We start from the raw sequence: 56,789 nt of genomic DNA on the forward strand, positions 1-56,789 counted from the left end.
CGCCCATCTGCAGCGCCTTCTTCAGCGCGTCGGCGGCCTGGTCGGGGCCGACCGTCAGCACGGTGACCTCGCCCTCGCCGGCCTCGACGATCTTGAGGGCTTCCTCGACGGCGTACTCGTCGAGCTCGGACAGGAGGCCGTCGACACCCACGCGGTCGGTGGTGTTGTCGGAGTCGTTGAAGGTGCGGTCGGACTGTGCGTCCGGCACGTATTTCACGCAGACGACGATGTTCATGCGCTGATCGTCCTCTTCCAGGTAGGGATTGAGATGAGGTCAGGTGCCATCCTTACAGCCCGTGCTCGGAATGGGCATGTCGGTGGCGCGTGACGCTCACCACGAGTGCCGAGACGGCTCAGGCGTCGCCGGTGGCGCGTCGTCCGGCCTTGAGCTGGCCGCGCCGCTTCTTGGCCTCCAGCCGGCGACGTCGCGAGCCGAGGGTGGGGCGGGTCGCACGGCGTGGAGGGGGTTCGGGGGCGGCGGCCGCGCGCAGGAGCGCGACGAGCCGCTTGCGCGCCGCGATGCGGTTCTGCCGTTGGGCCCGGTGCTCCGAGGCCACCACGAGGAGGCGGCCGCCGACGAGGTGCGGGGCGAGCCGCTCCAGGAGGCGGTCGCGCACCGCACCGGGCAGGCCCGCTACCGCCTGGGACGTCGCGGGGTCGAACTCGAGCTCCACCCTGCTGTCGGTCGTGTTGACGCCCTGGCCACCGGGGCCCGAGGACCGGGAGAACCGCTCGGTCAGCTCGCCGGCGTCGATGCGCAGCCCGGTGGGCAGCCCGGGTCCCGGAGCCACGACGAGTGCTGCCCCGGGCTGGGGCCGACCGGCCGTGGGCGACGTCACGACACCACTCCACCACACTGGGGTCATGGACACCTTCGCCCGCACCCGTCGCTCCCTGCACGGCGTGGCCGAGCTCCTGCTCGCCGGCCCGCAGTACGCCGCGAGCGGCTCGATCGAGCTGCGCGCCGTACAGGGTGGGTGGGCGACTGTGGCCGCGCCCGACCTGCACGTGGAGGGTCACGAGCTCGTCCACGGGACGGCCCGGTGGTCCCTCGACGGTCGCACCTGCAGCGAGCTGGCGGCCGAGCTGCACCTCACCGCAGCGGCCCCGGGCGTGTACGACGACGGGCCCGGGGTGGCCCCCGACGATCGCCTGGAGGTCGACGACGCGGCGGCAGCGGAGGTCACCGAGGCCTTCGGGTGGGGGGACACGGCCCTGCGGGCGCTGGCACCGCGGGAGCGGCCGGTGCTGTGGCCCGAGCACTTCGACATCGCGGTCACCCTCGACCGGGTCAACTACGGCGTGTCCCCCGGCGACGGCACGATCAGCAGGCCCTACGCCTACGTGGGGCCCTGGGACCGGGCCGAGGGTGAGTTCTGGAACGCCCCCTTCGGCGCGGCCCGCCCCCTCCACGAGCTGGGCAGCGCCGACGCCGTGCTGGCGTTCTTCCGGGAGGGGCTCACCCTCCTGGGCTGAGGCAGACTGGTGCCTCGTGACCTCTCCGGTGCCGGGCGCCTTCTGCCTCGTCCTGCACTCCCACCTGCCCTGGCTGCCCGGCCACGGCGTGTGGCCGCTGGGCGAGGAGTGGCTGTTCCAGGCGTGGGTCGAGGCCTACGTGCCCCTCGTCGCCGAGCTCGACGCCCTCGCCGACGAGGGCCACCACGACGTCCTGACCCTCGGTGTCACCCCGGTGCTCGCGGCCCAGCTCGACCACCCGCGGATGCGGCGTGACGTCGCGACCTGGGCCGGTATGGCGCAGCTGCGCGCCACCGAGATGGGGTTCAGCGACGACCCCCATCGCCGTGCAGCCGCAGCCCGCGAGCACGCCCTCGCCGCGAAGGCGTCGGACCTGCTCGCCGGGCGCTGGCGTGGCGGCGGTTCCCCCGTGCTGCGTTCGCTGCGTGATGCCGGCGTGGTCGAGCTCCTGGGAGGTCCCAGCGCGCACCCCTTCCTCCCGCTGCTGCTGCCCGAGGTCGCCTCGCTCGCGCTCGCCAACGGGCTGGCCGACAGCATCTGGCGCCTCGGCGAGCGCCCGCGCGGCATCTGGTCGCCGGAGTGCGGCTGGCGCCCTGAGCTGGCAGAACCGTTGCGCCGCAACGGGGTCGGCCACTTCGTCGTCGACGAGCAGCTCGTGCGCGACGCCGGCGGCCACCCTCACGCGGCATGGCGGGTGGCCGGCACCGACATCGTGGCGGTCCCCCGTGACCTCGAGGTCACCAACCTCGTGTGGTCCTCCCGCACCGGCTACCCGGCAGCGGCTGCCTACCGCGACTTCCACGCCCGTGACGAGGCCACGGGGATCCGGCTCTGGGCGGTGACCGGACCCTCGAGCGCGGAGGGCGCCAAGGCCCCCTACGACGCGGAGCTCGCCGACGCCCAGGTCGACCGCGACGTGGCCCACTTCGTCGACGCCGTCCGGCACCGCCTGGGGCACGCCCACGCCACGACCGGGGCCCCGGGCCTGGTCGTCGCGGCCTACGACACCGAGCTCTTCGGCCACTGGTGGCACGAGGGACCGGTGTTCCTGGGCCGGGCCGTGCGCGCGCTGCGCGCGGCGGGGGTCACGGTCACGACCCTCGAGAAGGCGCTCGACGCTGGGTACGTCGGCGGCGAGCTGGCGCTGGGCGCCGGTTCGTGGGGCGCCGGCAAGGACTTCTCGGTGTGGGACGGCCCTCTTGTGGCGGAGGTGGCCCACGAGAACGAGTGGCTCCAGCGCCGCTGGCTCGACGTCGTGCGTGGCGAGCGGGCGGAGGGCCGGCTGCGGGCGCGGCGTCCCGACCTCGACCAGCTGCTGCTCACCCTGTGGAACGCCCTGTCCAGCGACTGGGCGTTCCTCGTCTCCCGCGGCCAGTCGGTGGACTACGCCGCACGTCGCGCACAGGAGCACCGGCGCGACTTCCACCGCCTCGCCGCCCTCGTCGAGCAGGGCCGCGCCGACGAGGCCCGCGCGGAGGCGGCGCGCCAGGCCATGGACGACCGCAGCTTCCCCGCGCTGGACTCCCGCCTCAGGGCGCCGTGACGCCGACGTCCAGGTCGGGCAGCTCCACCGCGTCGAGGCGCACCTCGAACGTCGTGCCCCGGTCGGCGGGGACGACGGCGACCGAGCCCCCGTGCCGGTGCACCACCTCGCTGACCAGGGCGAGGCCCAGGCCGAAGCCCGGCGAGCCGGGATGGCGGGCGAAGCGGTCGAAGATCCGGTGCGCCACGGTGGGGTCCATGCCCGGGCCGTCGTCCGCGACGTCCAGCACGACGTGCGCCCCGTCGTGGCGCAGGCGGACCGTGACACGGGACCTCGCGTGCCGTAGGGCGTTGTCCACGAGTGCGTCGACGACGCGGCGCAGCGCCACCGCGGCGCCACGGACCGGCGGCACCTCGGCGACGTCCACCGAGAGGGCGATGCCCCGCTGCTCGGCGAGCTGGTGGTTGAGCTCGCCGACGGCACCGACCACCGCGGCCAGGTCGACGAGCTCCCCCGCCTCCTCCGACGCCCCCACCTGCGCGGCGTGCAGGAGGTCCTCGACGATGTCGGCCATGGTGGACGCCTCCTGCCGGAGCAGAGCCAGGTCGTGCGCCAGCGAAGCCCGCGGGGCGTCGGTCCGCACGCCGAGCGCCACGAGGTCGGCGCGCAGGGCCAGTCGGGACAAGGGGGTCCGCAGCTCGTGGCTCGCGTCCGCGATGAACTGCCGCTGCCGGGCCAGCGCGGCGTCCCACACCGCGAGCGTGCGTCGTCCGAGCCGGTCGCCCGTCCAGGCAGCGACGAGGCCGGCCCCGAGTGCCGCCAGGGCGAGGCCCACGAGCAGCCGGTGCCGCTCCGACTCGTACGGCGACAGGTCCACGCCGGCCTGCACCACGGCCCCGTCCACGACCCGGGTGAGGGTCTGGTACTCGCGGTCGCCGACGTAGCTCTCCTCGACCACGTCGCGCCCGGACGAGCGCGCGGCTGCGAGGTCGTCCGCTGTCGGCAGCGAGGGTGGGGCGCCCGGCGAGGCGGTGCGCGCGCCCGAGCCGTCGACGCGCACGACGAAGGTGCCGCTGGGGACCGCCTTGGTCGTCGGCGCCGCGGCCAGGGCCGAGAGCTGGCTGCCCACCTCGCGCTTCTGGCCCACCAGCACCACGCCCACGGTGACCAGGCCCGCGACGGCGACGCCGGCCAGCACCCCACCGAGCGCCTGCAGCGCGATGAGGCGCCGCGCGCGGCGGAAGCGGTCGCCGGAGGCGCTCACCCCAGCTCACCGGCGCGGTACCCGACTCCCCGCACCGTACGGATCGCTGCATGGCCGAGCTTGCGCCGGATGGAGTAGACGTAGGTGTCGACGAGGGACAGGCTCCGGGTGCCCGGGGCCAGGGAGTCGCGCAGCTCGTCGCGGGAGAAGACGCGTGCCGGGCGGCGGGCGAGCTGGGCGAGGAACGCGGTCTCGGCCGGTGACAGCTCGACCCGCGAGCCGTCCGGGAGGCGCACCTCGTGGGCGTCGATGTCGACCGCCCCGTCGCCGAGGGGCACGACGGTCGCCGACTCGAGGTGCCGCCGCAGGAGCGAGCGCACGCGGGCCAGCAGCTCGGAGCTGTCGAAGGGCTTGACCAGGTAGTCGTCGGCGCCACCGTCGAGGCCCTCGACCCGGTCCTCGACCGAGCCGTGGGCCGTCAGCACGAGGGCCGGCGTGACCACCCCGCTGGTCCGGACGCGCCGGATCAGGTCGACGCCGTCACCGTCGGGCAGCCTGCGGTCGACCACCATGACCGCGATCGTGCGTGACATGGCAGCGTGCAGGCCGGCCTGCAGGTCGCGGACCGCGTGCACGAGGTAGCCCTCCCCGGAGAACAGCCGCACCAGCAGCTGCGAGAGCTCGCGGTCGTCCTCCACGAGCAGGAGAGGGATCGGCTCCGGTTCGGCCATGTCCCCCAGCATGCCAGCGGCGGGTGTGGCGCGGTCCGCGGTGCGGTCCCCGGTGCCGTCCGGCACGGGTCTGCCCGCCGGCCCGCCCGGTCCTCGCTACTCCCCCGAGCCCGAGGCGCTCTGGCTCGTGCCCTTCCAGACGGCGTTGGCACCACTGTGGCCGATGCGCACGACCTGCACGAGGGTGGCGAGCGAGGCCACCAGGGCGAGCACCGCGACGGCGCGCACCAGCACCGGCGAGTCCAGGCGCCCGGGCGCGTCACTCCGCGCCCCGGCGCGGGCGGCACCGGGACCGTCCGAGACCATCACGGTGCGGCGGCGCTCGAGGACGAAGACGGCCAGCGCCAGGACCGTCAGCACGATCATGAACGGCAGCAACGTGTCACCGAGCTCCGTGTGCTCCTGCAGGGTCGGCGTCGACTGGACGTTGCGCTCGAGGTTCTCCCCGCTGCTCGTCGCGATCGGCACGAGGACCAGCCCGACCACAGCAGCCGTCGGCGTCGCGTAGAGCGCCCAGCGGCGGAACCGCGGCGACACGGCCGAAGCCGCCAGCAGCAGCGCAGCGAGCGGCACGAGGACCACGACGGCGTGGACGACGAGCGGGTGGAGCGGGAGTCCGAGGATCGTGCTGGGCATGGGGTCTCCTGGTGTGGGGTGCCGGGACGGACAGCCTCGCAGAGCTATCTCAACGGTTTCTCAAACGGTGACAGACCGGGCGCAGGCGCGCTCGTCGAGCGCCTGCGTACTCAGCGGCGTCGCCGCACGACCCGCCCGGGCACACCCGCCACCACCGAGAAGTCCTCGTAGGTGCCTCGCGCCACCGCGGCCGCGGCCACCACCGAGTGGTCACCGACCCACGTGCCCCGGGTGACCACGACCTTGGTGCCCAACCACACGTCGTCCCCGATGTGGACGGGCGACTTGACGATGCCCTGGTCCTTGACGGGGATGTCCAGCCGGTCGGTCACGTGGTCGAAGTCGCAGACGTAGACGTCGTCGCCGAAGAGGCAGGCATCGCCGATGGACACGTCCAGCCAGCAGTTGACCGTGTTGCGGATGCCGATGACCGACTTCGAGCCGATCCGCAGCGTGCCCTCGTGGGCCCGGATGCGCGCGTGCGCGCCGAAGTGGGTGTAGGCGCCGACCACGAGCCGGCCGTAGCCCTCGCGCACCTCGAAGCGCACGTCGGGGCCGATGAAGCAGGGCCCCTCGAAGCGCAGCGACGGGCAGCGCGCACTGGCCCTCGCCATCCGCAGGTAGCTCGCCAGGTGGTGCCGCGTGAAGGCTCGGTGGGACAGCGCCCACCCCACCCAGCGCACCCACGACAGGGGACGCGGCCGGCCCCGCGGAGCGCGGTCGCCGTGCTCGCCGGGCGACATGTCGGCGTCGGCCGCTGCGTCCACCTCAGCCGGGCTTCACGCCGGTGATCCCGACGTTGTAGAAGAACCTGGCGGGCACCGCCCTGGCCAGCACCCGGTCGACGGCGGAGAGCCGTCGCCACGAGCCGTAGGCGAACATCGCCCAGCCCCAGCCGAGGGCACCCGGTCGCACCGCGGCCTCGAAGGTGCGCACCGGCCAGCCGAGGAACGCTGCGGTGAGCTCCTCCGTACGGGTGCGCACGTCCACCGCACCCGCGCGCAGCGCCGTGCGGGCGAGCTCGTCGGGGTCGAACGTGTGCAGGTCGACGACGGCCTCGAGGGCGGCGGCGCGGGACGACTCGTCGAGCTCCTCCTGCGCCCTGGCCCACCGCTCACGCAGCGGCGGCAGTGCGGTGACGGCCTTGGTGGCGTGCCACGTGACGCGTCCCAGGCGACGGGCGTACCAGTCGCCGATCCGCGTCGGCTCGCCGGCCACGACGAACCGCCCGCCGGGCTTGAGCACCCGCAGCATCTCCGCGAACGCCGCCTCCACGTCGGGGATGTGGTGGATGACCGCGTGCCCCACGACGACGTCGAAAGTGTTGTCGTCGTAGGGAATTCGCTCTGCATCGGCCACGCGACCCTCGACCGCGAAGCCCAACCGCTCGGCGTTGGCCTTCGCCGCCTCGACCATCCCCGGGGACAGGTCCGTCACGTGGACCTCGTCCAGCACCCCTGCGAGCCGGAGGTTGAGGGAGAAGAACCCGGTGCCCGCGCCGAGCTCCAGCGCCGTGCCGTAGGGCAGCGGCTCCGGCATCCCGGTGATCGCCTCGAACCGGTCGCGGGCGTAGGCGGTGCAGCGCTCGTCGAACGAGATGGACCACTTCTCGTCGTAGGTGCCCGCCTCCCAGTCGTGGTAGAGCACCTGCGCGAGCTTGTTGTCGGCGTAGGCCCGCTCGACGTCCTCCGCGCTGGCGGCAGCCGAGGGTGTGGGTGCCATGGGTCAGGCGCCCTCGAACTTCGCCTTGCCCGGGCCGTTCTCGACGAACGACCGCATACCGGTCTCGCGGTCCCTGGTGGCGAACAGGCCGGCGAACAGCATGCGCTCGATCTCGAGGCCGGTGTCGAGGTCCACCTCGGCACCGCGGTCGATCGCCTCCTTGGCCGCGCGGATCGCCTGGGCGGGGCCACCCACGTACGGAGCGAGCCGGCGACGCGCGGCGTCGTAGACGTCGGTCGCCTCGACGACCTCGTCGACGAGGCCGATGGCCAGCGCCTCGTCGGCGGAGACGAAGCGTCCCGAGAAGATGAGGTCCTTGGCCTTGGCGGGACCGACCAGCCGGGTCAGGCGCTGGGTGCCGCCGGCGCCGGGGATGATCCCGAGCAGGATCTCGGGCTGGCCGAGCTTGGCGTTGCTCGCCGCGACCCGGAAGTCGCAGGCCAGGGCGACCTCGCACCCGCCGCCGAGGGCGTAGCCGGTGATCGCGGCCACGGTCGGCTTGGGGATGCGGGACAGGGTGCGGGTGAAGGCCTGCAGCGAGCCCGAGTGCTCGACCATGTCGGTGTAGGACATGTGCTGCATCTCCTTGATGTCGGCGCCGGCGGCGAACACCTTCTCGCCGCCGTAGAGCACGACACCGGAGACGTCACGGCGCTCCCCCACCTCGACGGCGGCAGCGGCCAGCGCCTCCTGCACCTCGGCGTTGAGCGCGTTCATCGGCGGGCGGTCGAGCAGGATGGTCGCGATGCCGCCGTCGACCTCGACCGAGACGACGTCGCTCATGCCGGGTCGCCGTCCGGCGCGGGCTGGCCGGCGCCGGGGCCGGACTCGCCACCGCCGCCCATGATGCGCTCGTGCCACATCTGCACACCCGCGAGCACCAGCTGGATGGTGATGTTGACGAGCGCGGCGACGTCGCTGGTGGGCGTGACGATGTGCTCACCGGTGACGACGAGGGTGTCATTGGCCAGACCGGCCTTGACGATGTTGAGCTGGAGGGTGATCTCGTTGCAGGTGGCGAGGCGGGTCAGCGGGTCGCTGGGCACCGCGTCGCTGATCGCCCACTGGCCGAAGAGCCGCATGATCTGGAAGTCGCCCTCGGTGCACCGCACGAACAGCTGCTGGTCCTGCACGGTGAACGCCACGTCGCCGTCGCCGTCGATGTCGGGCGCCAGGCCCTGGTCGATGAGCGCGTCCAGGACCCGCCCGCGCAGGGGGTGCTCGTCCGGGGGCGGCGGGAAGTTGGGCAGCGACGTGGGATCGGTCATGCCCCAACCGTAACCACTGCCTAGGCTGAGGACCATGTCGCCTGCCACGCGCCCGCGTGACCTTCCTCCCACCCTCGGCATGACCCTCGTCGAGGGTGGTGCCGAGTTCGCGGTGTACGCCGGTCACGCCGACTCCGTGGAGGTCTGTCTCTTCGACGCGGGCGACACCGACGGCTCGACCGAGCGACGCGTCCGGCTCACCGAGCGCACCCACGGCACGTGGTTCGGCTTCCTTCCCGGGGTGGTCGCAGGGCAGCGGTACGCCGTGCGCGCGGACGGCCCGTGGCGCCCGCAGGAGGGCCTGCGCTACAACCCCCACAAGCTCCTGCTCGACCCCTACGCCCGCGCCATCGAGGGCGAGGTGCGGTGGGGGCCGGAGGTCTACGCCCACCCCGTCGACCAGCGGCTGCGCGGCGACGACGTCGTCCGGGGCACCCTCGACAGCGCTGGTTCGATGCCGCGGTGCGTGGTCGTCCGCGACGACTTCGACTGGGGCGACGACCGCCACCCCCACACGCCGCTCGCCGACTCGGTCGTCTACGAGACCCACGTCCGCAACCTGACGATGCTCCACCCCGAGGTGCCCGAGCACCTGCGCGGCACGTATGCCGGCCTGTGCCACCCGGCGGTCATCGCCCACCTCAAGGCGCTGGGGGTCACCGCGGTCGAGCTGCTGCCGGTGCACGCGTTCACCTCCGAGCCGGAGGTGGTCCAGCGCGGGCTGGTCAACCACTGGGGCTACAACACCCTCGGCTTCTTCGCGCCGCACGCGCGGTACGCGTCGGCGCCCGACCCGCAGGGGGCCCTCGACGAGTTCAAGGGCATGGTGCGCCTGCTGCACGCCGAGGGCATCGAGGTCATCCTCGACGTGGTCTACAACCACACCGCCGAGCAGTCCCGCCAAGGGGCGTCGCTGTCGTGGCGCGGCCTGGACAACCGCGCCTACTACCGGCTGGACGAACGCGGCCAGGACATCGACGTCACCGGCTGCGGCAACACCCTCGACCTGCGGCACGTCATGGTCTGCAAGATGGTGCTGGACTCGCTGCGCTACTGGGTGCAGGAGTGCCACGTCGACGGCTTCCGCTTCGACCTCGCCGTCGCCCTCGGCCGCGGCCAGAACGACGACTTCGACCCCGACCACCCGTTCCTCGTCGCCCTGCGCACCGACCCGGTGCTGTCCAGGGTCAAGCTGGTCGCCGAGCCGTGGGACGTCGGCATCCACGGGTGGCGCACCGGCCAGTTCCCGCCGCCGTTCGCGGAGTGGAACGACCGCTTCCGAGACGCGGTGCGCACGTTCTGGCTGCAGGACCTCGGCGCCAGGGCGGCGGGCCAGGAGGGCCACGGCGTGCAAGAGCTCGCCACCCGCCTCGCCGGGTCGCAGGACCTGTTCGGGGCCCGTGACCGCGGCCCGGTCGCCTCGGTCAACTTCGTGGCCGCGCACGACGGCTTCACCGTCGCCGACCTGACCGCCTACAACGCCAAGCACAACGGACCCAACGGCGAGGGCAACCGCGACGGGACCGACGGCAACCGCTCGTGGAACCACGGTGTCGAGGGACCCACCGACCCGCTGGACCTCACCCACGTCGACGTGGGCACGGCCCGCCGGCGCTCGATGCGCAACCTGCTCGCCACGACCCTGCTCGCGACCGGGGTGCCGATGCTCAACGCCGGCGACGAGCTCGGCCGCAGCCAGGACGGCAACAACAACCCCTACTGCCAGGACTCCGAGGTCTCGTGGTTCGACTGGGGGCTCGACGACTGGCAGGAGGACCTGCTGGCCACGACGCAGTTCCTCTCGACGCTGCGGGCCGAGCACACGGTCCTGCGGCAGCACACCTTCTTCACCGGCCGCCCCGTCCACGAGGACGGCTCGACCGACCTGTCGTGGTTCGGCGCCGACGGGGAGCCCATGGAGAACGGTCGCTGGGAGGACTCCTCGACCAGCACCCTGCTGATGTTCCTCAACGGCGCGTGGCTGCAGGACCGGTCGCTGCTCCTCGTCCTGCGGGGCGAGTCCCAGCCGGGCACGGTGACCCTGCCCGCGCTGCCGGGGCTCACGGCGTACGAGCTGCTGTGGGACTCCACGCACGAGCGCCCGTGCGAGCCCGGTCCCCCACTGCCGCCCGGCCCGGTCGAGGTCGGCTCCGCCTGCCTGCAGGTGTACCGCGCGGTCGACCCCACCTGAGCGGCCCACCCCGCTCCCCTCACAGGTGTGCCGCGCGCCTCTGGGCACGCGGCACACCTGGGTACGGGACCGGGGCGTCAGGCCCCGGGGGTGGGAGGTCAGGCGTTGGCGACCAGCCCGAGCTCGCTCGTGTTCGCGAGGCCGACGTGCTTGGGGAGCACCCGCACCGTGTAGCCGAACGACCCCGTCCGGGCGAGGGCGAAGTCTCCGGCGAACTGGTGCCGGCCGCCCTCGTAGGACTCGACCAGGGCGAGTGGCTCGCACTGCACGTCACGCAGCTCGTCGGAGTCGCGGGCCGTGCCGTGCACGACCTCGACCTCGACCTCGTCCGGCGTCAGGTCACCCAGCGAGACGTAGGCCCGCACGTGCAGGGTCTCGCCGATCTGCGGCGAGTCCGAGACACCCGAGGACTCCACGTGGTCGACGTGGACGGACGACCAGCCCTGGCGGACCTTGTGCTTGTAGGCCGCGAGGTCGCGGGCCCCGGCGTAGGTGTCGCCGTCGAGCGCCCAGCCGGCGCGGGCCGCGGGCCCGTAGAGCTGGGTGGTGTAGTCGCGGACCATGCGGCTGGCCAGCACCTTGGGCCCGAGCGTCCGCAGCGTGTGGCTGATCATCGACAGCCAGTTCTGCGGCAGGCCGGACTCGTCGGTGTCGTAGAAGCGCGGCGCCACCGAGTTCTCGATGAGGTCGTAGAGCGCGGCCGCCTCGAGGTCGTCACGGCGCTCGGCGTCCTCGACGCCGTCGGCGGTCGGGATGGCCCAGCCGTTGCCGCCGTCGAACCACTCGTCCCACCACCCGTCGAGGATCGACAGGTTGAGGCCACCGTTGAGGGCCGCCTTCATGCCGGAGGTGCCACAGGCCTCGAACGGGCGCAGCGGGTTGTTCAGCCACACGTCGCAGCCCGGGTAGAGGTACTGCGCCATGGCGATGTCGTAGTTGGGCAGGAAGACGATGCGGTGACGGATCTCCGGGTCGTCCGCGAAGCGCACCATCTGCTGGATGAGCTGCTTGCCGGTCTCGTCGGCGGGGTGGGACTTGCCGGCGATGACGAGCTGGATCGGGCGCTTCTCGTCGAGCAGCAGCCGCTTCAGGCGCGCGGGGTCGCGCAGCATGAGGGTGAGCCGCTTGTAGGTCGGGACGCGACGGGCGAAGCCGATGGTGAGCACGTCGGGATCGAGGATGTCGTCGACCCAGCCGAGCTCGGCGGGGCTGGCGCCGCGCTTCTTCCACGACGAGCGGGTGCGGCGGCGTGCCTCGACGACCAGCTGCTCACGCATGTCGCGCTTGGTCGCCCAGATCGCCTCGCGCGGCACCTCGTCGATGCGGTCCCAGGCGTTGTCGCGCTCGAGGTCGTGCGTGCCGAGGTACTTGTCCGCGAGCTCGTAGACGCGGCGGTCGACCCAGGTGCCGGCGTGGACACCGTTGGTGACGCTGGTGATCGGCACCTCGTCGTCGTCGAAGCCCGGCCACAGGCCGTCGAACATCTCGCGGCTGACCACGCCGTGCAGCTTGGACACGCCGTTGGCGCGGCCACCGAGGCGCAGCCCCATCACGGCCATGTTGAACATGCCGGGCTGGCCACCCGGGTAGTCCTCGGCGCCGAGCGCGAGGAGCCGGTCGACAGGGACGCCGGGCACGGCCTGGTCGCCACCGAAGTGCAGCGAGATGAGCTCGCCGTCGAAGCGGTCGATGCCCGCGGGCACCGGGGTGTGGGTCGTGAACACCGTCGCGGCCCGGACGGCCTCGAGGGCCTCCTCGAAGCTGAGGCCGGCCGACTGGGTCAGCTCGTGGATCCGCTCGACCCCGAGGAACCCGGCGTGGCCCTCGTTGGTGTGGTAGACGTCCGGCGCCGGGGCGCCGGTGAGCCGCGACCATAGGCGCAGCGCGCGGACGCCACCGATGCCGAGGAGCATCTCCTGCTGCAGGCGCTGCTCGCCGCCGCCACCGTAGAGGCGGTTGGTGATGTTGCGGGCGGCCTCGTCGTTGTCGGGGACGTCGGAGTCGAGCAGCAGCAGGGGCACGCGGCCGACCTGCGCCTTCCACACGTGCGCGTGGAGCTCACGGCCGCCGGGCAGCGCGAGGGTGATGACGCACGGCGTGCCGTCGTCCTCGCGCAGCATGCTCAGGGGCAGCCCGTCGGGGTCGAGGACGGGGTAGGTCTCCTGCTGCCAGCCGTCGCGGTTAAGGCTCTGCTTGAAGTAGCCGGTCTTGTAGAAGAGGCCGACGCCGACGATCGGGACGCCGAGGTCCGACGCGGTCTTGAGGTGGTCGCCGGCGAGGATGCCGAGGCCGCCGGAGTACTGGGGCAGGACCTCGGTGATGCCGAACTCGGGGCTGAAGTAGCCGATCGCCTTGGGGGCGCCGGCGCCGTCCTCGTCCTGCGCCTGGGCCCACGCCTGGTACCAGCGCGGCTCGGTGAGGTAGGTGTCGAGGTCGGCCTTCTCCGCGGCGACCGCGGCGACGAAGCCGGTGTCGGCGGCGAGCGCGGCGAGCTCGGCCGGGGACAGCGCCGAGAGCAGCCGCACCGGGTCCTTGCGGACCTTCGTCCAGCGCTGGGGGTCGATGCGCTCGAAGAGGTCGCGGGTCGGCGGGTGCCAGGACCAGCGCAGGTTGCTCGCGAGGTCGCCGAGGGCCGCGATGGGCTCGGGCAGGACAGTACGGACGCTGAAGCGTCGGATCGCCTTCACGAGGGGTGATCATAGGGCCACGAGCAGAAAAGCCTGTCGACTTCTTGCAGAACTTTCAGAAACTTTCACGGGGCCTTCACGGCCGTGAGCACGAGCGGTCCGCCAGGCGGCCACCGCCGGTCGCGCAGAGGTGCACGGACGCCCAGACCGAGTAGCGTCGGGCGCGTGACTGCGACCCCCTCGGCAACCACACCCACCCCTCCCAACCCCCGCGGCACCCGCAGGCCACCGGCCGGCACGGCGCCGGGCCCGGCTCCACGCACCGCACCACCCCAGACCCCCATCGGGCGCATCCCCGTGCTGGACGTCCGGCCGATCGTCGACTGCGGCGCCCGCCCGGCGAAGTCCGTGGTCGACGAGCAGTTCACCGTGTCGGCGACGGTCTTCCGCGAGGGCCACGACGCCGTGAACGCCTCGGTCGTCCTCACCTCGCCCGACGGCATCGAGCACGTCTACCCCATGCACTGCACCAACCCGGGCCTCAACGCCTGGGAGGCCGTCGTCGAGGCGGACTCCCTGGGCTGGTGGACCTACCGCGTCGAGGGCTGGTCCGACCCGTACGGCACGTGGGAGCACGACGCCTCCATCAAGGTGGCCGCCGACATCGACGCCGAGCTCATGCTCGAGGAGGGGGCCCGCGTCCTCGAGCGCGCCCTCGCGGAGGTGCAGCGCCCCCAGCACGGGGCGGACCTGCTCCGCGACGCGGTGACGGCCCTGCGCGACACACGGCGGCCCCCGATGGCCCGGCTCCACGCCGCCACCGACCCGGCCGTCGTCGAGGAGCTCACCGCGCGCCCGCTGCGGGAGTGGGTGACCCCGTCCGCCGACCTGCCGCTGCTCGTCGAGCGCGAGCGCGCGCTGTACGGCGCGTGGTACGAGATCTTCCCCCGCTCCGAGGGCGCCGTGCAGGACCCCGAGACCGGCCACTGGAAGTCGGGCACGCTGCGCACCGCGGCCGAGCGGCTCCCCGCCATCGCGGGCATGGGGTTCGACGTCGTCTACCTCACGCCCATCCACCCGATCGGCACGACGGCGCGCAAGGGCCCCAACAACACCCTCGACGCAGGACCTGACGACCCCGGCAGCCCCTACGCCATCGGCTCTCCCGACGGCGGTCACGACGCCATCCACCCCGACCTCGGGACCTTCGACGACTTCGACGCGTTCGTGGCCCGGGCCGAGGAGCTCGGCCTCGAGGTCGCGATGGACATCGCCCTGCAGTGCTCGCCCGACCACCCCTACGTCGAGTCGCACCCAGAGTGGTTCACCACCCGCGCGGACGGCACCATCGCCTACGCCGAGAACCCGCCGAAGAAGTACCAGGACATCTACCCGCTCAACTTCGACAACGACCCGCAGGGCTCGTACGCCGAGATGCGCCGGATGATCCAGGTCTGGATCGACCACGGCGTCAAGATCTTCCGGGTCGACAACCCGCACACCAAGCCCGTCGAGTTCTGGCAGTGGATCATCGACGACGTCGCGCGCGACCACCCCGAGGTCATCTGGCTCGCAGAGGCGTTCACCAAGCCGGCGATGATGCACACGCTGGGCAAGGTCGGCTTCCAGCAGTCCTACACCTACTACGCCTGGCGCAACCAGAAGTGGGAGCTCACTGAGTACGTCGAGGAGCTCGCCGGCGACGCCGCCGCGTACATGCGTCCCTCGTTCTGGCCCACGACCCACGACATCCTCACGCCCTACATGCAGTTCGGCGGGCCGGCCGCCTGGAAGCTCAGGGCGGCCATCGCGGCCACGATCGTCCCCACCTACGGCATCTACGCCGGGTACGAGCTCATCGAGCACGTCGCCCGACCGGGGGTCGAGGAGCAGATCGACAACGAGAAGTACGAGTACAAGAACCGCCACTGGGAGGACTACGAGCCGGGCGGCCCCAAGGAAGGCCACTCGCTCGCCGGGTACCTCACGCGGCTCAACGAGATCCGCCGCGAGCACCCCGCCCTGCACTGGCTGCGCAACATCACGTTCCACCACGTCGACGACGAGAACATCATCGCGTTCTCCAAGCGCCGCGTGCTGCCCGACGGCACCGACGACACCGTCCTCGTCGTGGCCAACCTCGACCCCCACGCCACGCGGGAGTCGACGCTCCACCTCGACATGCCCGCCCTGGGCCTCGGCTACCAGGACGGCATCGCCGCGCAGGACCTCATCACCGGGGAGTCCTGGCAGTGGGGCGAGCACGTCTACGTCAGACTCGGGCCCGAGACCGAGCCCGTCCACGTCGTCGCGATCCGGAGGTTCTGATGCAGGGTCTCAACCTCAACCAGCCCGGCCTGAAGCACGACCCCGAGTGGTTCAAGACCGCCGTCTTCTACGAGGTGCTCGTCCGCGGGTTCGGCGACTCCAAGGGGTCGGGCTCGGGTGACTTCACCGGCCTCATCCAGCGCCTCGACTACCTCCAGTGGCTCGGGGTCGACTGCCTCTGGCTCCCGCCCTTCTACGCCTCCCCCCTGCGCGACGGCGGCTACGACATCGCCGACTACACCGCGGTGCTGCCGGAGTTCGGGACGCTGCCCGACTTCCAGGAGCTGGTCTCCCAGGCGCACGCCCGGGGCATCCGCGTGATCACCGACTTCGTGATGAACCACACCAGCGACCAGCACCCGTGGTTCCAGGCATCGCGCTCGGACCCCGAGGGGCCGTTCGGCGACTTCTACGTGTGGTCCGACACGGACGAGAAGTACTCCGACGCGCGCATCATCTTCATCGACACCGAGGTCTCCAACTGGACCTTCGACCCGGTGCGCCGGCAGTTCTTCTGGCACCGCTTCTTCTCCCACCAGCCCGACCTCAACTTCGAGAACCCGGCCGTGCACGAGGCGATGTTCGACGTCGTGCGGTTCTGGATGGACATGGGCATCGACGGGTTCCGGCTCGACGCGGTCCCCTACCTCTACGAGGAGGAGGGCCACAACGGCGAGAACCACCCCAAGACGCACCAGTTCCTCGCCAAGCTGCGGGCCATGGTCGACGCCGAGTACCCCGGGCGGATCCTGCTCGCCGAGGCCAACCAGCCACCGGCGGACGTCGTGGACTACTTCGGCACCGAGGAGGAGCCGGAGTGCCAGATGTGCTTCCACTTCCCGGTGATGCCGATGCTCTACTACTCGCTGCGCGAGGAGAAGGCGGCACCGATCGTCGACGTCCTCGCCGACACCCCGGCCAAGCCGGCCGGCACCCAGTGGGGCACGTTCCTGCGCAACCACGACGAGCTGACGCTCGAGATGGTGACGCCGGAGCAGCGCGCCGCGATGTACGGCTGGTACGCCCCGGACCCGCGCATGCGCGCCAACGTCGGCATCCGGCGACGGCTGGCCCCGCTACTGGACAACAGCCGGGCGGAGATCGAGCTCATCCACGCCCTCGTGCTGTCGCTGCCCGGCTCGCCGTGCCTCTACTACGGCGACGAGATCGGCATGGGCGACAACATCTGGCTCAACGACCGCGACGCCGTCCGCACGCCGATGCAGTGGTCTCCCGACCGCAACTCGGGGTTCTCCGCGGCCGACCCCGGCAAGCTCTACCTGCCGGTCATCTCCTCGCTCGTCTACCACTACAACAACGTCAACGTCGAGGCGCAGATGGCGCACAGCTCGTCGCTGCTGCACTGGCTCAAGGCGATGCTGGAGATCCGCAAGCGCCACCCCGTCTTCGGGCGTGGGGAGTTCGAGGTCTGCCCGTCGGACAACGACGCCGTGCTGTCGTTCATGCGCGTCGAGTGGGACCACGAGGACGGCGCCGACTCCGAGGCCGTGCTGTGCGTCAACAACCTCGCGAGCCGGCCGCAGGCCACGACGATCCGCGTGCCCGACGAGTTCAAGGGCGCGCAGCTCGCAGACCTGTTCGGGGGCAGCGGCTTCCCGAAGATCTCCGACGACGGCACGATCACGCTGACGCTGGGCTCACGCGACTTCTTCTGGCTGCGGCTCGTGCCGGGTGCCGCGCGTGGCTGAGATCCACACGACCGCCAGCGTCACGCCGTCCAAGCTCGAGCTGGTGGCGCCGTGGATGGCGCGCCAGCGCTGGTACGCCGCCAAGGGGCGGCAACCGGTGCTGCGCAAGCTGTGGTCGTGGCGCCTCGACGACCCCGCCGGCGAGGTGGGCATCGAGACCCTGCTGGTCGTCGACGAGGGTGGCGCGGAGCCCGTGGTCTACCAGGTCCCGCTCACCTACCGCGCCGCCCCGCTCGAGGGCCGCCAGCAGGCCCTCGTGGGCACGATGGAGCACAGCGTGCTCGGGCCCCGCTGGGTCTACGACGGCCCGCAGGACCCGGTCTACGCCGCGCAGCTCCTCGCGCTGGTCCTGGAGCAGGCGGTCCCCCAGGCGGGCAGCGAGTCCGACACCCCGGAGCCGGCCGTCGTGGCGCGGCGCCACCCCTCGTGGACGACGCAGACCACCCTGACGGGCTCTCGGGTGCTGTCCGGCGAGCAGTCCAACACGTCGGTCATCTTCGACTGCACCGACGAGGCAGGCGCAGCGAAACCGTTGATCTGCAAGGTGTTCCGCACCCTCCAGCCCGGCGACAACCCCGACGTCGTCGTGCAGGGCGCGCTCGCCGAGGCTGGTTCCCTGCGCGTCCCCGGCATGGTGGGCGCCGTCGCGGCGACCTGGCCGTCCGTCGACGGCGAGGGCTCGGACGCCGGGCACCTCGCGTTCGCGCAGGAGTTCTTCCCGGGCACGGAGGACGCCTGGCGGGTCGCGCTGCGCGCCATCGCCGCGGGCGAGGACTTCGACGAGCGGGCGCGCGAGCTCGGCGCCGCCACGGCCGAGGTGCACTCGCGCCTTGCCGAGGTCATGCCGACCGAACCCGTCACCCCCGCGCTCGTCGCCGCCATGGTCGCGAGCATGCGTGGCCGCTACGTCGCCGCCGCCGCCGAGGTGCCCGCCCTGGCCGAGCACGAGCAGCGCATCGCCGCCGTCTTCGACGCAGCCGTGCACGCACCCTGGCCGGCCCTGCAGCGCATCCACGGCGACTACCACCTCGGGCAGGTCCTGCAGGTCGAGGGCCGCGGCTGGGTGCTGCTGGACTTCGAGGGCGAGCCGCTGCGCCCGCTCTCCGAGCGCATCCGGCCCGACCTCGCGGTGCGCGACATCGCAGGGATGCTGCGGTCGTTCGACTACGCCGCCGGGTCCTGGGAGCAGTCCCACCCCAGCCACAGCGCCCGCGCCTGGGTGGAGTCCTCGCAGCGCGCGTTCCTGGACGGGTACGCCGCGGAGTCCGGCCGGGACCCGCGGCAGGACGCCGTCCTGCTCACCGCGTTCCAGCTCGACAAGGCTCTGTACGAAGTGGTCTACGAGGCGCGCAACCGGCCGACCTGGCTGACCATCCCCACCACTGCGGTGGTCCGTTTGCTTGACGATGCGAGGAAGGACCTTCCGTGAGCCCTTTCGGCAAGAAGGACAAGAAGACCAAGAAGTCCAAGGACGAGGCCACCCCGGTGGCGCCGCCGGCCGAGTCGGCGGCCGTCGAGCCCACGCCAGGGGTGCCGCCGGCCGAATCCGCGGCCGTCGAGCCCACTCCTGTGGCGGCAGCGGCCGAGTCGGCGGCCGTCGAGCCCACCCGGGCGCAGGAGCCAGCCGAGGAGCCGGAGCAGGCGCCCCACACCTCCGCGACCGAGTCCCTCGTCGAGAAGCCCGGTGGCACCCCGTCGGCACCGAAGGCCCCCGTCACCGAGCCCCCGGTCGACCGCACGCCCGAGCCAGTGCCCGTGCCCGCCACCCCTGCCGAGGCGATCCGCGCCCTCGCCGACGGGCGCCACCAGCAGCCGCACGACCTGCTGGGGCACCACCTCGAGCCGGCCGGTCTGCGCGTGCGTGCCCACAAGCCCTTCGCGTCCACGGTCGCCGTGCGGTTCGAGGACGGCACCCGGCTCGACCTGGCCCACGAGGCCGACGGCGTGTGGGGCGGCCTGCGCGAGGGAGAGACCCGCACCCAGGACTACCGCCTGCTCGTGAGCTACGCCGACGGCGTCGAGCACGAGATGGACGACCCCTACCGCTTCGCCCCCACCCTCGGGCCGGTCGACCTGCACCTGATCGGCGAAGGCCGGCACGAGCAGCTCTGGACCGTCCTCGGTGCCCACGTCCGCGAGTACACCGGGCCGCTCGGCACCGTGGTGGGCACGTCGTTCGCCGTCTGGGCGCCGCGGGCGCAGGCCGTGCACGTCACCGGCGACTTCAACGGCTGGGACGGCCGCAGCCACCCCATGCGCCTGCTGGGCGAGTCGGGTGTCTGGGAGCTGTTCGTGCCCGGCGTCGGCGACGGGACGATGTACAAGTACCTCGTCCGCGGCGCCGACGGGAAGGTGCGGGAGAAGGCCGACCCGATGGCCCAGGCCACCGAGGTGCCGCCCGCCACGGCGTCGTCCGTGGTCCAGTCGCGCTACGACTGGGGCGACGGCGAGTGGCTGGCCAGGCGGACGCAGAGCAACCACCAGGAGCAGCCGATGAGCATCTACGAGGTGCACCTCGGCTCGTGGCGACGCCACCACTCCTACCGCGACCTCGCCGAGCACCTCGTCAACTACGTCAAGGACCTCGGCTTCACCCACGTCGAGCTCATGCCGGTCATGGAGCACCCCTACCCGCCGTCCTGGGGCTACCACGTGACGAGCTACTACGCGCCGAGCGCGCGGTTCGGGCGGCCCGACGACTTCCGCCACCTCGTCGACCGGCTCCACCAGGCCGGCATCGGCGTCATCCTCGACTGGGTGCCGGGGCACTTCGCCACGGACCCCTGGGCCCTGGCGCAGTTCGACGGGCTGCCGCTCTACGAGCACCCGGACCCGCGCAAGGGCTGGCACCCCGAGTGGGGCTCCTACATCTTCGACTTCGGCCGCATGCAGGTGCGCAACTTCCTTGTCGCCAACGCGGTCTACTGGCTCGAGGAGTTCCACGTCGACGGGCTGCGGGTCGACGGCGTGGCGTCGATGCTCTACCTCGACTACGCCCGCAAGGACGGCGAGTGGGTGCCCAACGTCCACGGCGGCCACGAGAACCTCGAGGCGGTGGGCCTGCTCCAGGAGGCGAACGCCACCGCGTACAAGCGCGTCCCCGGCATCGTCATGATCGCCGAGGAGTCCACCTCCTGGCCGGGCGTGACCAAGCCGACCAGCGAGGGCGGGCTGGGCTTCGGCCTGAAGTGGAACATGGGCTGGATGAACGACTCCTTGAAGTACCTCAAGGAGGACCCGATCAACCGGCAGTACCACCACCACCTGCTGACGTTCTCGCTCATGTACGCCTTCAGCGAGAACTACCTGCTGCCGATCAGCCACGACGAGGTCGTCCACGGCAAGGGGTCGCTGCTGCGCAAGGCCCCCGGCAGCCGCTACGACCAGCTCGCCACCGTGCGCGCGTTCCTCGCCTACCTGTGGAGCCACCCCGGCAAGCAGCTGCTCTTCATGGGCAGCGAGTTCGCGCAGGAGGCCGAGTGGGCCGACGGCCGCGAGCTCGACTGGTGGCTGCTCGACCACGCCGCCCACTACCGGGTCCACAACCTGGTCAAGGAGCTCAACCGCGTCTACCGCGGCAACCCGGCCCTCTGGGCGCTGGACGCCGACCCGTCGGGCTTCGAGTGGCTGGACGCCGACGACAACGCCGGAAACACCTACTCCTACCTGCGTTTCGGTGAGCGCGACCGGCAGGGACCCGTCGTCGCCGTCGCCGTGAACTTCGGTGGGCTGGCCCGTGAGCCGCTGCGTCTCGGTGTGCCCCGGGGCGGTGACTGGAAGGTCGTGCTCGACACGAGTGGTTACGACGAGTTCGGGACGCCCAGCCAGGCCGATGTCGTCGTCACCGCCCAGGAGCACCCCCACCAGGGCCAGCCGTACTCGGTCGAGGTCAGGGTCGCGGCCCTGTCCGCCGTCTACGTCGCACCGGTCGAGGACGCCGCGGCTGACGGTGCTGCACGCCTCGGGGTGACCGCTGCGGGCGGTGCGGAGGACCGCACGGAGTGACCCACGTCTGGGGCTACCGCATCCCGTTGCTCGTGGTCCCCGTCGTGCTCGTGTACGCCGCGGTGGCGGCCTGGTGGGTGTGGCACGGCCGCGCCCGGCTCGCCGTCACCGTCGAGCGCGTCCTTCTCGGCGGGGCCGTGGTGTTCGCGACGGCGGTGACGATGTCGCCGCCGGGTGTCCGCGACCGCGGGGTCCTGTCGCCCGACCGCGGCTGCGCGATCCATCGCGTGTCGCTCGGCCTCACCGCCGTCGTCGCCGACGACCAGCGCATCCTCAACGTGCTGCTCCTCGTGCCGGTCGGCGTCTTCGCCGCGATGGTCGCCAGCCGCCTCCGTGGGGTCCGGGCGCTCCTCGTCGTGGCCGCCGGCGCGGCGTTGCCCCTGCTGTTCGAGACCGGTCAGCAGGTGTTCCGCGGGCTCGAGCGGTCCTGTGACACCACCGACCTCGCGGACAACCTGACCGGCTTCCTGCTGGGGCTGGTGGTCGCCAGCCTCCTCGTGGGACTGCGGTGGGCAGCGGGGCGCAACGCTGGCAGAGTGGCCCCATGAACGACCCGCGCGCAGGACAGCCCGCACAGCCGTCGGACCTCGTCGACGTGGCGCACCTCGTCACCGCCTACTACACGCAGGTCCCCGATCCCCACGACCTCGACCAGCAGGTCGTGTTCGGCACGTCGGGCCACCGCGGGTCGAGCCTGCGGACGGCGTTCAACGAGGCGCACATCCTCGCGACGACCCAGGCCATCTGCGACTACCGGGCGTCGCAGGGCTACGACGGGCCGCTGTTCGTCGGGCGCGACACCCATGCGCTGTCCGAGCCCGCGTGGGCCTCCGCGCTCGAGGTACTCGTCGCCAACGACGTGATCGTCCTCGTCGACGACCGCGACGGCTACACGCCAACCCCGGCCGTGAGCCACGCCATCATCCGGGCCAACGAGGGGCGCACCACGGGGTCGGCCCTCGCCGACGGCATCGTGGTGACCCCGTCCCACAACCCGCCCTACGACGGCGGCTTCAAGTACAACCCGCCGCACGGCGGCCCCGCCGACTCCGACGCCACCAAGGTGATCGCCGCGCGAGCCAACGAGCTCATCGCCGCCGGCCTCGACGGCGTACGGCGCGTGCCCTTCAGCCGCGCCCGCAGCCACGCCCAGCCGTACGACTTCCTGGGCACCTACGTCGACGACCTGCCCGGCGTCGTCGACCTCGCCCGCATCAAGGAGGCCGGTGTGCGCATCGGTGCCGACCCCCTCGGTGGCGCCTCCGTCGCCTACTGGGCCGAGATCGCCGACCGGCACGGCATCGACCTCACCGTGGTCAACCCGCTGGTCGACCCCACCTGGCGCTTCATGACGCTGGACTGGGACGGCAAGATCCGCATGGACTGCTCCTCCCCCTCCGCCATGGCGTCCCTCATCGCCCGCAAGGACGAGTACGACATCGCGACCGGCAACGACGCCGACTCCGACCGCCACGGCATCGTCACCCCCGACGCCGGCCTGATGAACCCCAACCACTTCCTCGCCGTGGCGATCCAGTACCTCTTCGGCGGTGCGCGGCCGGACTGGCCGCAGGGTGCTGCGATCGGCAAGACGCTGGTGTCGTCGTCGATGATCGACCGCGTCGCCGCGGACCTCGGGGCCAAGCTCGTCGAGGTCCCCGTCGGGTTCAAGTGGTTCGTCCCGGGCCTCATCGACGGCAGCTTCGGGTTCGGCGGCGAGGAGTCGGCCGGGGCGTCGTTCCTGCGCCGCGACGGGGCCGCGTGGACGACCGACAAGGACGGCATCATCCTGGCGCTGCTGGCCTCGGAGATCCTCGCGGCGACGGGGAGGACCCCGAGCCAGCACTACGCCGACCTCACCTCGCGCCACGGCGACCCCGCGTACGCGCGGATCGACGCGGCTGCCGACCGCGAGCAGAAGGTCAAGCTCGCCGCCCTGTCCCCCGAGGACGTGAGCGCCGACTCCCTCGCGGGCGAAGCGATCACGTCGAAGCTGACGAAGGCCCCGGGCAACGACGCGGCCATCGGCGGCCTCAAGGTCACGACCGAGAGCGCCTGGTTCGCCGCCCGGCCGTCGGGGACCGAGGACGTCTACAAGATCTACGCCGAGTCCTTCAAGGGGCCCGAGCACCTCGCCCAGGTGCAGGCCGAGGCCAAGGAGGTCGTCGACGCCGCCCTGCGCGGCTGAGGCCCGTCACTGAGCCGGGCGGAACCCTGGGTTCGCTGTGAGCGGACGGCGGCGAGGAACAAGTCGGGCACGAAACGGTGTTGACCACGACATGACGCCCACGAACACCCCACGCCAGCCCGGGCCTCGCACCTTCCCGCGTACGAGCAACACCGGTCCCAACCTCGCGACCCTCGACCGCGTCCGTGGCCTGCGCCGTCCCCGGCTCATGCAGCCGGAGGCACGCCGCCACCAGGTCGAGCAGGAGTGCCGGGCCTGCTGAGGCCCCGACACCCCTGTCGTCTGACGGGCTCCGCCACCTCGGCGGGGCCCGTCAGTCGCGTCCGGGGGCGTCAGTGGCGTCCGGGGTCGTTGCTCAGTCGGTCAGCGCCGGGGCCGGCCCGCCCACGACGGCCTCGTCGGCGGCCGAGCGCCCGGGCCCGAGCCGGGAGGTCTCGTCGGAGACCCACAGCCGGGTGAGTCCCCCGAAGTGGCCCTCGAAGGAGTCCCACTCGCGCTGCGGGTAGGTCGCGCGGATCGTGTCGGTCAGCAGCGAGCGGAAGTCGTCGGAGTCGACCCACTCCAGCACCATCTCGTCGAGGTGCGGAAGCGCGGCGTCGCAGAACTCGCGGTAGCGCTCGGTCTCGAAGTGGTCGTCCGCGAGCCGCTGGTACGCCGCGAGCTTGGCCTGGTAGTCGAGGCCCTCGTTGTCGGCGACCTCGAACCACGGTCCCGTGTCGACCTGGGTGCGCGCCTTGCGGCCGGTGGCGACGCAGAACACCGACCACTTGAGCAGCGCCTTCATCGCCCACGGGAAGTAGTAGTGCAGCGAGGTCACGGCGACGTCCGGGCAGGCGTTGGCGTAGTCGATCGGGTAGACCACACCGTCCTTGACCAGCATCTCGCAGGAGTTGAACTCCCAACGGAAGAACGCGTTGACCGTCTGGGCGATGGTGACCGCCTCGGTGCCGACGGCGTCGGACAGGAAGCCGTGCTCCACGGCGTACCGGTTGTGCATGGGCTCGTCGGGCCGGAACTTCATGACCATGCTCTCGGGCCCGATCGTCAGGGCCCGGGCGAAGACCTCGAAACCGTCGACGGCCTTCTGCAGGTGCATGAGCATCTCGCCGGAGTCGTCGTAGGCGGTGTGGAGCGCAGCACGGTCCTTGATCATCGAGACCCCGCGCCACGCGCCGCCGTCGAACGGCTTCATGAACATCGGGTAGCCGAGCTCGTCGGCGATCCGGTCGAGGTCGAAGGCCTTGTTGTACTTCTCCGACGTGTAGGCCCAGCGGACGTTGTCGATGGGGTTCTTGTAGGGCACGAGGACCGTTTCGGGGACGTTCATGCCCAGGCGCAGCAACGCGCAGTACGCCGAGTGCTTCTCCATCGACTGGAACGTGAACGGGCTGTTGAGCAGGTAGACGTCGTCCATGAGGGCGACCTTCTTGAGCCACTCACGCGGGTGGTAGTACCAGTGCGCCAGCCGGTCGATGACGAGGTCGTGGCGGGGTTTGTCGCGCAGGTTGAACGGCTCGATGGTCACGCGCTCGGTCGACACGCGGTGCTCCGTGCCGGCCGGGTCGGTGACGACGCCCATGCGCTGGGCCAGGGTCTCGAACGCGCGGGGCCAGTCGCCCTCCGCCCCGAGGAGCAGACCGATGAGGTGTTCCTGGGATTTCGCCATGCAGCCCATCCTGTCGGCTGCGACGTGACCCCGAAAGTGGAAAACGGCTCGGGTCCGGCTCCGGTACGGCTCCGGTACGGCTCAGGGACGCGTCAGAAGAGGGCGCTCATGAGGGCCGTGCGGGCCTTGCGGACGCGCTCGTCGTGGGCACCGACGACCGCGAACAGCTGCACGAGGTGGACCCGCGCCTGCTCGCGCTCGTCACCGCTGGTGGCGCGCACGAGGTCGATGAGCCGCAGGAAGGCATCCTCGACGTGGCCGCCGAGGACGTCGAGGTCGGCCACGAGCGTCTGCGCGGCGACGTCCGTGGGACGGTCGGCAGCGGCCGCCCGCGCGGCCTGCAGGTCGGCACCCTCGGTGCGCTGCATCAGCCCGACCTGCGCCAGGCCCAGCTCGGCGTCGGCGTCCGCGGGGTTCTCCTTGAGCGCCTTGGTGTACGCCGCGTGCGCACCGGCGAGGTCGCCCCGTTCGATCGCGTCGTAGGCCTCCTGGTGCAGGGGAGGCAGGGGCGGCTCGACGACCTCGTCGTCGACCTGCGCACCGTCGTCGGTGAGCTGGACACGTCCGGTGACGCCCTGCTGCACCGCCAGGCCGAGGAACTCCTCGAGGACGGGCCGGACGGCCTCGGCCGGCTGGACGCCGGCGAACATCGGGACCGGCTGGCCCTGGATGAGGCCGAGGGTGACGGGGACGCTCTGGATCTGGAACGCCCGCAGCAGGGCGGGGTTCTGCTCGACGTCGACGCTGACGACCTGCAGGCGCCCGTCGAGGGCGCGCGCCAGGCCGACGACCGTGTCGAGGTAGTCGCGCGACTCGGGCACCTGCGCGGCCCACAGCACGAGCAGCAGGGGCACCCCGACCGAGGCGTTGGCCACCTCGGTGAAGTTGGCGTCGGTTCCCTCGACCACGAGACCGGTGCGGCCGGCGACGCCGTCCGCCGCCCCCGTACCGGCACCTGCGCGGCCCTGCCCACCCGGTCCGGCCGCCGCCGCGCCCCCGGTGCCACCCGGACGGGCCTGGGCCGATCCGGTGGGCTGGCCCTGCAGGCCGGTGAGGTCGACGGCCCCGCGCAGGCCCCCTGCGGTGAACGGCTGATCAGTCATGGGGACGATTCTTCCTCACGGGCGCAGCGGCCGCCCAGGCACCCTTGCGCCACCGGTCGGGTACGGCGGTACCAGCCGCGTGTGCCCGTACCGGTCGGGTGCGGCCGTGCCGGTCGGGTGCGGCCGGGCCGCCCGGGTGTGGCCGGGCCGCCCGCTGCTGGTCAGGAGCCCTTGGCGGAGAACAGCACCTCGTCGGCGCCCACGACGCTCGCCCTGCCGTCGGCCGGCACGGTGAACGCGACGGTCTCGTAGCTGCGCAGCACCGCGTTCCTGGACAGCGTCTTCTTGCCCACGAGGCGCTGGAACTCGGTGCTCGGCGTCAGGGACTTGCCGCCGGGCTTGAGGCTGATGGTGTCGGTGCGCTCGAGCAGGGCGAAGACGAGGGCGCCGCCACCCTTGAGGGCCAACGAGACCGTCTGGACGGGGTGCACCGTGTGCTTCTGCTGGAGGGTGGCCAGCTTGCCGAACGCCTTGGCCTGCGCGGCGGCGTTGGCACGCACCGCCGTCGAGAACGGGTCGTTGGTGGCGACGGCCTTCGCGGGCGTGGGTTTGGGGTAGGCCAGGCTCGCGGCGTACTCGGTGAGGAGCTCGTCGGGCTGCACCGCCAGCTTCGTCGCGTCGGTGACCCGCGGGGAACCCTCGTCGAGCGGGTCGAGGGCGGCGACCTCGGTGCCGGGCTGCATGGTCACCGACGAGGAGAGCCGGAAGGGCGTCGCGGCGTCGGGTGAGGTCAGCAGGTTGAGCACCGGCGCCCCGTCGGGGTTGGTCGACTGGACGAGGATGAGCCGAGGCCATGCGGTGCCACGGGAGACGGCCAGGACCTTGGGCGGGTCGGTGCGGGTCAACGGGGCGGTCGTGCCGGGCCGCCTGGCCGTGGACCCCAGCTTGGCCGCGGCGTCGGCGACGGCGAGCGCGGAGCCGGTGAGCGACGCCGTACGCAGCTTCTGGGCCTCGGCGGCCGGGGCGGCCTCGGCTGCCGCGGCCTGGGTGAGGACGCGCTCGGCGACCTTCTGCGCGGCGTCGCGCCCGATGGGGGCCGTGGTGGTCACCTGGGCGGGGGCGTCGCCCACGCCGACGATGGAGGCACCGGCCCCGCAGCCGGCGAGGGCCAGGGCCAGGGCGCCGGCGACGACGTAGCGGGCGGGTGAGCTCATGAGGGCACCTCCTCGGTGGGTCGGGCGCCGTCGGCCCGGTCAGGGCCTCCTTCGGCCTCCTCCACCGCCACGGGGTGACGGCGCTGCTGCCACAGCCCGGCTGCTCCGGCGGCGGTCGCGAGCAGCCCCACGAGCGACACCAGCAGGGCCTGGAAGAACCAGGTGCGCCGCTCGATGGTCACGGTGACCGAGGCGAGGTCGGCTGCCTGCCCGTCGGCCGTGGCGACGACGACGGCCTCCGGCGCATCCTGCGGGCGCACCTGGACGCGGGCGCTGCCCTTGCCGGTGACGGTGCCGTGCCAGATGTCGGCGCCGGCCAGCGCGGGGGCGGGGCCGGCCCCGGACCGCGACTGGTCGAGCGACCAGGAGCGCACGCGCGCGCCGGTCACGGAGGTGACGTCGGCACCCCCCACGACCGCGGTGGCGTCGGAAGGGGTGGCGCGGCCGATGAACACCGGGGCCCCGCTGCGGGTGACGGCGGTGACGGTGGTCGGGCGGTCCACGCGGTTGAGCACGGAGGGTTCGAGCACGACGACGGTGCCTCGCGGCGGCGTCGTCGTGAAGGTCGCGCTGCCGGAGGGTCCGAGGTGGAAGGTGAACCAGGACCCGACGGCAAGGAGCACGAGCCCGATCACGGTCAGCGCAGCCAGGAGGATGCGGGTGGCCAAGGTCGGCACAGCAGGATTCCTTACGTGGGCGGGCCGGCACAGGAGTCCTCCCCGCACCGGCATTCCCTCCACCATGACGCAGCCCCACCTGCCTCCACAAATCCTCGGCGACATTTCCACCTCGAGGTCAACCGGCCTCCCCGGTGGCATGATCGCCGTTGATGACCACCCGAGCCGGGCACAGCCGCCACCGCCGCCCAGGACGTCCCCGTGAGGAGGCGACCGAGCAGGCGATCACCCTCGCCGCACGCCAGGTCCTCGCAGACCGGGGCGTCGCGCGGATGTCCATGGAGCACGTCGCGGCCCGGGCAGGGGTGGCCAAGAGCACGCTCTACCGCCGGTGGCCGAGCAAGGTGGAGCTCGCCGTCCACGCGGTGGCGGCGGTCTTCGACGAGATCGAGGTCGGCGACCACGGCTCGCTGGCTGCCGACATGCGCGCGGGGGTGGACGAGGCCGCTCGCCTGCTGCGCGACCCTTCGACCGGTGGTGCGTACGCCGCGCTGCTCGCCGAGTCGGCCCGCGACCCGGAGGGTGTGGGGGTCGCGGTGCGGGGGTCGCTGTCGACGCGGCTGCACGCCCTCGTGGCGACGTCGGTCGAGCGGGCCATCGGGCGCGGGGAGATCACGCCGGAGATGGTCGACGTCGACCTGCTCGCCGATGTCGTCGTGGGCTCGGTGATGCACCGGGCCCTCGCCACCGGTGTGCCCGACGAGGCGTTCGTCGACGGCCTGATCGAGCTGCTCGCCGACGTGGCGTACGCCCGTCTCAGCCGAGCGGCCCGCAACGCCGGCACGTAGCCGGGCTGCGGGCCGCGAGGCTTGCGGGCCCCGAGGGGGCCGGGCGCCTAGAAGCGCGCGGGCTCGCGGTAGACGCCCCACTCATCGCGAAGCGCGTCACAGATCTCGCCCAGCGTCGCCTCGGCGCGCACCGCGTCGAGCATCGCCGGCACCATGTTGTCCTCGGTGCGAGCCACCTCCACCAGGTGGGCGACCGCGGCCCGCACGGCGTCCTCGTCGCGAGCCGCCTTGCGCTCGGCCAGCGCGGCGACCTGCTCGCGCTCGACCTCGTGGCTGACGCGCAGGATCTCAAGCTCGTGGGTCACCGACGCGGTGTGGCAGTTGACGCCGACGACCTTCTTGTCGCCCTTCTCCAGCGCCACCTGGTACTGGAAGGCGGCCTCCGCGATCTCGGACATGAACCAGCCGTCCTCGATGCCGCGCAGGATGCCGGACGTCATGGGGCCGACCTCGTGGTCCACCCCGCCCTCGGCGTTGCGGCCCTTGCCGAGCTCGCCCATGGCCTTGATCTTGTCGAAGATCGCCTCGGCCTCGGCCTCGATCTTGTCGGTGAGGGCCTCGACGTACCAGCTGCCGCCGAGCGGGTCGGCGACGTTGACGACACCGGTCTCCTCCATGATCACCTGCTGCGTGCGCAGGGCGATCTCCGCCGCCTGCTCGCTCGGCAGGGCCAGGGTCTCGTCGAGGGCGTTGGTGTGGAGGCTGTTGGTGCCGCCCAGCACCGCGGCGAGCGCCTCGACGGCGGTGCGCACGACGTTGTTGTAGGGCTGCTGCGCGGTCAGGCTCACCCCAGCGGTCTGGGTGTGGAACCGCATCCACTGCGCCTTGTCGGTCTTCGCGCCGTACACGTCGCGCAGCCAGCGCGCCCAGATGCGCCGGGCGGCGCGGAACTTGGCGATCTCCTCGAAGAAGTCGAGGTGGCTGTCGAAGAAGAACGACAGCCCCGGGGCGAACTTCTCGATGTCGAGGCCCCGTGAGAGGCCCAGCTCGACGTAGCCGAAGCCGTCGGCGAGCGTGTAGGCGAGCTCCTGCGCGGCCGTCGAGCCGGCCTCGCGGATGTGGTAGCCGGAGACCGACAGCGGCTTGTAGTTGGGGATGTTCTCGGCGCAGTACTCCATGAGGTCGCCGATGAGGCGCAGGTGCGGCTCGGGGCCGAACAGCCATTCCTTCTGGGCGATGTACTCCTTGAAGATGTCGGTCTGCAGCGTGCCGTTGAGCACCCCCAGGTCGACGCCCTGGCGCTCGGCGGCCACGAGGTACATGCAGAACACCGGGACGGCCGGGCCGCTGATCGTCATGGAGGTGGTGATCTGCTCCAGCGGCAGGTCGCCGAACAGCACCTCCATGTCGGCGGCCGAGTCGATGGCGACACCGCAGTGGCCGACCTCGCCGAGGCTCATCGGGTCGTCGGAGTCACGGCCCATGAGCGTCGGCATGTCGAACGCGACGGACAGGCCGCCACCCCCGCGCTCGAGGATCATCTTGTAGCGCTCGTTGGTCTGGACCGCGTTGCCGAAGCCGGCGAACTGGCGGATGGTCCAGGTGCGGCCGCGGTACCCGGTGGGGTACAGACCGCGCGTGAACGGGAACTCGCCGGGCCAGCCGATGCGCTCGGGCACCTCGCTGCCGTCGGCCGGTCCGTAGGCCGGCTCGACCTCCATGCCGGAGAGGGTGGTGAAGTCGGCGTCGCGCACCTGCCCCTTCGCCTGCGCGGCGTCGTAGCGGGCCTGCCAGCGGGCGGCACCGGACTGCTCGGGAGTGGTCTGCGTCATACCGGCAATTTACTAGGACGTCCTAGTACCTGTCCAAGCAGCAGCCGCGGCCGTCACGCCGGCGCGCCCTCAACCCCGAGCTGCGCCCCCGCCCTCCCCAGGGTTTGGGCGCCGGAGCGCGCGTGTCCGCGAGCGCTCCGGCACCCAAAGCTGGACGCGCGAGCGCGAGCGAGGCGGGCGTCAGCCGTCGAAGTCGTGGGCCCCGACGCGGACCTTGCGCAGCAGGGCGAACAGCTGCTCGTGCTCGGCGGCGGTCAGCATGCCGAGCCCGAACCGCGCCTGCACCAGGTCTGCGGTGGCGGCCTCCATGGCGTCGCGGCCGGCGGGGGTGATGACCGCCAGCGTCCCGCGCCCGTCGTCGGGGTTGGGGACCCGCTCCACGAAACCCTGGGCGTGCAGCCGCTGGATGATGTTGGTGGCGCTGGTGGGGTGGACCATGAGCCGCTGTCCGATCTTGCTCATCCCGAGGCGTCCGTCACGGCTGAACGCGAGCAGCACCAGCGCCTCGTACCGCGCGAAGCTGAGCCCGTGGCGGCCGACGATCGCGTCGTAGTCGGTGATGAGCAGCTGCTGCACGCGCATGACCGAGGTCGCGCTGGCCATGGCCAGCGGCTGCGAGGAACGTCCCCAGCGCTGGGTCCAGAGCTGGGCCGCCCGCGTGATCGGGTCGAACGGCAGGCGGATGGGCTTCGGCACGCGAGCAGGCTAGCCGCGGGGCACCCTGACCGTCTCGAGCTGTCCGTCATCGAGACGGACCTCGCCGTCGGCCTGCGCCGCCGCCTCGGGGTCGTGGGTCGCCATGACGACGATGGCGCCACGGTCGGCCTCGGCCCGCAGGAGCGCGAGCACCCGCTCGCGGTTGTCGTGGTCGAGCTCGGACGTGGGCTCGTCGGCCAGCAGGACGCGCCCACGCAGGGCGAGCCCGCGGGCCACGGCGACCCGCTGCTGCTGGCCGCCACTGAGCTCCTCGGCGAGGTGGCTGCCCGACTCCTCGAGCCCGACGGAGGCTAGCGCGGCGTCGGCCCGCCTGCGCGCCTGCTCGGCCGGCACCCCGCGGGCGAGCAGCGGGAGGGCGACGTTCTCGTGGGCGGACAGGAGCACCGCCAGGGCGCTGCCCTGGGGAATGACCTCGATACCGAGGCGGGCCGCCTGTGCGCGGTCGCTCACCTCGTCGTCGCCGAGCCGGACCACGCCGTCGGCCTCGACCGCTCCCCCGATCGCCCACAGCAGCGAGGACTTGCCTGAGCCGCTGTGGCCGGTGACGGCGATGAACTCCCCCGCGTAGGCCTCGAGGTCGGCGGAGGCGACGGCCACGGTCGACCCGTACCGAACGCCCACCCCGGTGAGGCGCAGCGGCGGGGACTCGACCGCCTCGTCGTCGCGCACCGGGTCCGCGAGTCGGACGTCGCGGTCAGCCATGTCTGGTCCCTCCCTGCTCCGGGACGAGGGTCCACACCCCGTCGGCGTGGTGCACGCGCACGAGCGTCCCCGGGGGGAACGCCTCGACCGCGGCGGCGGGCAGCGGCAGCGAGCCGTCCGCTGCCACCACGGCGTACTCCTCACCGGCGCGACCCTCACCGCCGACGCGGCCGTCACGGATGGTGACGGTGCGCGGCAGCCGTGCCGCCACGTCGGGGTCGTGGGTGACGACGACGATGGTCGTGCCCCATTCGGCGTTGACCCGGTGCAGGGCGTCGAGGACGACGTCGCGGGAGGTGTGGTGCAGCTGGCTGGTGGGCTCGTCGCCGAGCAGGAGCCCTGGGCGGCTGGCGAGCGAGACCGCGAGCGCGGCGAGCTGGAGCTGTCCGGGAGGCAGCGAGTCGAGTGGCGCCGTGGCTGCGTGGTCGAGGCCGACGAGCTCGAGCACCTCGCCGGGTGAGGGCACGCCCCGCCCGGCGCGGACGGCGGAGCGCTGCGCGAACTCGACGTTCTGCCGGGCCGTCAGGTAGGGCAGCAGGTTGCGTGCCGCGCCCTGCAGGATGATGCCGACGTCGGCGGCGCGGAAGCGGTCGAGCTCCGGCTCGCTCATCGTCGACAGCTCGTGCTCCCCCACCCTCACCCGGCCCGCGCTCGGCCGCATGAGCCCGCCGAAGAGCGTCAGCAGCGTCGACTTGCCCGCCCCGGAGGGTCCGAGCAGGCCGACCACCTCACCGGGCGCGACGACGAGGTCGACCCCCGACAGGGCGGCCACGTCGTGCCCGTCGGCCCGGTAGATGTGCACCAGGCCACGGGTGCTGACCCCCAGGCCGTGGTCGGCGCCGGCCGTTTTGCCCGGACCGGTGGACCGCTCGATGGTCGTGCCCGTGCTCACAGCGACTCCCTGATGCGTCGTAGGGCGATGCGCCGACCGGAGCCGAAGGCTGCCGCGGCGCCGACGGGCAGCAGCACCACGACCGCGGCCAGGGTCGCCAGCGCGACCGCCGGGACGGAGGGCGCGATCTCCAGGGCCGGCACCGGGGTCGCGGGGTCGTCGAACAGCGGCAGCAACGGCATCGCCACCAGGGCCGACACGGCCCCGCAGACCACGCCGACGACCGTGCCCACCGTCACGAGCAGGAGCTGTTCGCGCACCAGGGCCCGTCGCAGCAGCGGCAGCCGGACCCCCGACATGTGCAACGCGGCGAGGTCGCGGGCCACGACGCGCCACCCCGTGACGGTCATGACGATGACCACCAGCGCGGCGAGCAGGATCGCCATGGCCCCGGTGAACAGGGCCAGGCGGACGCCCCACCCCGAGCCGGAGGTCGTCAGGAGGTCCTTGGCGTGGGCGTAGGTGTTGGTCCGCAGCACGCCGACGCCAGCGTCCGCCAGGCCCTTGCGGACCTCGTCGGCCTGCCCCGGGTCGCGCAGCCACACCGACAGGACACCGCCGGGCGCGAGGGTGCCGCCGAGCCGTTGCAGCGTGGAGTAGTCGACCATCACCCCCCTGTCGCCGACGATCGGCAGGGCCGCGGGCCGCTGTGCGCTGCTGACGCTGACGGGTACGCCGTTGATCCCCACCGCGGTGAACGCCTCGGCAGAGCCCCCGGGCGGCACGGCGCCGGCCAGCAGGCCGGGCACCTGGGTGGGCACGTCGCCGTACGTGAGGCCGACGGCCACCCCGCTGGAGCGCACGTCGAACTCCATGGTGTCGGGCCGGGGGTTGGTGAGCTTGAGGACGTCGCTGCTGTCCTCGCTGAGGGGGACGTACGCGTTCCAGCGCGAGGCGTCCGCGATGCCCAGTGACCGGCCGTCGACCCCGAGACCGCTCACGTCCACCGTGGCGGAGACCACCTTGGTGGCGGGGTCGGTCGGCCGGAAGTCGATGCCGTTGAGGCGGCAGCCCGAGGGGCACAGCAGGGGCGTCGAGAGCGTGGTGGACCCCGAGCCGTTCGCCGGGAAGGTGGTCACCTGCCGCACCAGCGGGGTGCCGTCAGGGCCGGTGACGGAGAAGCGGAGCTCGACGGGGCCGAGGTCGGCGGAGATCCCCGAGGACCCCGGGACGAGCACGTTGCTCTCGGAGGCCACTCGCCAGGTGACGCGACCCGTGAGCCGCTTTCCCTCGAGGACCACCGTGTCGACCTGCGGGGGCCGCAGCGCGTTCGTGCGCAGCTCCTGCCCGGCGGGCGCGTAGGCCACGGAGGAGAAGTGCGCGGCATCGACCGCGATGGTCGGCGTGGACCCCGCGGCCACCTGCTTGATGACGCCGACCGGGGTGACCCGGTCACCGGTGGGGTCGATCTTGCGCACCACCGCGGCCAAGGCGCTGGGGTTGCGGCTGTCGGTGTCGAGGACGAGGGGGGCGCCTGTACGGAGCTGGGCGCGCGCCGTCCAGTTGCGGTCGGCGACCACGACGGCATTGCCCGCGAAGACGGTGAGCGCGACGGCGACGCTGACGACGGTCACGACCTTGCGCATCGCCGGACGCCGCTGCAGGCCAAAGGCCGTGAGGGCAGGGCCGATCCGCCCGCGCGAGAGGCTGGAGCGACCGGCGGCCCGAGCCACCGGGACGGCGAGCCGCGACGTGACCAGACCTCCGGCGAGGGCCACGAGGGTCGGGGTCAGGAGGGCCAGGGGTCCCGTAAGGGACTTGGTGGCCAGACCCACCAGTCCGAACGCGGCCAGCGCCACGGCGAGGATGTCGACGATCCCGAAGGTCGCCCCGCGGGTGGGCGCCACCCGTCGCAGCAGCGAGGAGATGGTCTGCCGCTGGAGGGGCCTGACGGCCAGGACGATGGCACCCGCGCAGACGACGGCGGCCGCGGCGAGGCCGACGACCGCGAGCGGCGGCACCTCGAACGGCACCCCCGGCGCGAGCAGGGTGCGACGCACCAGCTCCGAGAGACCCACCGCCAGCCCGAAGCCGAGGGGCAGCCCGAGGGCCACGGTGAACCCCAACTCGGCCATGACCAGGCGGCCGGCACCCTCGCGGCTGCGCCCTCGCAGTCGGGCGAGGGCGGCCTCGGGACGGCGCTGCTCGACGGCGGCCTGGGCGACGAGGAGGAGGATCGCCGCGGCGAGGAGGGCCAGCTGGGCCATCAGGAGCGGCACGATGACGCGCAGTTGCTTCTGGCCCCCGGTCACCGAGGCGATGACCAACGGCAGCTCGCTCTCGACCAGCACACCGCTCTGCGCTGAGCCGTTGGCCCGGCTGCCGATCACGGCGGTCACCTGGTCGAGGTTGTCGACCGAGAGCAGCTCCCTGCGCAGCGGGAAGGTCAGGGACGACTGCACCTGCTCCCACGGCTTGCCGAAGGTCTTCTCGGTGGTGACGAAGTCGTCGATCCCCGGCACGGGCTCCATCCCGACGGTGATGAGGGTGCCGGACTTGCCGTCGAGCTGGGTGCGCAGCCAGTACGACGGGTCGGGCACCACCTCGTACGCCCCGACCACGGTCAGGGTGGCGAGCGCATCCGGGGGCCGCGGGTAGACCTGGCCGTTGGCCTTGGGGATCGTCGTCCGGAACTGCTGGCCGATCCGCCAGCCCCAGGCCTTCTGGTCCTTCGCCGAGACGAGCACCTGGCCCTCGTCGGTCGGGCAGGTGCCGGCCGTGAGCCTGAGGTGGCGGCACACGTCGGTGCGCGCCACCAGGCGGCCCGGCGAGGGCTTCAGGCCGCTCCTCGGGTTGATCTCGATGACGTCGAGCATCTGGCCGATCGGGGCCGAGTACAGGGCCCGGACCTCAGCCGGGACAGCGCCCTCCAAGGAGGTCGAACGCCGCAGCGAGTCGGCTGCGGTGCGGCCACCGCGGGCGACGAGGGCGGTGTCGGCGACCGGCGCCCCGTCGATGGCCGACCGCAGGAGCGACTGCTCCAGGGCCCGCTCGTAGAGCGGTGCGAACGTGGCACACGCGGTGACCAGGGTGGCCAGCAGCACGAGCACGATCGCCTGGGCGCGGCGGTACCTGATCGCGGCCCACATGTGTCGACGTCCTCCTGCGCATGCCCCCGGCCCGGCTCCCCCGAGCGCCTCCCGGCCGACCCTAGAGCCAACCTCGACGCCGAATGGCTACATTCCGGCAACAATCACCGGTCGCGCGGTCGGAGGCGGGACTCAGCTCCGGGCGTCGACAGCTGCCTCGAGGCGGTCGAGCTTGGCGGTGAGCTCGCCGGTGTAGCCCTCCCGGATGTCGGCCTTGAGCACGAGGCTGACCCGCGGTCCGTGCGCCGCGACCGCGTCCACCGCGCCCTTGACGACGGCCATGCACTCGTCCCAGTCGCCCTCGATGGTCGTGAACATCGAGTCGGTGCGGTGCGGCAGACCCGAGGCGCGGACGACCGCGACGGCATCGGCGACGGCCGCACCCACGGAGCCGTCGGGGTCGGAGGTGGACGGGGAGACGGAGAAGGCGACGAGCATGCCCCCACCGTATTCCGCGTGGTCACCTCCGCGACGCCCGCCCGGTCGGCGACCCGGCCGGGGTGCCCACCGAGCCGGGGTTTGGCCCGAAGTCTGGGACTTCGGGCCTCCGGGCCGGGGCTTGCCCCGAAGTCTGGGACTTCGGGCCTGCCGGGCCGGGGTTTGGCCCCGAAGTCTGGGACTTCGGGTCATCGGGCCGGGGCTTGCCCCGAAGTGTGGGACTTCGGGCCTCCGGGCCGGGGTTTGGCCCGAAGTCTGGGACTTCGGCTCTCCGGGCCGGGTCTTCCCCCGAAGTCTGGGACTTCGGGGCGCGGGGACGGGCCGGTGGGTCAGTCGCCGACGTGGCGCTGGTAGGCCAGCACGGCCTCGACGCGGCGGAAGCCGAGCTCGACGTTGACGCCGACCATGTGCGCGTTCTGCTCGGCGTTGCACGTCTGGACGCGCCGGGCCTGCGGGGCGAACCGCGCCAGCTCCTGCAACCCACGCACCTTGACCGCCATGCCGAGCCGGTGGCCTCGGTGCTCGCGGCGCACCAGGGTGCCCCACTGCATGACCTCCTCCGGGTCGTCGGCACTCACGACGAGGTCGTTGTACGCGACGACGTCACCGTCCGGCGCGATGGCGACCGTGTGGACCATGGTGCGCCCCTGCCGTTCCATGCGTCCCAGCTCCTCGGCGTAGGTCTGCGGGCTGAGGGCCTCCTCCTCGAACTCGATCTCCCCGGTCGGGGCGTCGACGGCGAGCTGGTTCCAGCAGGCGCAGTACGACTCGCGCAGGGCCTCGGGCAGGGCGCCGACGTACGACTCCAAGCGGTAGCCCTCGTGGCGGGTGGCCGCGTCCGCCGCCAGGGCCTCGAGCCGAGCCGGGTCGAGCGGCAGGCCGAGGATGCGACGCACCTCTGTGTTGGCGTACGAGTAGCCGTGCCGCTCCGCGAACCGGACGTGGGGGTGGTCCGCACGGGCGCCGTCGGGGACGTTGACCTCCACCAGGAGGGTGTGACGGCCCTCGGCACGGGTGCGTTCGGCAACCCGCTCGGCCAGCGCGCTCCCGGCACCGCGGCCCCGCCACGCGGGGTCTACGTCGACCTCGAGCCAGGTGAAGCTCGTATTGTCGAGCAGCGGGAACCACAGCAGCGCCATCCCGGCGACGTGCCCGTCGACCAGCGCGACATACGGCTCGAGGCGCTCGACGGAGCTGTCAGACCGCAGCTGGACGGCCATCTCCCGCAGCGACCAGGTCTTCGCCCAGGGCCGCTCGTGCCTGGACGACGCCTCGCGGGCGGCGTGGGCGGCCGCGACCTCGGCGTCGTCGTGGACCGCCAGCGGCCGCACCACGACGTCGCCACGGCGATCGGACGGGCGGCTGTCCGTGGTCGTGGTGCGGGGTGTGCTGGCCGCGGTCATGACTCGAGTGTCAGCCCGTCCGGTATTGCGCCACAACGGGTTTTCGGGTCCGCGCGTGCCTCAGGGACTCAGGTGGGCGTGCACCAGGGCGACCGTGGCCGCGCCCTCGCCGCTGGCCGACGCGACGCGCTTCATCGAGCCCGCCCTTACGTCGCCTGCCGCGAAGATCCCCGGCACCGTCGTCTCGAGTGCGGCGGGCGGGCGTCCGGCCACCCAGCGCTCCATCGGCACCTCGCGGCCGGTGTAGACGAAGCCGCGCTCGTCGCGCAGCACGGCGTCCGGGAGCCAGTCGGCGCAGGGGTCGGCACCCAGCAGGAGGAACAGGCCGCCAGCCTCGACCCGCGCCGCCCCCTCGGGCCCCGTGAGCTCCAGCCACTCCAGGTGGCCGTCGCCACCCCCTCCGGTGACCCGGGTGGAGGTGCGGACGGAGATGCGCGAGGTGGAGGCGATCTCCCGGACGAGGTAGTCGGACATCGTCGAGGCGAGGTCCGGGCGGCGCACCAGCAGGGTCACGCTCGCGGCATACCGTGCGAGGTGGACGGCCGCCTGCCCGGCCGAGTTGCCGCCGCCGACCACGTAGGCGTCGCGGCCCTCCATCTCGCGCGCGGCGCTGGTGGCGGCGCCGTAGTAGACGCCGAGGCCCACGAGCTCCTCCAGCGGCTCGATGCCGAGCCGGCGGTACTGCACCCCGGTGGCGACGAGCACGGCGCGGGCCAGCAGCGGACCCCCCTCGGTGTGGAGGGTATGTGGCTCCCCCGGCGCCGACGCGGGCGTGATCGCGTTGGCGGCGAGACCGGTGTAGATCCGCGCCCCGAAACGGGTGGCCTGGAAGCGCGCCCGCTGCGCGAGCCGCATACCGGAGATCCCGCGCGGAAAGCCGAGGTAGTTGCGGATCATGGAGCTGGTGCCGGCCTGGCCACCCACGGCGTCCTCCTCGACGACGACCGTGTCCAGCCCCTCGGACGCGCCGTAGACCGCGGCGGCCAGCCCCGCCGGGCCGCTCCCGACGACGACGAGGTCGACGACGTCGTCGGAGTCGACCAGCTGCGGTGAGCCGTAGACGAGCCGGGCCACCTGCCGAGCCGTGGCGCCCTCCAGGACTGCGCTGCCTGCCAGTGCCGACACGACCACGGGGAAGGCGGGGGCAGCACCGCCCTGCACCGACGGGAGAGCGCTGATGATGTTGCGGCCGGTCTCGCTGTCGGGGCGGTGCACGCGGTGCGGGATGCCCATGCGGTCGAGGAAGTCGCGGATGCGCGCGACCTCGGCCGCGGCGCTGCCGTCGACGATCTGCACGCCCGCGACCTCGGGGGTCGAGGCGGTCCACCCCCAGTCGGAGAGGTACTCCGTTACCGCCGTGTGGAACTCCTCGTCACGCGGGCCCTGCGGGATGAGCAGGTAGGTGTCGATGCGCCCCTGGCCGAGGGCCTCGCGCAGCTTCGGCAGGGACTGCCCGTAGTCGCCGCGGCTCGTCAGGCAGATGCGGCGGGCGGTGGGCAGGCGCGCGTGCAGCTCGTCCACGAGCTCGAGCCCGGACGAGGCACCCGGTACCGTCCAGCCGACGCCGATGAGGGCCACCGGCTGGCCCTGCGCCACAGCGTCGTCGACCACCTCACGAGCGCCCGAAGCGCTGTCGGCACAACGGATCTCGTAGTCACGGACATAGCGGGCGAACTCGCTGTCGACCGTGGCGATGTGCTCGGGGGCGACGACCAGGACCAGCGCCGGGCGCACCCGCGGCGCCGCGGATGCCTCGGTGGCCGGCCCGGTGCTCATCCGACCTTGGCGTCCGCGCTGATCAGCCAGGAGTCGCCGCTCTTCTCGACGGTGAGGCGGTGGACCTCCTTGATGTCGCCGCCGTTCTTCGGCTTGAACGTCAGGTTGGTGATCACCGTCCCGACCGCAGCGTCCGCCTGGGTCTGGCCGACGTCGACAGACTTGATCGTCGCCCAGAAGCTCTCGTAGCCGTCGCGGCCGCCCGCGGACTGCTGCATCGCCGGGGTCAGCTCGGCGAAGGTGGCATCCCGCTTGTTCGCCTTGGTCACGTCGGAGTAGTAGCTCTTGATGAACTTCTCCAGGCCCGCGTTGTCCGCCGGCGCCGTCGTCGTCGTGGTTGTGGTCGTGGTGGTGGTCGAGCTGGTCGACGACGAGCTCGACGAGCTGGAGCTCGAGGAGGTCGAGCTCGGCGGCGTCTTCGTCACCGGGGGCGCGGTCGAGGTGACCGACGGGGTCTGGGCGTCGTTGCCACCACCCGGGTTGCCGAACAGGACGTACGCGAGCGCGGCGACCCCCAGCACCGCCAGGGCGAGCAGGATCGGCACCAGCGGCGAACGTCGACGACGTCCGTCGTCGCGGCCGTCCCCGGGGCCCCCAGGAGGGACCGGGCCGGCAGGCGGCACGGTCGGCCGGACCGGGGCGGTCTCCATCCGCTGGGTGGACTCGAGGGGTTCGGGGATGAGCTCGGTGGCCGCAGCCCCGGCCGCGCCCGCACCGAGCAGGGCCCCGGCGGGCAGGGGCATCGTGGCGTCGCCCCTGGCGATGCGCTCGAGCCGCTCGGAGGTCGTGGCCATGTCCCAGCGGCGGCTGGGGTCGGGGTCCATCATCGCGGCGATGGCACCGCCCAGCGGGCCGGCCTTCTCCATCGGGCGAGCGGTGCCCGAGGCGATCGCCTGGAGCGTGGCGAGGGGGTTGGCCTGACTCTCGTAGGGCGGGTGGCCCTCGACCGCGTAGAAGAGCGTCGCGCCGAGTGCCCACACGTCGGACGCGGAGGTCGGGTCGCCGCCGCGGGCGAGCTCCGGCGAGAGGTAGCCCGGGGTCCCCGTCATGAACCCGGTCTGGGTGAGCTGGTCGTCGGCTGTGGCCCGGGCGATGCCGAAGTCGCTGATCTTCGGGGTGCCGGTGGTGTCCATGAGGATGTTGCCGGGCTTGATGTCCCGGTGGACGATGCCGCGGTCGTGGGCACGGGCCAGGGCGCGCGCGACGGCGCTGCCGATGGCGGCCACCCGCGTGGGCGGCAGCGCCCCGACCTCACTGATCGTCTCCGCGAGGCTCTGCCCCTCGACGTACTCCATGACCAGCCAGTGGGCGTCGTCCTGGTCGACGATGTCGTAGACGCCCACGGTGTTCGCGTCGTTGAGTGACGCCGCGATCCGTGCCTCACGCATGGCCCGGGCGACCGCAGCGGGCTCCCCCGGAAGGGCGCCGACACGCTTGACCGCCACCTCGCGGCCGAGCACGGTGTCCCGGCAGAGCCAGACGGTGCCCATCCCACCACTGCCGATGGAGCGCACCACCTCGTAGCGTCCGGCGATGACCTGCGGCTGCACATCGATCCTTTCGGTCGGGTCGCGCCTCACCCTATGACGTGGGGCCGGGGGTTGACACTCCAGCACCGGGCCGTGCGACGCTGCTCGGGTGCGGCCGAGCCTGTACGAGTTCGCCGGCGGGGAAGCCGCCTTCCTCTCCCTGGCCCGCGCCCACCACGTCCGCTGCGTGGCCGACCCGCTGCTGAGCCACCCGTTCTCCCACCCCGGCCAGCACCCGGAGCACGTCGACCGGCTGGGTCTGTACTGGGCCGAGGTGCTCGGCGGTCCCCCGCGCTACTCCCGCGACTGCGGTGGCGACCAGTCGTCGATGCTGGTCCTGCACGCCGGACACGGCGAGGGGATGGTCGAGCTGGGCCAGATCTTCGTCCAGTGCTTCGTCGCCGCGCTCGACGACGCGGGCCTGCCTGACGACCCGGAGTTCCGGGCCGCGATGCGCGCCTACATGGAGTGGTCTGTGGCCGACCTCGACACCTACAACCCCGAGGGGTCGACCGTGCCCGAGGGGTTGGGTATGCCGCGCTGGGACTGGGACGGGCTCGTGCGCGCCTGACCGGCGCCGTACCCCGCGCCGCTTGCGACGTCAGCCGAGGGCGGCGACCACCTGGTCGGCGGCGGCGTACGGGTCGGTGGTGCCGTCCACCACCTGAGCGGCCAGCTCGTCGACACCGTTGCCGTGCCGGAGGTCGCCCATCCTGGCGCGCAGCTGCTGCAGGGCGATCGACTCGATCTCGTCACCGGCCCGGCGGATCCGGCGCTCGCGCAGGGTGCCGGTCTCCTCCATCCACGCGACGTGCTTGTCGAGCGCCTCCATGACCTCGTCGATGCCCTGCCCCTGCTGGGCGACGGTCTTGACCACCGGCGGTCGCCAGAGGTGGGGCTCCGTGCGGTCGCCGAGGGAGATCATGTGCCGGATGTCGCGGACCGTCGCATCGGCACCCTCACGGTCGGCCTTGTTGACCACGAAGACGTCGCCGATCTCGAGGATGCCGGCCTTCGCCGCCTGGATGCCGTCGCCCATCCCGGGAGCGAGGAGCACGATCGTGGTGTCGGCGAGCCCGGCGACCTCCACCTCCGACTGCCCGACACCGACCGTCTCGATGAGGACGACGTCGCAGCCGGCGGCGTCGAGCACGCGCAGTGCCTGGGGCGTGGTCCACGACAGGCCACCGAGGTGGCCGCGGCTGGCCATGGAGCGGATGTAGACCTCGGGGTCGAGGGCGTGGTCCTGCATTCTGACCCGGTCGCCGAGCAGGGCTCCCCCGGAGAACGGCGAGGACGGGTCGACCGCCAGCACGCCCACGCGCTGGCCGCGCGCGCGGAACGCCGCGACGAGGGCGTTGGTGGAGGTCGACTTCCCCACGCCAGGGCTGCCGGTGATGCCGATGATGTGCGCGGTCCCGCTGTGCGGGGCCAGGGCCGCCATGACCTCGCGCAGCGCGGGGTGGGCGTCCTCGACGAGGCTGATCAGGCGGGCGACGGCGCGGGGCGAGCCTGCCCTGGCCGACTCGACCAGGGCAGGGACGTCGACGGTGCGGGGAGCCAAGCGGTCAGTCCTCCGGTGGTCGGTCGTAGTCGGGTGTCGGCGTTGGGGTGCCGGCGTCGGGTGTCAGGCGTCCGGGTGTCAGGCGGTCTTCGGCACGCGGACGATGAGGGCGTCGCCCTGGCCGCCACCGCCGCACAGCGCGGCCGCGCCGACGCCGCCGCCGCGACGCTTGAGCTCCAGCGCGAGGTGCAGGGCGATGCGGGCACCGGACATGCCGATCGGGTGGCCGAGCGCGATGGCGCCGCCGTTGACGTTGACCTTGTCGACGTCGATGCCGAGCTCCTTGGCGGAGGCGAGGCCGACCGCCGCGAACGCCTCGTTGATCTCGACCAGGTCGAGGTCCGCCGGGGTGATGCCCTCGCGCTCGCAGGCCTTGGCGATGGCACGGGCCGGCTGCTGCTGCAGGGTCGAGTCGGGGCCGGCGACCATGCCGTGCGCACCGATCTCGGCGAGCCAGGTGAGCCCGAGCTCCTGCGCCTTGGTCTTGCTCATGACGACGACCGCGGCCGCGCCGTCGCTGATCTGGCTGGCGGAGCCGGCGGTGATGGTGCCGTCCTTGGAGAACGCCGGGCGCAGCTTGGCCAGCGAGTCGGTCGTCGTGTCGGCGCGGATGCCCTCGTCGGTCCTGAACTCGATCGGGTCACCCTTGCGCTGCGGGATCGACACCGGCACGACCTCGTCGTCGAACAGGCCGTCCTTCCAGGCGCGGGCAGCGAGCTGGTGGCTGCGGGCGGAGAACTCGTCCTGCTGCTCGCGGGTGAACTGCTGGTCACCGGTGTTGGCCTGCTCGGTCAGCAGCCCCATGGCCTGGTCGGTGAAGGCGTCCCAGAGGCCGTCGAAGGCCATGTGGTCGCGCATGGTCACGTCGCCGTACTTGTAGCCCTCGCGGGACTTCTCGAGCAGGTGGGGCGCGTTGGTCATCGACTCCTGGCCACCCGCGACGACGACCTCGACCTCACCGGCACGGATGAGCTGGTCGGCCATGGCGATGGCGTTGATGCCGGAGAGGCAGACCTTGTTGATGGTCAGCGCCGGGACGTTCATGGGGATCCCGGCCTTGGCGGCGGCCTGGCGGGCGGGGATCTGTCCCGCGCCGGCCTGCAGCACCTGGCCCATGACGACGTAGTCGACCTGGTCGGGGGCGACACCGGCCTTGTCGAGCGCGCCCTTGATGGCGACGGCGCCGAGGTCTGCGCCGGAGAAGCCCTTGAGCGACCCCAGGAGGCGGCCCATCGGGGTACGCGCGCCCGCGACGATGACGGAAACAGGACGGTCGGACATGGTTCAAGCCTCCAGCGCCATTGGTGTGGTTCGTCCGTCACTCTAGTCCGGGCCGCCCGGTGCGAGGTGGGGCGGGCGGGTGGCCCTGCCCACACCCTCGGGCGGCCCCGTATGGGTCACCCCGCCACCCTCAGGGCACGGGCTGGAGGTCCGAACGTGCCCGCGACTCGACCGTGATGGTCACGGAGCCACCGAGCGCCTCGAGGAGCGGCCCGACCCACGGCAGCTCGGCCCGGCCCTGCAGCCGGACCACGGCGGTCTGGCCGTCGGGGCTCCCGCTGCCAGGGGCGACCTGCCAGCCGAGCATGCCCACCGGGAGCGGTCGGTCCTCGAGGTAGGCGGTCGCGGTGCGCACGACCGTGTCGTCGCTGACGACCACCGAGGAGCCCAGGCCCTCCCGGTAGGCCGCGAGGTCGAGGGAGTCGGCCGCGTCCAGTGCCGCGCCGTCGGCGGCGTCGAGCAGACGCATGCGCGACAGCTGCGCCGACGTCACCGCCATGGTCCCGACGATGAGCAGGATGGCCACGACGGTGTACCCGAGGATGAGGATGCCGACCTGCCCCGCCTCGTCCCCCGCCGCGCCGTTGCCCCGCCGAGACCGCCACGCCCTCACCCTGCGAGTCACGGCGCCTCCCGGAACCGGTCGACCACCCCGACGTGGCTGGCGGACACCGGCACCTCGAGGGGCACGACGTCCCTGGCGAACGCGGGCACGAACGGGAGCGGCACCCGTACGGTCGCCCGCACCTCCACGCGCCCCTCCGGCCGCAGGCAGGGGTCACCGTCGCAACCCACCGACACTTCCCCGTCGGCAGGGAGGAAACCCTGGTCCTCGAAGGCGAGCTGGGCGGCAGCCCTGGCGCGCGGCTCAGCGGACGGTGAGGAGGTGGCGGTGACGAAGACCCGCGCACCTTCACGCGCAGCCGTCGACGCGGCGTACGCACCGGCCTGGAGGCGCGCCAGGGTCATGACGAGGTAGATGAGCGGCACGAGCAGGAGCACCCCGAGGAACACGAACTCGACCAGTGCGCTGCCCGCCTCCCCGCGGTGCAGGGCGCGCGCCCGGACCTGCCGCAGGGCCAGGATCACTGGTCCTCCAGGAACGCGTGGCCCACGACGTCGAGGGCGCGGTCGGGGCCGAGTGGCCCCAGCACCGGAAGCGGAGCCGTCACGCGCACCGCCACCACCCGTACCCCGTCGACCTCGACCACGTCGGCGGTCACGTCCTGCGCGAAGCGCGGCGAGATCGACTGGCCGATCAGCTGCCTGGTCCGTGCCACACCGTCGGCCGGGTCGGCGCCCGCCCGCGCGCCCACGCGGGCTCCTTCAGAGGCGCAGGAGATCAGCGTGTTGCGGACGTGGAGGGCGAGGCCCACCTGGAAGACCGCAACGAAGATCACGGACACCAGCCCCGACACCATGGCGAAATCGGCCACCGCAGAACCGGACTCGCGCCCGCGGCGGCTGGGGCGCTCGGGCGCCGACCGCATCGGTCAGGGACCGGTGACGCTGGTCATCGCCCGTGAGAACAGCGCGCGCAGCTGCTCGTCCGCGACGGTCCACAGCACCGCGACGAGTCCCGCCGTCATGAGCGTGATCATCACCCAGCCGGGGACGTCACCCCGCTCGCTGCGTCGGACCGAGCTCTCGAGCGCGAGCTGCGCACGGGTCAGGGCATGGGTCAGGCGTGTCATCTGTCTTCCTTTCGTGGAGGCGTGGAGAAGGACTCGCGGGCGCTTCAGAGGGAGAACCGCAGGAACGAGAAGCCCGGGTAGACGGCGAACAGCACGGTGACGGGCAGCACGAGGAAGACGACGGGGACCCTTAGTACCACCCAGTACTATTCATGAATGAGCCAGCCCCGTGCCGCCGTCTACCTGCGCCAGTCCGAAGACAAGTCCGGCGCCGGCGCTGCCGTCGCCCGCCAGCTCGACGAGTGCCGAGCCCTTGCCGAGCGCCTCGGCTGGGAGGTGGCCGAGGTCTACGAGGACAACGACACCAGCGCCACCGCAAGGGCGAAGCCGAGGGCCGGATGGACGCGCCTGCTGAAGGACCTCCAGGCCGGCCGCCATGACGCCGTCATCGCCTTCCACACCGACCGGCTCTACCGGCGGTTGCGCGACCTCGCCGACCTCATCGACATCGCCGAGGAGCGGTCCTTGAGGATCGCCGCCGTCAAGGCCGCCGACCTCGACCTGTCCACTCCGGCCGGCCGCATGGTCGCCGGGATGCTGGCCCACGTCGCCCGGTACGAGGTCGAGCAGAAGGGCGTCCGGCAGGTCGCCGCCAACAGGCAGCGGGCGCAGGCCGGCATGGTCCTCTGGACCCGTCGCCCGTTCGGCTTCGACCGCGACGGCAACGAAGTCAAGGTCGTCCCCGAAGAGGCCGAGGTGATCCGGCGGACGGTGCAGGCGGTCCTCGCGGGCGGGTCGATGGCCCACATGGTGAAGGACCTGAACGACGCAGGCACCACGACTTCGACCGGCGCGAAGTGGACGGTGACGAGCCTCCGCCGGGCTGTCACGAACCCGAGGATCGCTGGTCGGGTCCACTACAAGGGGACGCAGGTCTCCGACACCGGACCAGCGATCCTCGACGGCGACACCTTCGATCGGCTGGTTGCCGTCCTCACCGATCCAAGGCGGAAGACCGCGCCTTCGACGCAGGTGAAGCACCTGATGTCGGGCCTCGCTATCTGCGGCCGGTGCGGCGGTCGCATGTTCGCCACGAAGAACAGCGGGATCCGCGTCTACCGGTGCCGGGCCTGCTACCTCACCCGGGACTCAGCCCGGGTCGACGAGGTCGTCGAAGCAACTGTCATCGCCCGACTGTCGAAGCCCGACGCCGCCGACCTCCTGTCGAGCCGCAAGGACCTGGAGGCGCTGCGGCAGTCGAAGGTCGAACTTGTCGACCGCCGTAAACAGTTCACGTCGATGCTCGGCGAGGGCCTGCTCGACGCCGCAGCAGCGAAGACGCAACTCCTGAAGATCGCTGGTGACCTCGAGGACGTGCAGCGGGAGCTCGACGCCGCCACCTCCGGCTCTCCCCTGTCGGCCATCGTCGGCGCAGGCGATGTGGCCGCCCGGTGGGCGAGCCTGCCGATCCTGTCCAAGCGAGCCGTCGTCAACGCCCTCATGACGGTGACCGTCGACCCTGCCGGCAAGGGCGTGCGGTTCGACCCACGGCTCGTCAGGGTCGAGTGGCGTTGAGAAAACCCAAGAGGGCACCTGAGAAAACGCTTCGGACAGGGGCCGGCACTAACTACCGGGGCCACCGGCCGAGGGCCTGAGAGAGGCCGGAAATGGAAAGTGGCTGACCGTCAGGAACCGGGGTTAGAGTCTAATTGCGCTTGAGTCCATGAGGACCAGACCCTGCATCGATCAGGGTCGTGGATAAGTGACTTCGAAGGCGTCCGAGCTACCCGGTTAGTGCCTCTCTGCCTGGGGAAGATTGAGCCGCACCATGTTGTGTCGGCTCCGTTCCCCAGGAGCAGAACGATGGCGCAGTCACAACCGCTGCCACACCGCAGAACCCTCATTCGCCAAGGTTCCCGGTCGCGCCGCATTCGGGCGCACATCTCCGGCGCGTCGACCAAGCTCGCACTCGGCGAGGACCTGGCCGAGGCGATCAACGACACCAGGCGTGAACTCCTCACCGAAACGATCATCGACCACCTCAGCAACGTCAGCGCCGTACCCGATGACATCCGGCCCAGACGCGAGCAGCTCGAACGAGTCGCCGCCTACGCCTCCGAGCTGGCCGCTGCTGCGCCTCCCCTGACGGACGAGCAGCGGGACCGCATCGCCCTTCTGATGGGAGAGGTCCGATGACGAGCGTCCGTGTCTACGTGCAAGACGTCACGACCGGCGAGACATTCGCTGTCATCAGCCTCGACGCGACGCAGGCTGGTGGCTTTCTCTCGGCCCAAGGGTGGGACACCGATGGGGTGAACTACGCCCAGGACCGCGCGCGGGACAACTGGGGAACGACGTCCATCGCCGATGCCGTGGCCGTCGCTCTCAGCGACTTCGTCTACCGCCAGATCCACCGACCGACGGCGCGCCTGCTCAGGCTCGTCGATCACCTGGGAGGTCGAGATGCCCAGCCATGACGAAGGCCCCGGCGTTTCCACACCACCGAGGCCCTCGACCGATTCCCTTCGTACTGAGACCGATCCTACCGGGCCGGATTCCGTTCGCCCATATGCCGATTCGGCCTTCGACTACCTCCATTCGGGATGGTCCCCGCTACCGCTTCCGCCGCGCAAGAAGGACGCGCCGCCGTCCGGATACACCGGTCGCGACGGGCTGTGGCCCTCGGGCGCGGACATCCAGTCGTGGATCGAGGCGAGACCTCATGACGCGAACATCTGCCTTCGCACGCCGGAGAACGTGATCGGCCTCGACGTCGACAATTACGACGGCAAGCCGGGCGGCCTCAACTTCGCGAAGAAGATCGAAGAGTGGGGCGAGCTCCCCGACACCTACATCTCTTCGAGCCGGTACCCGGCTGACCCCGTGTCCGGCATCCGCTTCTTCAGGGTGCCGAAGGGGCTCGCGTGGCCCAACGTCGTCGCCGAGGGCATCGAGGTCATCCGGTACGGCCACCGGTACGCCGTCGCCTGGCCCAGCGTCCACCCCAACGGTGGCACGTACCGGTGGCGACTCAGCACCGGCGAGGAGGTAAGAATCCCGAAGGTCGAGGACCTTCCCGAGCTACCTGCCGCATGGGTGGAGGGACTGACCGGCGGCCGCCTCGAGGAGGAGCGTGTCGTCGCCGAACCTCCGGCGGACGCCGCCCTCTGGCTCACCCCCGGCAATTCCTGCGCCATGGTGACGAACCGACTCGGGAAGGCGATGTCGGCCCTCCAGGCTGGCGCCTCTCGTCATGACGCCGCCAAGGACACAGTCCTCGCCCTGCTCTTCTTCGGCCAGCAGGGACACCACGGGGTCGCCACCGCCCTGGAGGCGCTGCGGGTCGCCTTCGGAATGACGGTCGGCGCAGACCGGCCGGCCGAGTGGGAGGCCGAGTGGCAGCGGATGGTCGCTGGCGCCTTCGGCATCGTCGCCGGTGAGCCGAGAGCCCGCATCGACTGCCAAGGACCGAAGTGCACAGGGCAGTTCGCGCCTGCCTTCGAGACGCGCCTGCTGCCATCACCAACGACACCGACAGAGACCAACGCCATGGACCAGACCAGCAACCAAGTCCGCCGAGTCGTAGTGAGGAAGGCCAACGAGTTCGTCATGGAAGAAACCAAGTGGTTGTGGCACAACCGGCTGTCGACTGGCTCCCTGTCGGTTCTCGCCGGAAGGCAGGGCCTCGGCAAGTCGACCATCGCCGCCTGGATCGCGGCCCGGATCACCAGAGGCGAGCTGCCTGGCGAGCTCTTCGGCGAGCCGCGCGCCGTCCTCATCTGCGCGACGGAGGACTCGTGGGGACACACCATCGTCCCGAGGCTGGCGGCCGCTGGCGCAGACCTCAACCTCGTCTTCAGCGTGGAGGCGCAGGTCGGCGACTCGACCATGCCGCTGAACCTGACGGTGGACGTGGCATCGCTGAAGGAGGCGGTGACCGAGACAGGCGCCGCCATGGTGATCCTCGACCCGCTGATGTCCAGGCTCGGCGCCAACACGGACTCGCACAAGGACGCTGACGTCCGACGGGACCTGGAGCCGCTGGCCAAGATGGCTGACGCGACCGGGGCTGTCGTCCTCGGACTGATGCACTTCAACAAGACGAGGGACGGCGACCTCTTCAACGCGATCATGGGCTCGACGGCCTTCACCGCCGTCCCCCGGTCGGTGCACGTCGTCATCCCCCACCCCGACGATGACGACCTTGGCCTCTTCGGAATGCTCAAGAACAACCTCACCGGTCGCAGCTCGACCAAGGTCTACGCGCTGTCCGATGAGTCGATCACCCGCGACGGTGTGACTGTCCGCACCAGCAAGGTCGACTGGACCGACGAGTTGCAGACGCCGGTCGGCGAGCTGCACCGCGCTTCCGCCGAGGAGTCGTCCGGTGTGGCTCGCCAGAAGGAGCAGTGTGCGGAGTTCATCACCCAGTTCCTCCGGGCGCAGGGTGGCTCGGCACCGCGGAAGGACGTGGAGGCCGCCGCCGAGCGCGCTGGGTACAGCAGCACGACGCTGAAGAGGGCAAAGGGCTACGCAGGGGTTGTATCGAAGGCGATCGGCACCGGCCTCGACCGCCGGGCGGAGTGGCACCTGCCGAGGTTCGGTGATTCCGATGTATGACCTGGCGGCCGCTCGATTGGACCGATCCGACCGATTGGGCCGATCCGACCGATTCGACCAGCGGTTGGTCCGATCGGTCGAATCGATTGGTCCACGATCGGGCCCGTGTCCCAGGGGTGGTCCGATCGGTCCAATGGGACCACTCGCGCCCCGATTGGACCGATCCGACCGATTGGGCCGATCGGACCGATTCGACCAAAAAACTGTCTCCGGGAACGCTTGGTCCAATCGGGCCTTCGCCAAGGAGGCGCGTCATGGGTAAGGACGTGCACCCCTACCACCGGGGCTACGGCCAGGCGTGGCGACGGCTCAGGGACAAGGCGAAGAAAGAGTACCCGCCGGTCTGCCACATCTGCGGCGGTCCGATCAACATGGACCTCAAGTCCGGCCCGATGATGTGGAGCCTGGACCACCTCGACCCGCTCGCCATCTACGGCACAGGACTGCCGCCACTCGACCGATGCCGACCGGCTCACTTCGGCTGCAACTCATCGAGAGGCGCGAAGCTCGCCCAACGGCGGAGGAAACCTCGACCTCGCAGCCGGGACTGGTGATCGGCGTGGTTCTGAGAAACGCCCTCTGGCGCCACGAAACCCGGCCGGTGCCCGATAGCACCCGCTCGCCCTCCTCGGGATGTCTCAGGGCCCTGAGGAAACCACTAGCAGGGCCTCTGGCCGGTCCCCTCGCCCTCGATCCGCTCCGAGCATCTGCGGTTTTTCTGAGAGGCCAACCGACGTGACCCCCGTGGTCACGCGCGACTCTCCCCACAAAAAACGGAGCATCAACATCAACACGAAAGGTGAATGACATGCACGACAACAACGACTTCGACATCGACGACTTCGAAGACGAGGAGGACCTGTCGAAGGCCAGGCCCCTAGGGATCGACGATGACTGGTCGGAACACGACCGGTGGTTCATCGACCTCCTCAAGGAAGTGAGCGACGAAGCGGGCATCATGTGCGACCGCTTCGTCAACCTCGGGCCTGGTCCACTTGACGGCGTGTACCAACCTCTCCGGCTGGCCTTCGCCGACTACCTCGTCGCCGCCTACGTCAACAGGCCGGCCGAGATGGACCAGGTGAGGCGCGTCTTCTGGAAGGCGATGAACGACTTGCCGCTGGGCGCGGCGATCGCCCTCTGCGACGTCGCTCGCATCCACGCTTTCGAGTGGCCGGTGGCCAGCGAGAAGTGGCGGCAGTTGCTGCGCCTCTGGTCCATGGAGCTGACCATCGCCTTCAACCGCCGCACAACGGAGAGCGAGATGAAGGACTTCGAAGCGGACCTCGGCCAGGAGCCCTGATACGTTCGGAAAGGACGAGCAAGCTCGTGCAGCCACTCCGACTCGGCGGCCACTGATCCTTCGAGGCAGCGAAAGCCCTTGTCGCTCCTATCGCTTCGTCGAGGGGCGAAGTCCGAGCCGGCCGTTGCGTCGTCAGGTAGAGGACGTCGGCATGCCAGCCGTCGAGTCCTCGGTGAATCTCTCCAACCATTCATCGAAGCGCCCGTGTGGGCGCACCTGAACAGGACCAACGACATGAGTTACGACGACACCATCGCGCCTCCGTCGTTCCAGGACTTCATCCGGGACAACGGCGGCGACCCTCGCTACATCGATGAGGCGGCGGCACGCTTCGTCATGGAGTCCCACGCCGAGGCGATGCAGCGGGCCATCGAGCCGGCCGAGCGCGAGCGGCGGGACATGACCGCCTCGGAGGCTCGGACCTTCGAGTTCCACCGCAACGCGCTCCGCATGTTCTCCGCCGCCTTCGACGCCGGGAAGTTCGGCGCCATCAGCCGCAAGATCGGCGAGAGCCGCCGGCAGCTCGGGCTGGAGGACAGCTCGGCAACCCACCGACGGAACGCCACCGGCTGGTCGGTCGGCAACGAGGAGCGGACCTACGCGAAGGGCGACCAGCGGTCGAGCTGGGTCAAGGACATGGTCGCGGTGAACATCCGCGGCGACTACAACGGCGAGGCGTCGCAGCGCCTCCAGCGGAACCGGCAGGAGGTCGAGACCAGGGCGCTGACGACGACCGACGGTGCAGGCGGCGACTTCGTGCCTCCGGCATGGCTCGTCGACCAGTTCATCGCCTTGGCGCGGTCTCGCCGGGTGACGGCGGACCTCGTCCAGAACATGGCGCTGCCGACCGGCACCGACTCGATCAACGTGCCGAAGCTCGTCAGCGGCACCGCTGTGGCCGAGCAGGCCAGCCAGAACACCGGCGTCCAGCAGACCGATGCTGTGACGAGCGCGGTCCAGGCGACGGTGGCGACCTTGGCCGGCGGCCAGACCGTCGCCGTCCAGTTGATCGAGCAGTCCCCGATCAACATGGACGAGATCCTTCTCCAGGACCTCGTCAAGGACCTCGCGTCGAAGACGAACCTTTTCGTCCTCAACAACGTGACGGCCGGCCGTCTCGGGCTCCTCCAGGTCGCTGGCACGAACACGGTGACCTTCACCTCGGCGTCGCCGACGGTCGCCGCTCTGTACCCGAAGATCGCCGACGCGGCGTCCCGGGTCACGACGAGTGTCTACGACTCCCCCGACGCCATCGTGATGCACCCGCGACGGTGGTACTGGCTCCTGGCCGCCGTCGACTCCGGCAGCCGCCCGCTGATCGTGCCGAGCGGGCAGGGTCCCTACAACGCCGTGGGCCAGCAGAACCCCGGCGCTCCTGGCTTCGGGCAGGTGGGCGAAATCGGTGGTATCCCCGTCTTCACCGACCCCGGTATCTCGACGGCGTTCGGCGCAGGCACGAACGAGGACAAGATCATCGTCCTCAAGCGCGACGTCCACGTCCTGTACGAGGGCGCGCTCAACGCCGAAGCCTTCAGGGCGCCGAAGGCCGACCAGTTGTCGGTCTTCCTGCGGGTGTACCGCTACGTCGCGCAGGCGACCCGGTACCCGGCCGGCGTCTCCATCGTCACTGGGACCGGGTTGGCGACTCCTTCGTTCTGACCGGTGACGTAGAACCTTCCCTCCGGCGGTTGGCCTCCGTACCGCCGGAGGGAAGCAGAGCGGCGAAGGCCCCGGCGAGCTTCACTACTCCGGCCGGGGCCTTCGTCGTATCCGGGGGCAAGGGAAGAGGCACCTCCGGTGTTGTCCACCGGAGGCGCCTCGAGGGGGGCCTTCACTTCTTCGGGGCTGCGGCCTTCGCCTTCGCCTTTGCGGCCTTCTCCGCCGCCCGCTTCTTCTCCGTCTCGCGCTTGGCGGCCTCTCGAGCCTTCGCCTGAGCGGTGACATGCTTTGAGGCGGCGGCCTTCTCCTCCTTCGAGCCCTCGGCGGCGAGGAAGCGGATCGTCTCCCCTACCCGCCCGACGGTGCAGCCGACGCGCTCGGCGATGGCGGCGCGGGACAGGCCCGGCTCCTTGACGAGCAGCTCGGTAATCGCCTGCCCCTTCGAGCCTCCGGCCTTGACCTTGAAGGCGGGCTTGGCGGTGGTGTTCTCGGTCATGGGTCCTTCTCCTTCTCGGGAAATTCGAACGCTTGTTCGAACCGATAGGAAGACCGTCTCAGACCGTTTCCGCCTTGCACACCCCCTATGTCTGGCTATCCTCCGAGGCACTGGCCGGGACGAGGGGACGACATCATCAACGCGCTACAACTACTGATGCACGAGTGGGTCGATCGCCATCCCGGGGAGAACTGGAGCACCATCGCCCGACGCGCAGGCATGCCTCGCTCGACGGTTCACGACTGGGCTACGAGGGAGACGCGTCGACAGACGCCGAACCCCGCAACCCTCGAAAGGCTGCTCGTAGGCATGCCTGGCGTTGACCCGATCGAGCTTCGTCAGGCAGCGGCGGACGCCGCCGGTTACAGGTTCGAGATGCCCGATGAGGCCAACACGCCAGAGGGCCGTCTCTTGGTGACGACGTTCAGCAAACTCGACGACAGGCGCAGAGAGGAACTTTGCGCGCGGGCGCGGTATCTCTTCCAAGAGATGACCGAGGCCAACGGCACCTGACCCTCAGTCCGAGCTCATCGGCCGGCCAGGCGTGTTGACGGCCATCTGAGCCCTCGACCAGACGAAGACGTCGCACTCCTCCTCGTCGTCATCCTCGGCGAAGTACTCGGAATGGGCTGCGGCCATGTGTCGCGCCTCGGCCTCGCTGTCGGCATTGCCGTGAGTGTCGTGGACGTCGCAGTAGTACAGCCATCCGTTGGTGGTCTCTGAACAAACCCCGGGCATCGCGCTCTGCATGAGAATCGACGGGTCTTCGGTCATGCCTCCGAGGGTGGCACAACCGGTGCCCTCACGAAGGAAAGTCGACGATCTCGTGCACCAGGTCGTACAGGGAACCGTTCCCCACGAGTCGAGGATGATGAACGCGACGACCTTGATGGTGCCGATGTTCGGCATCAGACCGACGGCGAAGCCCCCGGCCGCGAGGGTCCGGGGGCTTCGTCTGAGGGCTACCTCGTCAGGGTGACGCTGAAGCCGATGGTCGGGTACAGCCACGTCACGATGACGAGGATGACCACGACGGCGGAGTTCTGCGCTGCGCGCGGAACGTGACGGCAGGGCATGGCCTGCATTATGGTTGGAGTCATAATCAAAGATCTTTCGTAATGGAAGGTCACCGAGCCCCCGGTTGCACCCGGGGGCTTCGGCTTGTCAGGCCGACGGGTTTGCCGACCTGGGGCAGAGGCTACGACCCACGTCCGCGACCCTCGAAGTTGTCGGGGGCTTGATCTCGGACTTGATGTCGCGACCATCTACCCCAAGTCTACGGGCGGTCGCCGACGAAATTGCAGTGAGAGCGGCCCGTTCCGGGATTTGTCCCCACTTTCGAGGAGGGCGACGTCCCCCGATGGAGTCCCCCTTGGGCCGCAGGAGCCCAGACGGCCTGCGACGACGAACGTCCGCCTCCGGCAAGGAAGCGGACGTTCGCCATGATGATGCCGTCGGGGACGGCACGGTCGATGTCGCCCTTGCTACCCTCCGCGGAGGCGCACCAGCAGCTCGACGTTCGGGTACAACTGCCGGACGATGATCAGGATGATCACGATGACGCCGGCCGGGAACGATGTGATGTCGGTCCGAACCGGTGCGTTGGGCTGACCACACAGCATCAGGTGGCGTAGCCTCAGGACTGCAGAATCCATGACGGGCCCTCCTCTCAGGGTCTCGTCGGGCGAAGGCCGGTGTTGGCGCACCGGCCTTCGGCCATTCTTGGCCCGGGAGTCCTTCCTCCCGTCTTCTGAGGGTACGGCGACCCCTCCCCGACACTCGGTGTTTTGCCACACAGTTTCGCAAGATTCTTCAGCGGGTGCTTGACATAGCGCGGCCGCTGCCGCTCGGACATCCTGAAAGGCAACTAGGTAGCCACAGGCACCATCATCGCGATCTCCTTCTTGCCACCGGCCTCCATCACCGCGCGGCGCCCGGTCTCGCGGACGTCCTGGGCCTGGGCTCGCAGGACGTCGGCGAGGGGCGTGCCGCGCTCGACCGCGATGACCATGCCGTCGACGAACCTGGCGAGGCTCACCAGGCCGGTGCGGTCGGCCAGGCCCTGGAGGGCGGTGGGGAGGTTGGCGCCCGCGCGGGCATCCGCCAGGCAGCGGCCGAGCTCGACGGAGAGCTCGCCGTGCGAGAGTCGACAGACGCGTTCGAGAGCACCCACCGCTCCCTCCCCCGCGCCGACGGCGAGCGCGAGAAGCTCTGCGATGGTGGGAAACTCGGCAAGCATCCGCTCCTCGCGCCGGTTGGCCTCGCGGCTGAGCCACTGGTCGCGGGCCACCACACCGACGCCCGCACCGACGAGTGTCACGACAGCGGCGGGGACGACGGAACCGTGGTCGCCCAACCAGAGCAGACCGCCGACGAGCAGCCCTGCGACGAGGCCCACCGCGCCCCACAGCACCTGCTCGGCCCGGAAGCGTTCCACGTCCGGCGCGTGGCCGGCGCGTTGCAGCCGCCGACGGACCGTCGCCGAGCCACCGAGGACGCGCTCGACCCGGCGGCCGAGGTCGGCGACCACGGGACGAGCGAGGACACCCAGGGCGCTCGTGCCACCCACCGGCCGCTTGGCCAGGAGGCGGGAGGGCCTCGGCGCATCCCGCAGGTAGGGCAGCACGCGCTGGTCCAGGGTGGGGCGGCGGTTGCGGGGCGCACCGACCCAGGCCAGCACCAGCCCGAGGCCCAGGCCGAGCCCGGCCGCAGCGCCCGGCCACGAGACCGGTAGTCCGTCGAGCCAGGCGTTCACCGCAGCACCCGCTCGTCCTCGGGGAGGCGGCCGATGTGGATCATCAGCCGGTAGGCCACGACCGACACCAGGCCGCCTGCGAGCAGGACGCCTGCTCCTGTGGCGCTGCTGTAGGCGCGCACCGACTCGGGGCGGGTGCAGAGCATCGCCAGGACGACCCACGGCGCCGACACGGCCAGCCGGGCAGCGTTGACCGTCCAGCC

At 71.5% G+C, this 56,789-nt stretch carries 52 protein-coding genes and 1 pseudogene (2 of these 53 running past the window's edge); 19 read left to right on the forward strand and 34 right to left on the reverse strand.

What is annotated here, in order from left to right; all coding sequences use genetic code 11:
• Window positions 1-235, reverse strand: the 5' end (the start) of a protein-coding gene (locus ABEA42_RS11305; RefSeq protein ID WP_345503367.1) for an electron transfer flavoprotein subunit beta/FixA family protein. The gene continues 548 nt to the left of window position 1, outside the view; only the first 235 of its 783 coding nucleotides appear in the window; the start codon lies at window positions 233-235; its stop codon lies off the left edge, out of view.
• A gap of 118 nt (window positions 236-353) precedes the next feature.
• Window positions 354-839, reverse strand: coding sequence for an alternative ribosome rescue aminoacyl-tRNA hydrolase ArfB (gene arfB / locus ABEA42_RS11310; RefSeq protein WP_345503369.1), 486 nt, complete (start codon window positions 837-839; stop codon window positions 354-356).
• A gap of 25 nt (window positions 840-864) precedes the next feature.
• Between arfB and ABEA42_RS11315 the strand changes: the two genes are divergently transcribed.
• Window positions 865-1,476 carry a hypothetical protein gene (locus ABEA42_RS11315; protein ID WP_345503370.1) on the forward strand — a complete coding sequence of 204 codons (612 nt, stop codon included), beginning with the start codon at window positions 865-867 and terminating at the stop codon, window positions 1,474-1,476.
• 16 nt (window positions 1,477-1,492) lie between these two features.
• Window positions 1,493-3,019, forward strand: a complete 1,527-nt coding sequence (locus ABEA42_RS11320) for a 1,4-alpha-glucan branching protein domain-containing protein (RefSeq protein ID WP_345503372.1) — start codon at window positions 1,493-1,495, stop codon at window positions 3,017-3,019.
• Here ABEA42_RS11320 and ABEA42_RS11325 read toward each other — a convergent pair.
• From ABEA42_RS11325 to ABEA42_RS11355, 7 genes are all read right to left on the reverse strand, one after another.
• Window positions 3,006-4,223, reverse strand: coding sequence for a sensor histidine kinase (locus ABEA42_RS11325; RefSeq protein ID WP_345503373.1), 1,218 nt, complete (start codon window positions 4,221-4,223; stop codon window positions 3,006-3,008). The genes ABEA42_RS11320 and ABEA42_RS11325 overlap by 14 nt on opposite strands.
• Window positions 4,220-4,894 (reverse strand): response regulator transcription factor, encoded by a 675-nt coding sequence (locus ABEA42_RS11330; protein ID WP_345503374.1) that lies wholly within the window; start codon window positions 4,892-4,894, stop codon window positions 4,220-4,222. The genes ABEA42_RS11325 and ABEA42_RS11330 overlap by 4 nt, the downstream gene beginning before the upstream one ends.
• Window positions 4,895-4,990: 96 nt before the next feature.
• Window positions 4,991-5,530 carry a DUF2231 domain-containing protein gene (locus tag ABEA42_RS11335; protein ID WP_345503376.1) on the reverse strand — a complete coding sequence of 180 codons (540 nt, stop codon included), beginning with the start codon at window positions 5,528-5,530 and terminating at the stop codon, window positions 4,991-4,993.
• A 110-nt stretch (window positions 5,531-5,640) separates the two neighbouring features.
• Window positions 5,641-6,297 carry a DapH/DapD/GlmU-related protein gene (locus ABEA42_RS11340; RefSeq protein ID WP_345503378.1) on the reverse strand — a complete coding sequence of 219 codons (657 nt, stop codon included), beginning with the start codon at window positions 6,295-6,297 and terminating at the stop codon, window positions 5,641-5,643.
• A 1-nt stretch (window position 6,298) separates the two neighbouring features.
• Window positions 6,299-7,252, reverse strand: a complete 954-nt coding sequence (locus ABEA42_RS11345) for a methyltransferase domain-containing protein (RefSeq protein WP_345503379.1) — start codon at window positions 7,250-7,252, stop codon at window positions 6,299-6,301.
• A 3-nt stretch (window positions 7,253-7,255) separates the two neighbouring features.
• Entirely contained in the window at window positions 7,256-8,035 is a 780-nt protein-coding gene (locus ABEA42_RS11350; protein ID WP_345503380.1) for an enoyl-CoA hydratase/isomerase family protein, read from the reverse strand.
• Window positions 8,032-8,520 carry a hypothetical protein gene (locus ABEA42_RS11355; RefSeq protein WP_345503382.1) on the reverse strand — a complete coding sequence of 163 codons (489 nt, stop codon included), beginning with the start codon at window positions 8,518-8,520 and terminating at the stop codon, window positions 8,032-8,034. The genes ABEA42_RS11350 and ABEA42_RS11355 overlap by 4 nt, the downstream gene beginning before the upstream one ends.
• 34 nt (window positions 8,521-8,554) lie before the next feature.
• Between ABEA42_RS11355 and glgX the strand changes: the two genes are divergently transcribed.
• A complete protein-coding gene (gene glgX / locus ABEA42_RS11360) occupies window positions 8,555-10,711 on the forward strand; it encodes a glycogen debranching protein GlgX (protein WP_345503384.1) in 2,157 nt (718 codons plus the stop codon).
• 98 nt (window positions 10,712-10,809) lie between these two features.
• Here the strand turns inward: glgX and glgP are convergent, their stop codons facing one another.
• On the reverse strand, window positions 10,810-13,398 hold the full coding sequence (glgP, locus tag ABEA42_RS11365; protein ID WP_345503385.1) for an alpha-glucan family phosphorylase: 2,589 nt from the start codon (window positions 13,396-13,398) through the stop codon (window positions 10,810-10,812).
• 297 nt (window positions 13,399-13,695) lie between these two features.
• Here glgP and ABEA42_RS11370 point away from each other — a divergent pair, with 297 nt between their 5' ends.
• From ABEA42_RS11370 to ABEA42_RS11400, 6 genes and pseudogenes are all read left to right on the forward strand, one after another.
• Complete coding sequence (locus tag ABEA42_RS11370) at window positions 13,696-15,666, forward strand: alpha-1,4-glucan--maltose-1-phosphate maltosyltransferase (protein ID WP_345504448.1); 1,971 nt, start codon at window positions 13,696-13,698, stop codon at window positions 15,664-15,666.
• Window positions 15,666-17,375, forward strand: a complete 1,710-nt coding sequence (treS, locus tag ABEA42_RS11375; RefSeq protein ID WP_345503387.1) for a maltose alpha-D-glucosyltransferase — start codon at window positions 15,666-15,668, stop codon at window positions 17,373-17,375. Before ABEA42_RS11370 ends, treS begins: the two co-directional genes overlap by 1 nt.
• Window positions 17,368-21,380, forward strand: a pseudogene (gene glgB, locus ABEA42_RS18525) (1,4-alpha-glucan branching protein GlgB). The gene treS and the pseudogene glgB overlap by 8 nt, the downstream one beginning before the upstream one ends.
• A complete protein-coding gene (locus ABEA42_RS11390) occupies window positions 21,377-21,928 on the forward strand; it encodes a VanZ family protein (protein WP_345503391.1) in 552 nt (183 codons plus the stop codon). Before glgB ends, ABEA42_RS11390 begins: the two are co-directional and overlap by 4 nt.
• A complete protein-coding gene (gene pgm / locus ABEA42_RS11395) occupies window positions 21,925-23,568 on the forward strand; it encodes a phosphoglucomutase (alpha-D-glucose-1,6-bisphosphate-dependent) (protein WP_345503393.1) in 1,644 nt (547 codons plus the stop codon). Before ABEA42_RS11390 ends, pgm begins: the two co-directional genes overlap by 4 nt.
• 91 nt (window positions 23,569-23,659) lie before the next feature.
• Window positions 23,660-23,830, forward strand: a complete 171-nt coding sequence (locus tag ABEA42_RS11400) for a hypothetical protein (protein ID WP_345503394.1) — start codon at window positions 23,660-23,662, stop codon at window positions 23,828-23,830.
• Window positions 23,831-23,923: 93 nt separating this feature from the next.
• Here the strand turns inward: ABEA42_RS11400 and ABEA42_RS11405 are convergent, their stop codons facing one another.
• The 4 genes from ABEA42_RS11405 to ABEA42_RS11420 form a co-directional block, all read right to left on the reverse strand.
• Complete coding sequence (locus tag ABEA42_RS11405) at window positions 23,924-25,234, reverse strand: ATP-grasp domain-containing protein (RefSeq protein ID WP_345503395.1); 1,311 nt, start codon at window positions 25,232-25,234, stop codon at window positions 23,924-23,926.
• A 92-nt stretch (window positions 25,235-25,326) separates the two neighbouring features.
• Window positions 25,327-26,337: a tetratricopeptide repeat protein gene (locus tag ABEA42_RS11410; protein ID WP_345503397.1), complete on the reverse strand. Its 1,011-nt coding sequence runs from the start codon at window positions 26,335-26,337 to the stop codon at window positions 25,327-25,329.
• 161 nt (window positions 26,338-26,498) lie between these two features.
• On the reverse strand, window positions 26,499-27,491 hold the full coding sequence (locus ABEA42_RS11415; protein WP_345503398.1) for a hypothetical protein: 993 nt from the start codon (window positions 27,489-27,491) through the stop codon (window positions 26,499-26,501).
• Window positions 27,488-28,168, reverse strand: coding sequence for a hypothetical protein (locus ABEA42_RS11420; RefSeq protein ID WP_345503400.1), 681 nt, complete (start codon window positions 28,166-28,168; stop codon window positions 27,488-27,490). Before ABEA42_RS11420 ends, ABEA42_RS11415 begins: the two co-directional genes overlap by 4 nt.
• A gap of 152 nt (window positions 28,169-28,320) precedes the next feature.
• Here ABEA42_RS11420 and ABEA42_RS11425 point away from each other — a divergent pair, with 152 nt between their 5' ends.
• The gene (locus ABEA42_RS11425) at window positions 28,321-28,956 is read left to right on the forward strand and encodes a TetR/AcrR family transcriptional regulator (RefSeq protein WP_345503402.1); all 636 of its coding nucleotides are present in this window, start codon (window positions 28,321-28,323) and stop codon (window positions 28,954-28,956) included.
• Between the two features lie 47 nt (window positions 28,957-29,003).
• Here ABEA42_RS11425 and ABEA42_RS11430 read toward each other — a convergent pair whose 3' ends face one another.
• The 9 genes from ABEA42_RS11430 to ABEA42_RS11470 form a co-directional block, all read right to left on the reverse strand.
• Window positions 29,004-30,728, reverse strand: a complete 1,725-nt coding sequence (locus ABEA42_RS11430; RefSeq protein ID WP_345503404.1) for an acyl-CoA mutase large subunit family protein — start codon at window positions 30,726-30,728, stop codon at window positions 29,004-29,006.
• 180 nt (window positions 30,729-30,908) lie between these two features.
• The gene (locus ABEA42_RS11435; protein ID WP_345503406.1) at window positions 30,909-31,424 is read right to left on the reverse strand and encodes a MarR family winged helix-turn-helix transcriptional regulator; all 516 of its coding nucleotides are present in this window, start codon (window positions 31,422-31,424) and stop codon (window positions 30,909-30,911) included.
• A gap of 9 nt (window positions 31,425-31,433) precedes the next feature.
• Window positions 31,434-32,147 (reverse strand): ABC transporter ATP-binding protein, encoded by a 714-nt coding sequence (locus tag ABEA42_RS11440; protein ID WP_345503408.1) that lies wholly within the window; start codon window positions 32,145-32,147, stop codon window positions 31,434-31,436.
• Window positions 32,140-33,039, reverse strand: a complete 900-nt coding sequence (locus ABEA42_RS11445; protein ID WP_345503410.1) for an ABC transporter ATP-binding protein — start codon at window positions 33,037-33,039, stop codon at window positions 32,140-32,142. The genes ABEA42_RS11440 and ABEA42_RS11445 overlap by 8 nt, the downstream gene beginning before the upstream one ends.
• The gene (locus tag ABEA42_RS11450; protein ID WP_345503412.1) at window positions 33,036-36,128 is read right to left on the reverse strand and encodes an FtsX-like permease family protein; all 3,093 of its coding nucleotides are present in this window, start codon (window positions 36,126-36,128) and stop codon (window positions 33,036-33,038) included. Before ABEA42_RS11450 ends, ABEA42_RS11445 begins: the two co-directional genes overlap by 4 nt.
• Window positions 36,129-36,260: 132 nt before the next feature.
• Entirely contained in the window at window positions 36,261-36,566 is a 306-nt protein-coding gene (locus ABEA42_RS11455) for a thiamine-binding protein (protein ID WP_345503414.1), read from the reverse strand.
• Between the two features lie 329 nt (window positions 36,567-36,895).
• A complete protein-coding gene (locus tag ABEA42_RS11460; protein WP_345503416.1) occupies window positions 36,896-37,969 on the reverse strand; it encodes a GNAT family N-acetyltransferase in 1,074 nt (357 codons plus the stop codon).
• A gap of 60 nt (window positions 37,970-38,029) precedes the next feature.
• On the reverse strand, window positions 38,030-39,745 hold the full coding sequence (locus ABEA42_RS11465; protein WP_345503417.1) for an NAD(P)/FAD-dependent oxidoreductase: 1,716 nt from the start codon (window positions 39,743-39,745) through the stop codon (window positions 38,030-38,032).
• Entirely contained in the window at window positions 39,742-41,295 is a 1,554-nt protein-coding gene (locus ABEA42_RS11470; RefSeq protein WP_345503418.1) for a serine/threonine-protein kinase, read from the reverse strand. The genes ABEA42_RS11465 and ABEA42_RS11470 overlap by 4 nt, the downstream gene beginning before the upstream one ends.
• Before the next feature lie 88 nt (window positions 41,296-41,383).
• Here ABEA42_RS11470 and ABEA42_RS11475 point away from each other — a divergent pair, with 88 nt between their 5' ends.
• The gene (locus tag ABEA42_RS11475; protein WP_345503419.1) at window positions 41,384-41,845 is read left to right on the forward strand and encodes a group II truncated hemoglobin; all 462 of its coding nucleotides are present in this window, start codon (window positions 41,384-41,386) and stop codon (window positions 41,843-41,845) included.
• Window positions 41,846-41,875: 30 nt separating this feature from the next.
• Here ABEA42_RS11475 and meaB read toward each other — a convergent pair whose 3' ends face one another.
• From meaB to ABEA42_RS11505, 6 genes are all read right to left on the reverse strand, one after another.
• Window positions 41,876-42,838 carry a methylmalonyl Co-A mutase-associated GTPase MeaB gene (meaB, locus tag ABEA42_RS11480; protein WP_345503421.1) on the reverse strand — a complete coding sequence of 321 codons (963 nt, stop codon included), beginning with the start codon at window positions 42,836-42,838 and terminating at the stop codon, window positions 41,876-41,878.
• A gap of 78 nt (window positions 42,839-42,916) precedes the next feature.
• Window positions 42,917-44,119, reverse strand: coding sequence for an acetyl-CoA C-acetyltransferase (locus ABEA42_RS11485; protein ID WP_345503422.1), 1,203 nt, complete (start codon window positions 44,117-44,119; stop codon window positions 42,917-42,919).
• A gap of 130 nt (window positions 44,120-44,249) precedes the next feature.
• Window positions 44,250-44,744: a pilus assembly protein TadG-related protein gene (locus ABEA42_RS11490; protein ID WP_345503425.1), complete on the reverse strand. Its 495-nt coding sequence runs from the start codon at window positions 44,742-44,744 to the stop codon at window positions 44,250-44,252.
• On the reverse strand, window positions 44,741-45,208 hold the full coding sequence (locus tag ABEA42_RS11495; RefSeq protein ID WP_345503428.1) for a TadE/TadG family type IV pilus assembly protein: 468 nt from the start codon (window positions 45,206-45,208) through the stop codon (window positions 44,741-44,743). The genes ABEA42_RS11490 and ABEA42_RS11495 overlap by 4 nt, the downstream gene beginning before the upstream one ends.
• Window positions 45,205-45,555: a TadE family protein gene (locus ABEA42_RS11500; RefSeq protein ID WP_345503429.1), complete on the reverse strand. Its 351-nt coding sequence runs from the start codon at window positions 45,553-45,555 to the stop codon at window positions 45,205-45,207. Before ABEA42_RS11500 ends, ABEA42_RS11495 begins: the two co-directional genes overlap by 4 nt.
• 57 nt (window positions 45,556-45,612) lie before the next feature.
• Window positions 45,613-45,813 carry a hypothetical protein gene (locus tag ABEA42_RS11505; RefSeq protein WP_345503430.1) on the reverse strand — a complete coding sequence of 67 codons (201 nt, stop codon included), beginning with the start codon at window positions 45,811-45,813 and terminating at the stop codon, window positions 45,613-45,615.
• 156 nt (window positions 45,814-45,969) lie between these two features.
• On the opposite strand from ABEA42_RS11505, the gene ABEA42_RS11510 reads away from it, so the two are divergent.
• From ABEA42_RS11510 to ABEA42_RS11540, 7 genes are all read left to right on the forward strand, one after another.
• Entirely contained in the window at window positions 45,970-47,328 is a 1,359-nt protein-coding gene (locus ABEA42_RS11510; protein ID WP_345503432.1) for a recombinase family protein, read from the forward strand.
• A 288-nt stretch (window positions 47,329-47,616) separates the two neighbouring features.
• Window positions 47,617-47,949: a hypothetical protein gene (locus ABEA42_RS11515; RefSeq protein ID WP_345503434.1), complete on the forward strand. Its 333-nt coding sequence runs from the start codon at window positions 47,617-47,619 to the stop codon at window positions 47,947-47,949.
• Window positions 47,946-48,230 (forward strand): hypothetical protein, encoded by a 285-nt coding sequence (locus tag ABEA42_RS11520; RefSeq protein WP_345503436.1) that lies wholly within the window; start codon window positions 47,946-47,948, stop codon window positions 48,228-48,230. Before ABEA42_RS11515 ends, ABEA42_RS11520 begins: the two co-directional genes overlap by 4 nt.
• Window positions 48,217-50,373 carry an AAA family ATPase gene (locus ABEA42_RS11525; protein WP_345503438.1) on the forward strand — a complete coding sequence of 719 codons (2,157 nt, stop codon included), beginning with the start codon at window positions 48,217-48,219 and terminating at the stop codon, window positions 50,371-50,373. The genes ABEA42_RS11520 and ABEA42_RS11525 overlap by 14 nt, the downstream gene beginning before the upstream one ends.
• Window positions 50,374-50,627: 254 nt before the next feature.
• A complete protein-coding gene (locus ABEA42_RS11530; protein WP_345503442.1) occupies window positions 50,628-50,927 on the forward strand; it encodes a hypothetical protein in 300 nt (99 codons plus the stop codon).
• A gap of 254 nt (window positions 50,928-51,181) precedes the next feature.
• The gene (locus tag ABEA42_RS11535) at window positions 51,182-51,676 is read left to right on the forward strand and encodes a hypothetical protein (RefSeq protein ID WP_345503443.1); all 495 of its coding nucleotides are present in this window, start codon (window positions 51,182-51,184) and stop codon (window positions 51,674-51,676) included.
• Window positions 51,677-51,910: 234 nt separating this feature from the next.
• Window positions 51,911-53,335: a phage major capsid protein gene (locus ABEA42_RS11540; RefSeq protein WP_345503444.1), complete on the forward strand. Its 1,425-nt coding sequence runs from the start codon at window positions 51,911-51,913 to the stop codon at window positions 53,333-53,335.
• Window positions 53,336-53,507: 172 nt separating this feature from the next.
• On the opposite strand, the gene ABEA42_RS11545 is transcribed toward ABEA42_RS11540, so the two are convergent.
• Window positions 53,508-53,831, reverse strand: a complete 324-nt coding sequence (locus tag ABEA42_RS11545) for a hypothetical protein (protein WP_345503446.1) — start codon at window positions 53,829-53,831, stop codon at window positions 53,508-53,510.
• Between the two features lie 156 nt (window positions 53,832-53,987).
• Here ABEA42_RS11545 and ABEA42_RS11550 point away from each other — a divergent pair, with 156 nt between their 5' ends.
• Window positions 53,988-54,344: a hypothetical protein gene (locus tag ABEA42_RS11550; RefSeq protein ID WP_345503448.1), complete on the forward strand. Its 357-nt coding sequence runs from the start codon at window positions 53,988-53,990 to the stop codon at window positions 54,342-54,344.
• 3 nt (window positions 54,345-54,347) lie between these two features.
• Here the strand turns inward: ABEA42_RS11550 and ABEA42_RS11555 are convergent, their stop codons facing one another.
• The 4 genes from ABEA42_RS11555 to ABEA42_RS11570 form a co-directional block, all read right to left on the reverse strand.
• Complete coding sequence (locus ABEA42_RS11555; RefSeq protein WP_345503450.1) at window positions 54,348-54,605, reverse strand: hypothetical protein; 258 nt, start codon at window positions 54,603-54,605, stop codon at window positions 54,348-54,350.
• Between the two features lie 710 nt (window positions 54,606-55,315).
• The gene (locus ABEA42_RS11560) at window positions 55,316-55,486 is read right to left on the reverse strand and encodes a hypothetical protein (RefSeq protein ID WP_345503451.1); all 171 of its coding nucleotides are present in this window, start codon (window positions 55,484-55,486) and stop codon (window positions 55,316-55,318) included.
• A 212-nt stretch (window positions 55,487-55,698) separates the two neighbouring features.
• Window positions 55,699-56,586 carry a type II secretion system F family protein gene (locus ABEA42_RS11565; RefSeq protein ID WP_345503453.1) on the reverse strand — a complete coding sequence of 296 codons (888 nt, stop codon included), beginning with the start codon at window positions 56,584-56,586 and terminating at the stop codon, window positions 55,699-55,701.
• On the reverse strand, window positions 56,583-56,789 hold the 3' portion of the coding sequence (locus tag ABEA42_RS11570; protein ID WP_345503455.1) for a type II secretion system F family protein. 684 nt of this gene lie beyond the right edge of the window; only the last 207 of its 891 coding nucleotides appear in the window; the start codon falls outside the window, past its right edge — the gene reads right to left on this strand; its stop codon occupies window positions 56,583-56,585. The genes ABEA42_RS11565 and ABEA42_RS11570 overlap by 4 nt, the downstream gene beginning before the upstream one ends.

This window comes from Pedococcus ginsenosidimutans (assembly GCF_039544395.1).
In the GTDB taxonomy this organism is placed as follows: domain Bacteria; phylum Actinomycetota; class Actinomycetes; order Actinomycetales; family Dermatophilaceae; genus Pedococcus; species Pedococcus ginsenosidimutans.

What these genes read in the sequence shown, in the direction of transcription:
- ABEA42_RS11315 (WP_345503370.1), top strand. Translation starts at nt 865, where the DNA reads ATGGACACCTTCGCCCGCACCCGTCGCTCCCTGCACGGCGTGGCCGAG.
- ABEA42_RS11330 (WP_345503374.1), bottom strand. Translation starts at nt 4,894, where the DNA reads ATGGCCGAACCGGAGCCGATCCCTCTCCTGCTCGTGGAGGACGACCGC.
- ABEA42_RS11335 (WP_345503376.1), bottom strand. Translation starts at nt 5,530, where the DNA reads ATGCCCAGCACGATCCTCGGACTCCCGCTCCACCCGCTCGTCGTCCAC.
- ABEA42_RS11345 (WP_345503379.1), bottom strand. Translation starts at nt 7,252, where the DNA reads ATGGCACCCACACCCTCGGCTGCCGCCAGCGCGGAGGACGTCGAGCGG.
- ABEA42_RS11350 (WP_345503380.1), bottom strand. Translation starts at nt 8,035, where the DNA reads ATGAGCGACGTCGTCTCGGTCGAGGTCGACGGCGGCATCGCGACCATC.
- ABEA42_RS11355 (WP_345503382.1), bottom strand. Translation starts at nt 8,520, where the DNA reads ATGACCGATCCCACGTCGCTGCCCAACTTCCCGCCGCCCCCGGACGAG.
- glgX (WP_345503384.1), top strand. Translation starts at nt 8,555, where the DNA reads ATGTCGCCTGCCACGCGCCCGCGTGACCTTCCTCCCACCCTCGGCATG.
- treS (WP_345503387.1), top strand. Translation starts at nt 15,666, where the DNA reads ATGCAGGGTCTCAACCTCAACCAGCCCGGCCTGAAGCACGACCCCGAG.
- pgm (WP_345503393.1), top strand. Translation starts at nt 21,925, where the DNA reads ATGAACGACCCGCGCGCAGGACAGCCCGCACAGCCGTCGGACCTCGTC.
- ABEA42_RS11400 (WP_345503394.1), top strand. Translation starts at nt 23,660, where the DNA reads ATGACGCCCACGAACACCCCACGCCAGCCCGGGCCTCGCACCTTCCCG.
- ABEA42_RS11405 (WP_345503395.1), bottom strand. Translation starts at nt 25,234, where the DNA reads ATGGCGAAATCCCAGGAACACCTCATCGGTCTGCTCCTCGGGGCGGAG.
- ABEA42_RS11410 (WP_345503397.1), bottom strand. Translation starts at nt 26,337, where the DNA reads ATGACTGATCAGCCGTTCACCGCAGGGGGCCTGCGCGGGGCCGTCGAC.
- ABEA42_RS11415 (WP_345503398.1), bottom strand. Translation starts at nt 27,491, where the DNA reads ATGAGCTCACCCGCCCGCTACGTCGTCGCCGGCGCCCTGGCCCTGGCC.
- ABEA42_RS11425 (WP_345503402.1), top strand. Translation starts at nt 28,321, where the DNA reads ATGACCACCCGAGCCGGGCACAGCCGCCACCGCCGCCCAGGACGTCCC.
- ABEA42_RS11430 (WP_345503404.1), bottom strand. Translation starts at nt 30,728, where the DNA reads ATGACGCAGACCACTCCCGAGCAGTCCGGTGCCGCCCGCTGGCAGGCC.
- ABEA42_RS11440 (WP_345503408.1), bottom strand. Translation starts at nt 32,147, where the DNA reads ATGGCTGACCGCGACGTCCGACTCGCGGACCCGGTGCGCGACGACGAG.
- ABEA42_RS11450 (WP_345503412.1), bottom strand. Translation starts at nt 36,128, where the DNA reads ATGTGGGCCGCGATCAGGTACCGCCGCGCCCAGGCGATCGTGCTCGTG.
- ABEA42_RS11455 (WP_345503414.1), bottom strand. Translation starts at nt 36,566, where the DNA reads ATGCTCGTCGCCTTCTCCGTCTCCCCGTCCACCTCCGACCCCGACGGC.
- ABEA42_RS11460 (WP_345503416.1), bottom strand. Translation starts at nt 37,969, where the DNA reads ATGACCGCGGCCAGCACACCCCGCACCACGACCACGGACAGCCGCCCG.
- ABEA42_RS11465 (WP_345503417.1), bottom strand. Translation starts at nt 39,745, where the DNA reads ATGAGCACCGGGCCGGCCACCGAGGCATCCGCGGCGCCGCGGGTGCGC.
- ABEA42_RS11485 (WP_345503422.1), bottom strand. Translation starts at nt 44,119, where the DNA reads ATGTCCGACCGTCCTGTTTCCGTCATCGTCGCGGGCGCGCGTACCCCG.
- ABEA42_RS11505 (WP_345503430.1), bottom strand. Translation starts at nt 45,813, where the DNA reads ATGACACGCCTGACCCATGCCCTGACCCGTGCGCAGCTCGCGCTCGAG.
- ABEA42_RS11510 (WP_345503432.1), top strand. Translation starts at nt 45,970, where the DNA reads ATGAGCCAGCCCCGTGCCGCCGTCTACCTGCGCCAGTCCGAAGACAAG.
- ABEA42_RS11515 (WP_345503434.1), top strand. Translation starts at nt 47,617, where the DNA reads ATGGCGCAGTCACAACCGCTGCCACACCGCAGAACCCTCATTCGCCAA.
- ABEA42_RS11520 (WP_345503436.1), top strand. Translation starts at nt 47,946, where the DNA reads ATGACGAGCGTCCGTGTCTACGTGCAAGACGTCACGACCGGCGAGACA.
- ABEA42_RS11525 (WP_345503438.1), top strand. Translation starts at nt 48,217, where the DNA reads ATGCCCAGCCATGACGAAGGCCCCGGCGTTTCCACACCACCGAGGCCC.
- ABEA42_RS11530 (WP_345503442.1), top strand. Translation starts at nt 50,628, where the DNA reads ATGGGTAAGGACGTGCACCCCTACCACCGGGGCTACGGCCAGGCGTGG.
- ABEA42_RS11535 (WP_345503443.1), top strand. Translation starts at nt 51,182, where the DNA reads ATGCACGACAACAACGACTTCGACATCGACGACTTCGAAGACGAGGAG.
- ABEA42_RS11540 (WP_345503444.1), top strand. Translation starts at nt 51,911, where the DNA reads ATGAGTTACGACGACACCATCGCGCCTCCGTCGTTCCAGGACTTCATC.
- ABEA42_RS11545 (WP_345503446.1), bottom strand. Translation starts at nt 53,831, where the DNA reads ATGACCGAGAACACCACCGCCAAGCCCGCCTTCAAGGTCAAGGCCGGA.
- ABEA42_RS11550 (WP_345503448.1), top strand. Translation starts at nt 53,988, where the DNA reads ATGCACGAGTGGGTCGATCGCCATCCCGGGGAGAACTGGAGCACCATC.
- ABEA42_RS11555 (WP_345503450.1), bottom strand. Translation starts at nt 54,605, where the DNA reads ATGACCGAAGACCCGTCGATTCTCATGCAGAGCGCGATGCCCGGGGTT.
- ABEA42_RS11560 (WP_345503451.1), bottom strand. Translation starts at nt 55,486, where the DNA reads ATGGATTCTGCAGTCCTGAGGCTACGCCACCTGATGCTGTGTGGTCAG.